We start from the raw sequence: 41,085 nt of genomic DNA, 5'->3' as shown, positions 1-41,085 counted from the left end.
GAACAACTAGTGGGGTGGTTGAGGGTATTAATAACAAATTAAAAGTTATTAAACGTTCAGCTTATGGATTCAGAAACTTTAAAAACTTTCAATCCAGATGTTTACTTAATTGGAATTTTAACTAATATTTTAGCATACTAGGTACTGAAGAACCATAATTGAAGATATTACTAGTGTTACTCAAGATTTACCTAATATCGAAGCCTACCCTACACTAGGAGAAATTCAATACAGGATTTCCTTCACACCTGGAGCTAATACTAATCATAGCTACTGCGCTGGTAGCTTCAAGAGTCGCATGAAGTTAAAATTAAACGGGCGATACCTTAATCCTAGGGGTGCAGAATTATTATCTACTCCCAACACTTATGAATTTCGATTCATGATACCAGGTCAAGAAAACACTCAATTGTAAATTCAGAATGCCTAAATTTTATATAATACTACATTAATAAAGTACTCTAGGGTACTCTACAAACTTCTTTACAATAAAAGAGGTAAACCCTGTAGAGTATGGCATGGACTGGCAAGAGATATCTGGTAACTGGGTTTTAATCCCCAATCGTCCCACCGGGATTATCCATTTCCTGGGTGGGGCGTTTATTGCTACAGCACCCCACGTAACTTACCGATTGTTACTGGAAAAATTAGCAGCTCAACGGTATGCAGTGATTGCGACACCGTTTGTGAATACCCTCGACCATATTGCGATCGCACGAGATGTACTCAACCGCTTCGAGACTACTCTAAATCGCTTACAGGTAACCAATGTTTTAAGGAAACGGTATCTACCCATCTATGGTATTGGCCACAGCATGGGGTGCAAACTGCATTTGTTGATTGGCAGCCTCTTCAGTGTAGAGCGAGCTGGTAATATCTTGATTTCCTATAACAACTATTCCGCTGACCGTGCCATTCCCTTTGTGGAACAGTTAAACCTAAATCCTATCTTCCAGGTCGAGTTTACTCCCTCACCCCAAGAAACTAACTATCTGATTACTCAACGCTATCAAATCCAGCGTAATTTACTGATTAAATTCACTGATGACGAGATTGACCAAAGTGTTAGCTTGACCCAAACCTTGCAGAAACGTTTTCCAAATATGGTTGCCCTACAGCGGATACCAGGAAATCATTTAACACCTTTAGGGCAAGATGTCACGTTAAACCCAGGAGCAGTTTTTACCCCATTGGATGCCGTAGGTCAGTGGGTCAAGCAAGAAGTCTATCGCGATTTAAATCGCTTGCAACGGGAAATTTTGCGATGGTTGAATCCTCTAGCAGTGGCCTAATGTTGAAGGTTTAAGGTTGAAGGTTTAAGGTTGAAGGTTTAAGGTTAGTAGGTTCAAGGTTAGCTGGTTCAAGGTTAGTAGGTTCAAGGTTGAAGGTTAGCAGGTTGAAGGTTAGCAGGTTGTTCGCCTTTGGCGTTCGGTGTAGGGTAGGTTGTCTGTCAAAATGCAGAATGTAGAATGCAGAATGTAGAATTCTAAATTCTAAAATGTTGTTCGCCTTTGGCGTTCGGTGTAGGGTAGGTTGAATCTTGAAAGTAGACACTTAACATTCAACTGGCCTATTGACTGACTAATCACTTGACTAATCACTAGGATCAGGTTTCGTCAGACTCTAGCACTGTGGTAGATTCCGACAACGGAACAGTTTTCTGTGAACTCGAATAATCACTATCGGGCATGGTTTCCTCCTCTAGCACTGTGGTAGATTCCGACAACGGAACAGTTTTCTGTGAACTCGAACAGTCACTATCAACCATGGTTTCCTGTAGTGCTGGCACGGTGGAAGCCTCAGATTCTAGCACTACGGATGACTTAGGGCTACTAAACGAGAATGTTGGCAAGGTTGTGGTTAAAGGTTTCAGTGCTTCTAATACCTCCTGAGCCGACTGATAGCGACTTCGGAAGCTATAGCGCACCATTTTGTTGACCACTGTAGCTAATTCAGGACTGACCTGTGCCTTATCGAACCAAATTACTTCTCCAGTTATGGGATCTGTGGGTAATTTGCTAGGAGGTATGCCAGTAAGCGATCGCACAGCAATCATACCTGTGGCATAAATATCACTGTTAAATCTTGGACTACCCACAGCTTGTTCATTAGGCATATAACCTTTAGTACCAATGCCCACTGTGAAATTAGTCAGGTTTCGTCTTGGATGCAATTGATTAGTAATTTGTTTAACAGCGCCAAAGTCAATTAGCACCAGCTTGTGATCTAATTTGCGCCGAATTAGATTATCGGGTTTAATATCTCGGTGAATCACACTGTGACTGTGGACAAACTGCAATACCTGTAGAATATCTACCACTATGGCAATGACGTTGGCTTCAGGAAGAGGTTTCTGTGGTAACTCATCGCTGAGAGGATGACCATTAATGAACTCTTCAACTAGATAAAATTCTTGATTTTGATCAAAATAGGCTAACAGCTCAGGTATTTGGTGATGTTTGCCCAACTTTTCCAGAATTTCTGCTTCGGTGTGAAATAACCGTCGAGCCAGTTGCCAGTGTTGAGGATTATTGCTAGCAGGTTTGAGCTGCTTGACCACACAGGTCGGATTTCCCGGTCGTTGGGTGTCTTCAGCAATAAAGGTTTCGCCAAATCCTCCAGCACTAAGTCGTTTGATGATTTGATAGCGTCCACTTAACTTAGTAGCAAATAGTTCCTGTTCCGTTTCCTCCAGCAAATTGCGTAAATCATCCTGTCCAGAGATAATTTCTTGGACAATCGGCGCAGAAACGTAATGTTTGAGAGTTTGGCGTAGTTGCTGTTTATTCTTCAGGTCTTGCATTGCTCCCATAGCGCTACAGAAAATACCACTGAGAGTCATGCTAACTAAAGGCACTGCTGTAGGCAAAATTAGCCGCCCATACACGAAAAATAGATAACTGATTCCTCCCCAAGTGATTACCCCGAGCACTGTCCAGCCTAGGCAAACTTGCCATCGCTTAATCCGACTGAATAAGTACCTTACTACCGTAACCCCTAAGAAGATCAACACTCCTCTGTGGATAGGATTGGGAATTGCTTGGACAATGGCACGACCTTCGAGTAGTGTTGCGATCGCATTAGCATTGATTTCCACCCCAGCCATTCTGTCGGACACAGGAGTCCGATGAAAATCTGGTAATGAGCTAGCAGTTGGTCCAATTAACACAATCTTGTCTTGGAAAGACTTACCATCTTCTAGGCGAGTGTGCCAGCGATTATCGTCTAAGACATACCAGAAGGGAATAGATGGAAATACATCCGAACCGTAGAAGAAAATATTCTCTGCTTTGGGTTTCGTCCTCAGTCCTGAGTCTTGAGCAGCTGCCAAGGTAGCCTCGTTAAAGGAAGGTACTTTAAAAATCAGCTGATTAGATGTTTCTGCCAATTCTGGATTATTCTTAGCCCAAACTTTGGGATACTGATTGGCTAGACGATAGATTCTGCCATCCGGCTCAACGGGATAATTAATCGAACCTACAGATAGCTGGGGTGTCTCAAACAAAGAATTTGGCTTAACTAGCTTGATAGTCTCACCTTCAACAGTTTCGTAAGTCTCATACATAGCGGCCAGAGTAACCTTTTCGCCATAGTTTTTTAGCACCTCTCTCAACCGTTGATCATCTGCCTCACCGTAACTACTGGGACTATCTAACACAAGACTAACCGCGACAGACCTAGCTCCGGCAGCCATCAGCCGCTCAATCGCTGTAGCATAAGCAGCTCGTTTCCAAGGCCAGCTTTTGATAAGTTCTAAATCAGTTAGTGCTTGAGACTGATCATTAGAATAGGATTGATTTAAATTCAGAGACTCCTCATCAATTGCCAAAATCACTATATTGTCTGGGGGAGTCACCGGACCCCTAAGTTGGAAAAACCAAGTTTGGGTTTGTCTTTCCATCCGTTGCACTCCCTCCCAATCACGAGCCGTTGAAATTGCTCCGAATAGGGGAAAAAAAACAGCTAGTATAAAACCTAATCTAGCTGGATTTAACCGAGTGTTATGCTGTGATGATGTATCTTTATTTGTAGAAATATCTGTATACTGAGTTGGTGTATGGGAAGGAATAATCTTCCCGAACCACCCCCTAGGATTAATAAACATTTTGAGTATTTTACTCGTTTATTATCTATAGTATCGAAGCAAATTTATTAGCTGCATAAAGATTATTAAAGCCTGTTTGAAAATTTGCTTAAGGAGTATATAGCAATTCTCATAGCTATGAGGTACAAAATTTCGGTATTTTAGGGAACAGCGGATCACCGGAACAGGGAACAGGAACCCACCCCTAACCCCTCCCAGTAGGGGAATAGGTAATAGGGAATAGGGATGCGCTGCATCAATACAGGGAATCAAAGTCCAAGAATACTGTACCTCATAACTGCGATAAACGCTATAACCTAAACAGAACTTACCCCAAACTGCGTACCCTCATCTCTACGTAGTAGTAGAGTAGAGTGCCTGATTAAGGCACCCTACAGGTAGAGTCACTGCCCAATATCATGTCCGGGAGCATCGGTATTGTAAAGGTTGGGTAATTGGTAATTGGTAATTGGTAATACCAATTTCATCTCGCCATCTTCCTACTCCCAGCTCCGAAGTCCCAGCTCCGAAGTCCCTACTCCCTACTCCCTAAAACCATTGAGAACTACTATCAATGAAATTGATATTACGTCATCCCAACCCGTTTGGTTCTTAGAGTAACATTAACCCCTTCAGTGGATTGCTCCAATACTAATAATGGCGTTGGTTTTGCCTTTTGATCCCAACGCATGCAAACAATACGTCCTTGAATTGTTGGTTGCCAGGTATCATTGTCCGCATCTGGACTAAGAAATGTTTCAATACAGTCAATAATTTGGCTAACGGTTGCCGAGGTGCGTTGAGTGGGTAATTTCATTAACTTAACTTGAATGCGGAAAAGCACTCCCACACTGCGTTTACCTCGAATTTCAGTCTCGTACTTAACATCAAATATTTCATTAATTTTACGACCTGACATACTAGCAACACCGATAACATTTCTAGAGTCTTGAGTAGGTCGTAATGCTATACTGATTAACTGTTTTATTCGAATTTTAATTTGATTGATAACTCCAAAGTGGAATACCTCTTCTTCCATTCGCATTCTGAGGTAGTCCAGATTAAATTCCCGCGAGTGAACCAAATCGGGATTGGATTCCATTTTCCGGATGGTATTAAGCGCCAGCTTTAACTTTTTTCGGAGATCAGCAGTTTTATACTGCTCCAATTTGAGCTTTTTGTCCCTATCCTTGAATTGCAGCTTACCATACACTACTAATCCAATCACCACTAAAGCTAGTCCAATAGACACAAAAATCCAATGATTCAAATTCCCCAGTTGCCCAGCAGACCCAGACGTATTGGGAATGGTAGATGGAGGTGAGGATGCAATTTTCACAGGTACAGAAACCTCAGTCCGTGATTCTCTGAAGATGAGATGATGGGACATAATCACTATCGAATAAAACTCAAAACCTCTTAACTATAAGGAACCAGAGAGAGTGTCTTACACTGTCAATTTTGCCGGAGCGGTGATCATTTCGCCATCCTCTTACAATTGGTGCAAGTTTTTCTGCCTTAATCTTAGCTCCATAATTCGAGTTGTTGACGATGTTTTTGACTTTCTTTTGGAACCCTTTGTGCTTCTCCTGAGAAGGAGAGCTACGGAAATTTCCCTTGTCCGGTGCAGGGGTGGAGCTTCTAGCCATATCCATCCATCGGTTATTAGTTTCGATTAGTTAGTCTTTGGGTACTAACCTATATCATAACCTGGTGTTCGCCACCAGTTTCTAGCTATAAGGAGGCGAACTAGCTCAACCAATCATCCAGAGGTTTTCCTCAGCAGAAGCGTCCCAAGGATATAACGGGCTTTCCCCACCCCTACGGGAAGGCATCCAAAGCATCTATAGTATTGTGCCAAGTATTGTGGCAATTTGGGTAAGCCATTGAAGCCTTTTGCATGAAAGCCTTTTGCCTTAGTTTAGTAATAGTGTTGCTATCGTGGATTACCCAAAGCCCAACTTAAGGAACAATTTCAAGATACTCTATAGCTTATGTATGTAAGCATTCAGCTAAGGCCGATTGGCGCTATAGCTGATCTGGGATAAGGCAATAGCTTAGCTATTTAGAACAAGGATGCTTTGCTCCGTAACGTTGCTTAGTAAAATCAATCGGTTTACCCCAAACAACGTGGAGATAATATGCCCCACGATACTTTAATTTACCGATAGCTTCCGGTAAAAGCACACCGTTGAGCTTTGGCTGTCGCCAACGGACACCACGATACTTACCAACAATTTTTTCGGATTTCATCTCAAAATTTACCGGATCATTTTCATAGGTAATACCACGGTAAGTGAATTTCATTATTTTATCCTCTTAATTGTTTGTTATATCTGTAATTGATCACTCCAAGTCAGAGCCTATACTTAGAGAATGCCCGAAAGTTAGACTAACGGAACAGTAAGCATTCAGCCTAGAGCTATCAGCTATCCGCTGATTGAAGGTTGTCCAAGATAACTCATGTACTCGCTCCTCTCAGGAAAATTTCTAAGTTTTGCTTGATTGAAAAACTGACGGATTTTGTGCTGATAGCTCAATGCTTACAAGTAACAAATCTGGTTGAGTGACTTTACTCCTAAAACCCTTGATTTTATGTAGAGAGCAGTTGAGGAGTAGCGAAACCAAAGCAAATTATTGCCAAGGTTGGTTTCACTATGTTAAAATAATCCCTGGCAGAGAAAAAATCACTCAACCAGGTAAAAAATTTACCGAAACAGCAATAAAATTGGCGTTGCTGAATTAAAGAATGAATGCGCGATTATCTGGTTTTATGACAGCCCCCTAAATCCCCCAAGCGAGCAATCCCTCGCTTGGGGGACTTTGAGAGTTTTGTTCCCCCCAAGCGAGCAATCCCTCGCTTGGGGGGCTAGGGTGTGTTTTCAAAGTTTTCCGCAAGATATTAGATCCCCCCCAGCCCCCCTTATTAAGGGGGGAGCCATACTCAAAGTCCCCCTTTTTTAAGGGGGATTTAGGGGGATCTCGGAGTTTGAAGACACGCCCTAGGGGGGCAAAACCATACCCAGAATCAGCAACGCCATAAAATTAACTATCATCCTGACGGTGCGCTTTCCAATGGGCGAGTAAATCGCCCTTGGGTCGCACCGCAAGATCCCCAAGCTGCTGTAGCTTGGACTATCAATCAGGCTTGCTCCCTTACCTACCTTCTTATTGCTAAGTTCATCATCAGGACATTATAAAATTTGGCTATAGGATTTTCCGTTGAAAAACCAGCGATTAGGGCATCTTGCTGATAGTGTGGCAGTACGTTCCCGTAGCGGCTCCAAAGGAGCATCGCATAACTAAGGGTAAACAACCCCCGCCATTACCTGTCTTTTTCTAGTTGGTATTATCCTTAAGCATTAGATAAACTGCCCAAATCCCCATGGCTCGCAAATAGTGACTAGCCCGGAATGTCCCTGCTGCTGTAATTGCTTCTGGTGTCCTAAATTGCAAGCCATGATCATAAACCTGCCTCACCACTGCTTCAGTTATACGTAAAGCTTCATCTTTCATGCCTTGCTGAATCAGAAATGCTGCTAATCCAAAATTAATTCCTGTCCACACTTCCATCGGATGAGTGGCATCAGGATCTTCTGGTGTGCCATCGGGTCTGACTCCATTAACTGCTCCGAGTTGACCCTCATGGAACTTTAAAAAACAGGCATCATACACAGTCTTGAGGGCTGAGAGAGTACACTCTGGGGGTACAATATCCGGTAATCCCAGTAACTGAGCATAAAATTGACCACACAACTGGTCTGCCATCACCACATCTGAGCCACTTTCACTATCTAGTTGATAGTAGTGCCCATTCCACAGCTTTTCTTGATAAATTGGCATAGCTTGTGCTAACCATTGGCGATAGCACTCAATGGTGTCTTGAATGGAATCTAGCTCAGGTACTTCTACGAATGGGGATGTTGGTGGATAATTTTTGGTCAGAATTTCTCCAATTGCGATCGCACTCTCCAAGGCCGCTAACCACAACCCCCCACAGTAAGCACTTACTCCCTGCAATCGCCAATCATCAAAGGTCTGATCTGGTGCGCCATAGTTTTCTGGTATCCCATCTCCATCTTGGTCAAACCCCTTGAGATAAGCCAGTGCCTTGACAATGGATGACCAGCACTCCCACAAAAACTCTATATCTGTAGCGCTAGAAAAGACAAAATCCCGATAGACTTGTAAAACAAAGTCACTGGCTAAATCCTTCCACTGGTTACAATCCTGGTAGCTAGTATAATTCGTCTGTTGCCAAGGATGCTCATTGGGAGCTCCTAGGTCATGGGGAGTAGCATCCGCAATTTTACGGACAGCTTGAGCTTGGTTGTAGCCAATAATACGCAGTGTTTCATCCCTGGTCGGGATAGCTCGGGCAAAGGCTTCTAGCACCGCTTTATCCAGTTTCGGCCACAGCATTGCTAGGGCAAAAGAACCATAGAGCCGCACATCCAGGCTTTCGTACCAACGGTAATCTAGACATTCTAATACACCAAACTGTCCAATTGGGTCAAGTTCAGTTGCTGCTGTCCAGAGAGTACCGCCATCCGTGAGCAAGTACAGCTCATTAAACAAGGCCATCTTGAACCAATTCGGTAAATCTTCCTGATTTAAAATCGGTTCTTGCCATGATTCAATTTGTTCTCGCCACAGATCATGGTGCTTGAGAGCAGTGCGCACCATCGGCCAGCCATTATTACCGTTGCGTCCAAAAAAGTCCGTGTATCTCCGGTAATAGTTAATACCTAATTTAAATTCGGTCACCGGGAAGTCCCAAGCCAGGATAAAGGGAATTTTGCGGGTTTTACCTGGACGAAGGGTAAAGCGAATTGCGATCGCGCAGGCAATTTGTTCTCCTGGTGCCGCTGGGGTTTCATCTTGATGGTCTACCAAGCTACCATCCGTAGCAAAGGTATCCCAAACCTCAGCACCATCACCAACTGGATTCCAGCGACCGTGGTAGAACACCTCCATACTGGGATTAGTAACTGTAGCCAGGCACAATTGCCCTTCCCCTTCTTTAATATCATCCCCCAGTCTCACCCGGTCTAGAACAAATCCGACCCGATAGTGATCCACAATCCACTGATTCAAATTCCCGGTACTATCTCCCCACCGAGGCTGGTACTCATACACCGGACTACCATCATCCCTTACCCGCACCTCGGGATTTTTAATCCCATTGGTAAACCAACCCACCATATTCTGCCAAGTGAGCATGATGCTAACGGTAATCGGGGTATCAGTAGGGTTGTGAGCCGTCCACTCAAACACCGCCACCGGGTAACTACTTTCCTGATAACATCCTGCCCAAATCGGAGAAAACTGCTCACAGGTTAGTTCAGTCTGAAAGACATTTTCATAGGTAAACCAACTGCGAGGATACAAAGCATAGTAGTGACCAGAAACCTCTGAGCTGTTTTCCTCACCTTTGCCTTGGGTTGGATACCATTCCCAAGAGCCTAGCTTACCATCCTCTGGTGGTTGAGTACATAAAGCATAAGCCATCGGCTGAGAATGCTCTGGTTGTTCAAATACACTAAATTGACAACCGGGGAGGCTTTTAAAGATGTGTTCTCCCCCATCCAAGTGCCATAAATTAAAATCTCCTCGGGGAGAGCGACCAATACAACCAGCCCCAAATCCCCCCAAGGGCATGCCGTGCCAAGGCCCATCATCCAGATTACTTGGGTAACGGACAGTATAAGGTTTATCCCAGCCTAGTCCCAGGGGACGTTGCCAGCTACACTCAGGAATTTTTGGCCGTGGTGGTTGATAGATCATTCCCTGATTTTGACACTCCCCATAGCTAGAAGCTAGGGGATTCTTGGTTCAACGAGGTTACTTGCTCTTCCAGGCCGGAACCAAGAAGAGTAGAGGCATCCTCTCCCCAAGCGTTGATTAAAGTTCCGGTGTGCCCCACCGTACTCAAGGCTCTTGTGAGAATATTTTTGGCGGCGTTGTGGTCGCGATCTAACCGACACCCGCACTTGCAGATATGGGTTCGAGTCGATAATGACTTTTTGACCACTTCACCACAGTTGGAACAGTTTTGGGTTGTATAAGCAGGATTCACCGCAACAGTTATCCTGCCCAACTTTTCGCCAAAATATTCCAGCCACTCTCGAAACTGGTACCAACCTGCATCATTAATCGACTTGGCTAGACAGTGGTTTTTAACTAAGTTTTTGACCCTTAAATCTTCATAGGCGACCAGGTCGTTAGACCGGATTACGCAACGTGCCAGTCTCTTGGCATGTTCTTCACGTTGTCTACTTATTTTAAGGTGCTGTCTACCTAGTCTATTAACGGCGTGTCTTAGGTTAGCAGAGCCTTTCTTTTTTCGAGAAACTCGACGTTGATGAAATTTCAGACGTTTTTCGACTTTTCTATAAAACCTAGGATTAGGCTCGGAGTATCCATCAGAATCTGTGTAAAACTCTTTTAGTCCAACGTCTAATCCAACGGCAAAGCCTGTCGCTTCTAATTGTTCGTGGTTATCTACCTTGACGCAGAACTGGATGTAGTAACCATCAGCTCTTTTGACAATGCGAACTCGCTTTATTAACTTTTGGTCGAATTGCCATAAATCCCAAGTCCCCTTGAGCTTGACGTTTCCGATCCCTTTCTTGTCGGTAAATTTGAGGGATTTTTTGTCGGGCGATAATTTCCAGCCAGACTGTTTATATTCAACAGAGCGAGAATGTTTCTTAAAACGGGGGTAACCCTTCTTCCCTGGTACCTTATTCTTGCAGTTGTCGTAGAACCGCTTTATTGCTCGTTCTACGTTTTCGACTGAAGCCTGACATGCATGACTATTTAGGTCTTTAACAAACTTGAATTCATCCCTTAATTGAGTGTTGTAGCGATAGAGTTCCTTTTTTCCAACCCCGCGATTCTCCATCCAGTATCTCAGCACTTTGTTTCGGACAAATCGCGATGTCCGAATAGCTTCGTCAATGGCTATTTTTTGGGATTCCTTGAGGACTGCTTTGAACTCCATTACTAGCACTCTATATCACCTCCGCATAGCGGCTTGCTTTGCTTACTATTATAGTCGATATATCAGAGCCAAGGTTCCAGGAACAGTTAGGGAATAAATTCCCTTCGGGCTAACCCCATGAATATAATTCAGGGGCTTGCGCCCTCAGATTTTCGGTCACATGCTCACCTAACTATAGCTGCTTTAGTCAGTTGGGTCAACCAACAGCCCCTAGCCACGCCACTGATCTGCTTGGGTCGGACAAAACTAAAATTAATTCTTGAAATAGGGAGCAGGGAGCAGGGACTTCGGAGCAGCGATTTGTACCTCATGGGTATAAGAGTCAATCCTTCCCCTTTGATACACATTTTGTTTATTTTGTCAATGCTTAAGTCCTATTTATGAGGTTTTACATGAGTTTTATGAGGTTTTACATGAGGTTTTACATGAGATTTATGAGGTTTATGAGGTTTTACATGAGGTTTTACATGAGGTTTTACATGAGGTTTTACATGAGGTTTTACATGAGGTTTTACATGAGGTTTTACATGAGGTTTATGAGGTATAATAGCGTTTCTCATAGCTATGAGGTACACATTATTTTTTTCCTCTTCCCACTTCCGACTTCCGACTTCCCATATCCGCTGCTCCCTGCTCCCTGCTCCCTGCTCCCTGCTCCCTGCTCCCTAAAAACTTAGGTGCGCTTGACCCGTAATTAAATTCGCCACGGGTCGCACCTCAGAAATTTTCACCTCACCAGTCGTAGAATTGCTATATGAGTTTTTACATGAGTTTTTACATGAGTTTTTACATGAGTTTTTACATGAGTTTTATGAGATTAAAAACTGTGGAGAATACTAATCTAGTATGTGTAGTGAAACTAAAGAATGTAATCAATTCTTTTTTCCTACAACCCTATTGTAAACAGTAAATCTAACAGGAGTTAGTATTAACAATGGTTACATCTCATGGTGATCATGAAGACGCTCATATCTTCGGTGTTGTTGGGGCAAACGGCTCTATTGTCTCTGGTAAAGGCTTCAAGGTTGACAAAAACCGGGGAGGGATTTACATGATCAGGTTTGATCAGCCATTTGCAGAAATTCCTGGAGTAACCTGTACAATTTATGGGCATTCTTGGATGAGTTTTATGATGTCTATTTCAGTCGTTGAGATTACACCTAATTACTTCGTATGCCAAACTTCAACACCCGATCGTCCTGAAGATAGTGGTTTCAGCTTTATTGCTGTTGGTGAGGTGTAGCTGAGTGGGTGACATGAGCCCTAAAAAGCTTAGTATATAAGGCTTTGATGCAAATGAGCTTAGGGAAGATACAGTCCCAAATTAACCCTAGATTCATTTAATAGCAAGCTCAAACCCTTATAACTCAGGTCAGTTCGGGATAAGAAAAAGATCTAATAGCTGTTCGCGTAGCGCACGCTACGCGAACAGCTATTAGCTATTAGCTTTGGGCCAAGGCTCACGCTACGGTAATGGCTCAGGGCTGACGGCTGACCGCTGATGGCTGAATGCTTACGATAAAAGGCATCACAAATCAGGCTATTGATTTTATAGTTGAGCTTTCTTCTAAATACTCCAACGTTTTAAGCAGACGAACTGCTGATTTATAGGCTTCTTCAGTTAATTCATGACGTTCCTGAGGGCTATCAACTAGGTCATTCACCACTAACTGCAAGCAAACAATCATTGGGGTCAGGTGAGTTCGCACTTCATGGGAGGTCTTGACTAACTCCTTTTTGACGACATTTTTAATATCTCCATTGCTATTGTGCTCAAACTGCATCTTGTACAAACGAGAGTAGTAACCCTCCTTGTTAAGCAGTTCTTTATGGGTGCCAATCTCAACCACTTGCCCTTTGTCCATAACTACGATTTGATGAGCTTTTTGGATCGTGGACAGTCGGTGAGCAATCACTACCGTTGTGCGATCGCGACAGAGTTCATCAATAGCTTGTTGTACTAGCCGTTCGGAAACCGTATCTAAAGCACTGGTTGCTTCATCTAAAATTAAAATATCTGGATTCCGCAGCAGTGCCCGGGCAATGGCCATGCGTTGACGTTGTCCACCGGATAAGAGTACACCGCGATCGCCTACTTTGGTATCAAACCCTTGGGGTAATTGCATGATAAATTCATAGGCATTGGCTCGTTTCGCTGCTGCAATAATATCTTCCTCGGTCACATCTGTCATTCCATAAGCAATATTGTTGCGCACCGAATTATTAAATAAAAACGTATCCTGACTGACAACCCCCATCGCTTGTCTGAGGGAACGGATATCGTAATCCTTCAAATCTGTGCCATCGATAGTGATTCGTCCTTCAACTGGGTCATAAAATCGTGGCAACAAATCTGCCAAGGTTGACTTACCGGCACCGGAAGCACCTACCAATGCCATAGTAGTGCCTTTAGGAATCGACAAATTCACCCCATTGAGTACCGAATCCTGATGACCAGGATAGGCAAAGGAGAGATTTTCAATGCGAATTTCTTGGGATAGCTTCCTGTAGATATTTTTGCCATTGCTCATGATCGGTTTGTTGTCTCTGCGCAAAAAATCCGCCACGATTGCTGTACTAGCAGACACATTAGCAAACCGACTTCTTTGCCCATTCAACTGACTGATTACTGGTAACAAACGGAATAGTAAGAATAAATAAATCCCCAAAACAGTAGATATCGCTTCCAGTTCTTCTGCTGAACTATCTTGCAACAGGAGATTTTTGCCCACAAAGACGATGGCTAAAATTGCCAATATTCCCGAGACTTCATTAATGGGGTTAATTGCCGCAAAATTAGCCTGGGATTGAAATTCAGCCTGTTCACGTTCATCAATAACTTTTTCAATCCGTTGATATTCATCTTGTTCATTACTAACTGATTTGATTAACCTAATTCCCGTTAATATTTCCAGTAATGAACCTGAATATTTTCTTGATTTTTCTGATAGAATTTTACCAAATTGCTTAGACCGCCTCACAAAAACTTGATTAATAATGAATACGCCCAATAATAAAATACTTGTTGCAATAGTGAGTTGCCAGGAAATCGAGATTAGAAGAAATACAAATACAAAAATTGTGATTACCGTCGTAAATAATTGAATGGCAATTTTAATGGCATTAGCGGCTCGACCAATTTCTTGACTAATCCGATTTATAATATCACCAATTTTGGTCTTAGCATAAAAATCTAGATCCACATCCAGTAGTAATTTTATCCCTTCTTTACGAAAGGTATTAATTAATTTTTTGGATAAATGGGTAGACACTAAGATATTGACATAGTTAGCTACATTTTTCAGGACAATGGCTAAGAGCACTACCAGTACCATGAGCAGCAAGCGATCGCCCCCTTCAAAGCCCTCAAAAAGAGCCATAGTTTTCTGAATGATAGGGGGGGCTTTGCTTAGCTCTAGTTTCTTTTGACCTAAAAACTCCAGCATTAACGGCACAATTATGGTTGTACCGACACTATTAAACATGGCACTGGAAAATCCTAGCAGGACAGTCAATACAATCAAGATAGGATGGCGTAGTGCGTAGCTAAGGAGTAATCGATTAGGAGACATGATTACTGTTTTTTTCTTGTTGAGTGTTGACTGTTGACTGTTGGTATAGGGGAAGACTTACTGGTGCTCCATTCAAGCATAAACAGTCAACAAAAAAGCTGTTAGTTAGTGAGCAAAATTATATGTTGAACAGCTTAGCAGATTATAAATCAGCAATAACATCTGCAAGAACTGCCGCCATGGCATCAACACTATGGTACTTCACACATAGCTCCCTGGCTTGAAGTCCTTTATGATTGGCAGCATCTAGATTCTGAAATATCTGTTGAATCCCCTCAGCTAGTTGTTGTGGCGAACTAGGCTCAACCAGATAACCGGTATCACCTAAAATTGTTGGGATATCCCCAACACGGGTAGACAAAACTGGCTTAGCCATTGCCATACCATCTGTCAATTTTAAAGGAAACTGAGCTCTAGCCGCCAGAGTATCTCGCTGGGGAACCACCACAATATGAGCCGCTGACACGACCTCTGGCATTTCTTCGACTGGGGTTCTGGGCAATTTAAGAATCCAACGTCCCCATTGTTTGATCAGTTGTTGATCATAATCATCATAGGGACTGCCTCCTACAATCACCAATCTTAAGTCTGGCTGATTGAGATACTCTAGCGCTACTAAAACATCTTCAACTCCTTTGTGGGGTCGTGGCGCACCAGGAAACATTAATACCCGATACTCCGATAACCCATAACGCTTCCTGCTCAGTTCTGGGTCATAGTGCTCGGGGTCAAACAGATCGGTATCTTTACCATTGGATAGATAGACACCACCGAAGCGTTCCTTGAGAAACTGAGTATCTATAGTGATAGCGTCCGCATAATTGACCAAGTTTTCTAGCCATTTGATATAGAGGGGATGGTCTGGATATCTCAATTGACCATCTTTGGTAATAATATCCCTACCGAACTGTTTAAGGGTTGGACGATACTGCCATTGGTCCCCACCATACCAACTTAGCTCCCAATCATCCATATCTAGAATGATTGGACGACGGCTAGTAAACTTTTTCAGCACAGACAGACCAAAACTGGTGGGTTTGGGTTTTACGGCATAGATAATATCGCCATCTATCTTTTTTAACAGGTCTCGGGCAGCGGTTAAGACCCCAGGATATTTACCACCAGGGACGGAAGTAATGGTAAAACCAGAAGGAGGAGTGGCATATAACTCCTTCCCAAACATAAATCCCACAATGTCTATGGCATAGTTGAGCTTTTTCAGGACTTGTCCGAGCAAAAATGCCCGGATAGCACCACCACCGGACAAGTCACTGACAACTAGGGAAACTTTTTTGTTCATCGGATTTTGATAAAACTGGTACACGATACATGGTGATCAACCTCTCGTGTGAAAGTTATTACTCCCCTTGGGTTTAGCAAGATGTCCCAATTACCACGCACTAATGCTCAAGACAGAGGGAGTCGGGAGCTTGTAGGGTGGGCAAAAACCATTTGATTCTTTTGAGTATTCATGATTAGATTACTTTGCCCACCCTACTAATGGTCTAATGGTCACTAAAGAGGAAGTCGGGAGTCGGGAGTCGGGGTAACAAAATTGAATTTACCTCATAATTATGGAATTGTCCGATAATCTCAACTCGGGAGCTATTCGGAAGTGCTTACCAGCTAAACCCAAGCGTGCTAAGGGTCAAATCTCAGGAAGACCAACCATTACCTGTCGATTTAGGTGGGGTGATTGACACTTTGCTAGATAAACACTTTAATCAGGGAAATGCAAAATGGCGCATAGAATCAGTATTCCCGTTTCAACTGCTATAATCTCAGGTGTGATCAACTATCAAGCTTTCCACACCCTAATCTAATCAAACAAAAAATCGACGAACGACACTAAGGGTGCATCTCCTAAAAGCTGTTTGACACGGTGGTGCGTTACGGGGCGGGCTATCCAAACCCTGACTACGAGGCGAAAAATGAAGGCTCCCCTAACACACCCTACGCAAAATTTTCAAATATGAGATGCACCCGACATTAACCCCTAAAGCGTTGAACGTTTCAGGGGTGTGGTAGATGGAAATTTAGAAAATAGGGAAGAAAGGGAAGAAAGGAAACAGAGGGAACATAGGGAACATAGGGTTAGTAAACAGCTAGAGAAAATGTCGCAGAGTCTACCAAAAACTATTATTATTTGTTAGACTTAAATTATGGTAACACCGACAGGGATTATTATGTAACTTAAATTAAAGCCGAAAACCAAGGTAAGATAGTTGCGGTTACATCCCGGTGTTAGACTTTTTTGACATTTTTATGGCGCTCGCGGGATATTCCCGAGAGCTTTGGGAGATACCCCCTGGATGCTATTGCATCTTGCCTTGGCGATCCTTGGTCTATCTTGGTAGACTTTGGTAGCTAAAAAGTATCGGACGTAAGAGTTGACCATTGCGGTGCGCTTGACTAGGTCAAGCGCACCGGTACATCCAGCCAATTGGTAAAGCTGTCCCTATGTGCCTACTCCATAGTTTGATTAGGCGATAATAGTTAATTTTTAATCATACCCTACACCGAACGCCTAAGGCGAACATTCTTAATTCTTAATCCTTAATCCTTTATGCGACGGGAACTCTAAGGCCAGCATCCTTGAGCCCATGGCGCTTCTGATGCCATTGCCAGGCGTTGGATAAGATGGTGTTTATATCGGAATACTGGGGATACCAACCCAGAAGTTTTCTGGCTTTGTCACTACTACCGACCAAAGCGGGCGGATCACCAGGACGGCGATCGCATTCTATAGCTTTGATGTTTTGTTTTGTGACAAATCTGGCTGCCTCAATCACTTCTTTGACTGAGAAGCCGTTGCCATTGCCTAAGTTAAAGATTTGACTATCCCCACCCTTTAACAAATAGTCCAACCCCAAAACATGAGCAGAGGCTAAATCCTTGACGTGAATATAGTCCCGAATACAAGTTCCATCAGCTGTGGGATAATTGGCACCAAAAATGGAGATCGACTCCCGTTTACCTAAAGCAGTAAGCAGCACTAAGGGGATAAGGTGGGTTTCGGGAGTGTGATCTTCCCCTAGCCTACCCTCTGGGTCAGCACCAGCAGCATTAAAATAGCGGAAGGTTACGGATTTTAAATCATAGGCGGTATGGAAATCCGATAGAATCCGCTCTACCATTAATTTACTCGCCCCATAGGGATTAATTGGGTTTTGGGGATGATCTTCTGGAATCGGTACAGTTTTTGGTACCCCGTAGGTAGCACAGGTAGAGGAAAAGACTAATTTTTTAATTGATGCTGCTACCATAGCTTCCAGGAGTGTTAGTGTCCCGGTGACATTATTGCGGTAATATTTAGCCGGGTCAGTGACCGACTCTCCCACATAGGCATAGGCAGCAAAGTGCATTACTGCACTGATATCATAGTCTCTAAAAAGATTGTCGAGTAATACCCGGTCATTGGTATCACCGACAACTAGCTTCACCTTTAGAACATCTTCGACTATGTCTCGATGACCATAGACTAAATTGTCTAGAACCACCACGTTGTAGCCAGCTGCCAAGAGTGCTAATACAGCATGGGAGCCAATATATCCGGCTCCCCCTGTAACTAGCACAGTTGCTTTGGATTGCGACACTTGAATACCTCGCTAGTCTAGATTTTTGCTTTTACCAAATTATTCCCTGGGATTGCTTGTAATTCCGCAAATTTGGGTAAAATAGTAATCCCATATGGAGATGCCAGATTTGATTTGGTGATGCTTGAACCTAATTGTGACGTAATAGTCAAGCTGATTCATTATTCCGGTTAATTATTCTGGCTTCAAGCCCCACCTCCTAGCGGTAAGGGGGTTGTGGGATTCAATGCCTGTCAGATGCGCTTTGACAACAGTTAAAACAATGTCCCATCCATCAGGATGCTCACGGGGGAGTGCTTATCTAGTCTGGGGTAAGGTAGTATTTCTGAGATAATCACAACCAAGATGGATGTCTTAAGGAAACCCTGAGGCTAATAACGGCTAATAACAAAGGCTTGGTTGTCATCCCACACTTTCCGGTCTCGAAAGTGTGGGTAGTTATCACTGTGCGTCCCTAATCAAGTAACTTGACAATCAACTAATTTCACACGACCAGTCTGAACATGATCAAATATCCGATTAATCTGGTGGCGTTCTGCGTCGCTTATATTGTAATCGCAGAGGAAGGCACTCGTCAGCTGTAGATACTCTTGACGGCTCAATTGACCCCTGGTAATCATCTGGTTTACCATTGTCTCTATGTCCAGGTTGGATTGGCGTTCAGGTGTAGACGCCACAGATTTATGCTTTAGTCGGTGGGAAATCAAAAATGGCGATTCTGGGGATAGAGCGATTTTCATGATTATTTAGCACCTCTGTATAATTCAATCGAGCCAACCTGAATGGTTAGGGTCAAAGGAAGTATTGTGAGTAAAGAATAAATTTTGATGCTAGAAAAGACAGTTGACTAGGAACCTCCTTGACCATTTACTCTCTGTACCAGGCAAGCTGGCAGTGTCTTTACCCGTTGCTCTTTATCATGACACCGCCATTACAAGCAAGATATCACAGCAAAGAAAGAAAAAAAACACTTAATTATTAATGCTACCGACTGATTTGCTAATTAGTAGACAAAATGGCGAAGAAATCATTCCCAAACGGTTGCTGATTAACAATCAGACCTGTGCTATGGCAGCTGAGTTAATCCACTGCTTTATTGAGGCTACTGGTAGTACCCAAGGGGAACTAGACCGTAAGTTGTTGGATTGGGAAGGAGATAGCCCTGACTACCGGGTTAAACGAGGTTTAGCCCATATTCTTAAAACGAGCTTCAGTACCTTTGAAGTTGTTAGCCCCATAGACCCTAAGGCACTCCGCCAACGAGTTTTTGCCCTGGCGGCTCAATCTGTTCCTAGTCGCCAGGCAACTCAGACTACTCTAGAAAGCCTGAGCACTGCTTTATCTGAGGAATTAAACCAGGAAGTGTTGCCTGAGCAAATTTCTAAAGGACTTTATGCGGATTTACAAGAAAATCGTATTCTGACTCAATTCGATCACCCAGCACCAGAGGCATTACTGCATCGCTATAATTTATCTCAAGTTCAGGGTATTTTTTATCGGGCATCTGAGATGACTCTGAATGCTCATCGGAATGTTCCAGGGGAGTATAAGCTATTAATCCGCTATTTGAAGTTGTTTCAGCTGATGACTTACATTGAAGGGGATGCGGACCATGGCTTCACGATTACTATTGATGGACCGACTAGTTTATTTAAGCCGAGTACTCGCTATGGTTTAGCGATCGCAAAACTGATTCCAGCCTTACTACACGTTACTAAATGGAGTCTCAAGGCTACCTTACAAAGCCGTGACTCTTACAGCGGTACGATCAAGACGGGGCATTTTAGCCTTAATGACCGCTGTGGCTTGGTGACTCACTATCCCCCTGGTAAACCTTACGACAGTATGTTAGAGGCTTCCTTTGCTAAGCGTTGGGAATCTCAGAAAACTGAGTGGGTATTAGAGCGAGAAGTGGATTTAATTCCTATTCCTGGTAGTGTGATGGTGCCCGACTTTCGGATTGTTCATCCTGATGGGCGAAATTTCCTATTAGAAATTATTGGTTACTGGCGTCCAGAGTATTTAAAGAAGAAATTCGCTCAGGTGCGCAAGGCCGAATGTGACAATTTGATTCTGGCGATTTCGGAACGGTTAAATTTGGATAAAGCTGGGGTTACGGTGAAGAATTTGCCAGCTCAAGTTGTTTGGTTTAAGGATAAACTTTCACCGAAAGCTGTGTTGGAGCTTTTGGAATAGTTTGGGAAAATGTATTCTTGTTAAGTGCGTAGTGGAGTGACCATGTTAAATTAGTGTAATAGAGCCAGGGAGCGGTGAGAACCATGGGTAGAGGAAGACGGGACAAGATGGCACTGAGTACAGAGCATTGGCATTGACTCGAAGCAATTAGCCGGATTGACACTCCCATCACTAAATCTTTCGCGTAGCGTGGCCTTTTGGCCAAGATTATAGTGAGGGATTCTTAAGAGTATAAAACCCTTAACGGCTGAGCCAAACAGCCTCTACACCCTCCGTTCAAATCATTGGGCTTACTTTTTCAAGGTTTTTATTGGTTTATCCTTCTAGCAGAGGCTTTTCAGCTTGCCGACCGGCACCTAAAAGGTCCATTAATATACGATAATCCTAGCATAGATTATCAAAAAGCGCAACAGATCCAGTCTCCAATTCCCCTCCCGCTAACATGCGCGGGTATAACGGGAGTCCCCTTGGAGTTGAATGATGGACAGGCACCAGCCCAAAAAATCCTTCATGCACAAATCTTTTTGATGTCCGATGAAGGAGAGCTGGCAATCGAGTTCATGGACAGATAACGAAATCCCTCAAGCTCTGAATCGGCATCGCAACACAGTGGGTCGAATCCGCCAGGGATTTCTAGAGAAAGGGGAAGCGCTAGCATTGGAAAGATTTGCGAGAAGAAAGCCCCCGGTCATTGGTGACAAGTTAAGAGAAAAAGCCTTTTGTCAAGAGGGGGGATTGCCTCAGGGTTCAAGTCGTGTGAAACTCAGAACAGACAAGTAATTGAGCCATGGTGAATCCTGATGAGCGGCCACCGAAAAACCCACCGAGACCATGCCAAAAAGACCCAACGTCCGTGAGCTTCGGTATCGCTAACAGGGTAGCCATCACTACCGCCATCAGCTACAGCAATGTAGAGCAAGCCATAATCATCATCCCCTGGTTTAGCATTGGGATTAAAGCCCAATTGTCCAACATTATGATCTGGGTAAGGCTCTTCAATGCGCAAAATCTCACGGGATGTTCCGACAAAAGTATTGCTAGAAGGGTTTGTTGCCTTCCACTCGCGAATTACATCGTGGTGGGCACTTTCGATAATCTTCTTGTTACTGTCAATAATTGGTTTGGTAACGGGGAAGTCAGGAGTACTGCCAGTTTTAACTTCGCTAGTTACAGTATAAAAAATTCCATTCTGAGCAAATTCTGGATGAAAAGCAAAATAAGCGAAGCCCTGTTGAGGAGTTTCATAAGTAAAGTCTGCACAAATTAATTTTTTCAGATTCATATAAACAGTAGCAGTGCCGTCAACAATGACATACAACTTGCCACGCATATCGTTAACAAATAATCGTCCGCTACCATCTCCTGCATGGGTAAGCAGGTTCAAGCGAGCAGCTTTGTTTCTTCCAGTTCCACTATTGGGAATTTGAACAACTTCTTCCAATCCCACAGAGAGTTCTGACTTTTTAATTTGCTCGGGAATGGGATCGGTTATCTGGGCAGAAGAAATCCTGCCAACAGCAAAGATGACCAATAATAGTGATAAAATAAAACATAGAAGGCGATTTTTTTTCATAGATACATAATATGAATGCCCCTAAGTTAAGAGCGCGGACGCTAAAAATATAATAAATCCAAAAATACGAAACCCCTTGTTATAACTAGCTTGTGAGACTAGATTGTGAGCAATTTAGGTTGGAGTCATGGTGGCATAATGTGGTTTTTTGTATGTTACAGATCAAGGCACTGGTTGCATAATTCTTGCCCACTATAGCAATAGTAATAGAAACTACTGATAGTCCTGTTATAAATTGTTACTATAGTAGTTTATCCCTATTAACCAAGTCTTAGATACTAAGACCTAGACACTCGTTGGTGCATTCTACAGATTAACTATAATGGAAGATTCAAAAACTATAACCAAACCCAAGCATATTGTTTTAACCTCCCATCCTAACTCTTCTAGATGCAATTCTCCAGCAATTAACTGGGGAGAAAGTGACCCCCTCAAACGAGGACCTATTGTCGGTACCTTAGTTAACTCAGCTCATCGCAATGTTATTGGTACTCACTCAGGCTCCTATTCAGTGTATCGAGCTTTAGCCGTAGCCAGTGGCACACTCGAGCCCAATCACCGCCCGGATCTCACCAACACTGCTCCCATCGTTCCCATTGGTCCTCATCCCAGTTGGACTGACCCTAATTTGATTGTCTCTCTCGACCCCTTTGGGGCGATGGTAGGTGAGGTTTATAGCGATTTATATCAGCAGGGATATGACATTAGACCCACGATTGCCATCACCAAAGCTCATATTAATATGCCAGAACTACAGGATGCTGTAGATAAAAAGCGTTTAGCAATTGATGGCAAAATTATTAAAAACGATGGTAGTTTAGTAGTCACTAAAGTAGCAATTGACCCGGTTTGGTATCTACCGGGAATTGCCCAGCGATTGGACATTCAGGAAAGTTACCTGCGCCGTGCTCTATTCCAGCAAACCGGTGGCATGTTCCCGGAACTGATCACCCGCCCCGATTTAACGGTATTCTTACCCCCCATTGGTGGTATCACTGTTTATTTAATTGGTGATGTAGCAGCCATTACTGAACCCAATCGACTGCTGGCTGTACGAGTTCATGATGAATGTAATGGTTCTGATGTTTTCGGTTCCGACATCTGCACCTGTCGTCCCTATCTAGTCCATGGTCTAGAAGTCTGTGTCCAAACAGCCCAAGCTGGAGGTGCAGGTGTCATTGTTTATTTCCGTAAAGAAGGTCGCGCCTTAGGTGAAGTAACTAAGTTTCTAGTGTATAATGCCCGGAAACGTCAGCAAGGAGGTGATAGCGCTAATGCCTACTTCAACCGTACAGAGTGTGTCGCTGGGGTTCAAGATATGCGCTTCCAAGAACTAATGCCTGATGTGCTCAATTGGCTGGGAATTAAACGAATTGACCGTTTTGTCTCCATGAGCGATATGAAATATAACGCTATCGTTGAATCCGGTATTGAGATTATTCAGCGCATTCCCATTCCAGAACATTTAATTCCCGCTGATGCCCAAGTAGAAATCGCTGCCAAAAAAGCTGCTGGTTATTACACTGAAAATACAACTGAACAAGATGCGATCGCATTAGCTGAAATTCAAGGGCGCGGTTTAGCCGATTAGTATTTATCGTCAATAGTCACAATAGTCAATAGTCAATAGTCAATAGTGCTTAGTTAACCCCGCATTGCCTATTCCCTAATTCCCTGTTACCTATGTCACCTCTGGAGAATGCACAACAGCAGTTAATCGCTTACTTAAGAACCCCATTGGCAATTCGGGAGAGATGCGATCGCATTTTCACCTTAGCTAGTGCTGACCAGTTGCAGTACTTTCGCTGCAATTTAACCAAGCTAGAGCAAGTAGCTAACTATGTCATCGAGGTAATGCACCAGCACTACCCCGATTTCCAGATTCCATTTCATAGTCGCTGGCGGCATTTTGAGGTAGGAAATGTCCCTCGTCTTCGGGAACTAGACCAGAAATTGGCAGGATTCACTCCACTCCAAAAAGCCCAAACCAAATTCGACTTAGTCATCATTAGCGTCCTGCTCGATGCTGGAGCTGGCAGCAATTGGCAGTATCATGAACCAGAAACCGGACTAGTGTTTCGCCGTTCCGAAGGATTAGCCGTTGCTAGTTTCCGCATGTTCTGTCAGGGAGCTTTCTCCAGCGACCCAGACCTACCTTGGCAAGTCGATGCCAAAGGACTTCAATCCTTGAGTGCCCACCACTTAGCCCAGGGATTCCAGGTCAGTCAAACCAATCCACTCATAGGCATAGAGGGTAGGCTAGCCTTACTACAGCGCTTAGGGCAATCCCTAGCTATTATACCACAGATGTTTGGCAAAGTCAATCCTCGTCCTGGCAACTTAGTAAATTACTTGGTAAATGACTTGGTAAATTACCAATTGCTAGATAAGTTGCAGGTTACCAAGGGATTGCAGGATAGCAACTTGAACCTTGAAAGTTGCCAAGATAACCAAACCTGGGTCAAGCCACTTACAGATTCACAACCGGCCCAAGAGCAACCTGCAACTTGTCAACCAGCTAACCTACAACCTGGCAACCAACAACCTGCAACCTGTGAACCTGCCAACCTTCTGAGTGCCACTAACCTATTCAGCACCGTCCTCGAAGGATTAGGGGATATTTGGCCAAGACGAGAATCCATAGCAGGGGTCAACTTAGGGGATGTGTGGCAACATTCTGCTCTCAAAGGGGATAACTATGGTTCCGAGTATGTACCATTTCACAAACTCTCCCAGTGGTTAACTTACTCCCTATTAGAGCCATTGCAGGAACTGGGTTTAGAGATTACTGAACTTGAGCAGTTGACCGGCCTAGCAGAATATCGAAATGGGGGCTTATGTTTAGATCTAGGATTACTAGAAGTCAAGGATAGCGCTATTTTACAACAGTCTCACTTACCCAGCTCCGAAGTGATTATTGAGTGGCGAGCACTCACCGTTAGTTTGCTAGATCAAATAGCAGGAACTATTCGTCAACAACTGAACCTGAGTGCTACTGAATTGCCACTAGTAAAAGTTTTACAAGGAGGAACTTGGACAGCAGGACGTAGAATTGCTGCTCAATTAAGACCAGGAGGCTCTTCCCCGATTCAGATAGAAAGTGATGGCACAGTCTTTTGACAAAATTTGACCTGCTCAATTGGGTACTCAAGTCTAGTTGGGTGATCTAGTAGTTGGTTCAGTTACCCATTACCCATTACCCATTACCCCTTACCCCTTACCCCTTACCCCTTACCCTCAATAGCCTTTTTTCGTTCTTCGAGGATACTGCGAATGGAAGCTGTATCCAGAATTCCCACAACTACACCCTTCTCACTAACCACAGGTAGCTGCTCTAGCTGCTCTTTCTCCATAATTTTGACAACGTCTAACAGGGAATGGTCTGATTGAACAGTTCTCAAAGTCTTAACAGACTTCATCAGTGCTCTTACTGGAGTCACCGGCCAATTAGAGGTAGGAACAGTTTTGAGATCATCGACTATCACAACTCCTAGCAGTTGGCCCGCTTCATCAGTTACTACAAACTTGCGCCACTGATTTTTACCGATAATGTACTCGTTGGCAAACTCCCTTAGAGACAAATCAGCGAATACAATTGGGCTGTTGGCAATGACCGCATCTTCTGCTGTCAACCCATCGAGCTGGTCTTGAACCATAGCAGATTGGGCAGACATGCCAGCATTTTGGAGCAAGAACAAACCAATTAAGGCAAACCAGATGCCATTAAAGCTACCATAAAGTAGGATTGGAAGCACTCCATAAATAATTCCTCCCCAACCAAAGAACTGACCAACACGGCTAGCAAATAACACACCTTTGTGTGGGTTGTCCGTAACTTGCCAAACCAGTGCCTTCAGGATGTTACCCCCATCTAGGGGTAAGCCAGGAATTAAGTTGAACAATGCTAAAGCCAAATTGATGGAGGCGAGGAGTCCAACAATTGATGCCAATGAACTAGCTAGATTAGCATTAGCCTGAACGGAATAGAGTAGAGCAAATAGTAGCAAACTAACAGCTGGACCAGCAATCGCAACTAAGAACGCCTCTAGTGGACTTTTTGATTCTTTCTCCAGGCTAGCTAGACCACCAAATAGGAAGAGAGTGATAGATTTAACCTCAATTCCCTGCTGAATCGCTACAAAACTGTGTCCTAGTTCATGAGCTAAGACAGAGGCAAATAACAAAAGTGCAGTCACAAATCCTAAAAACCATGGCAAAACACCGCTCAATCCTGAAAAATTTGTTAAGTCACCTCCGAAATCAAAGGTGACTAAAGCTAGGACTAGAAACCAGCTTGGATTCACATAAAAGGGAATCCCAAATAAATTCCCAACACGAATACTGCCGTTCATGCAGACTACCTCAAACTCTCCTAAGACGTTTTTTTATACCAAGTTGGCTTCTAAGGTAGTAGATAGGTTATGGTTCATAGTTAACATTTCATGAAAAATAGTTCATGAAAAATAGTTCATGATACCATTGCCAGTTATCCTTGGCAGTAAAGGGTTTATCGCTTTTGCCAATCAACAATCAACCAAGAGCAATGAACAATTAACCTACCTGAAGGCAACTCGATAGTAGTTTCGTCTTTCATGGTTCTATCGTAACGAAATGTAAAAGATTTGCCGATTGCTAAAATGCCGTAAAATCCGTCCACGCTTAGTGCGGTTTTAGGAATGCAGGTGGTTTGACCCCTCTCTGTTTCCATCGGCATAATAAAATTAAGCACCGCTCTTAGCTCAAGCGTGTTTAGAGCAACATCTTCTTTAAGCACTACCCCCCTTCCTACTAGTAAAACTGACTAAACGATGTCCGTCTTTCAAACCAAAAGCACCCACTCTTACAACCAACAAGACATCCAGCAAATCCTCAATCTAGCCCTGGCACGTCAGGAAATGGTTGAAGAATTTTCCCGTGAACAGTTGGTGGAAATTGCTTCAGAATTAGGGATTTCAATCCACACTCTCTTGGAAGCAGAACGAGAATGGCTAGCCCAACAACAAGAACAGCAAAAACGTCATGAATTCAATAGCTACCGACGTAGCCAATTCAAAAAAAGTTTTGGAAAATTTGTAATCGTTAATAGTTTTTTATTGGCGATTAATCTAATTAACGTTGGTTTTAACTTTGCTGCCCTGTCTTGGTCTTTATATATTTTCTTGTTCTGGGGTTTGTGGATAGCACTCAGAGCCTGGAATACTTATCAAGTACAGGGCGATGACTACGAAAGAGCTTTCCAAAAATGGAAACTTCAAAACCAGGTCAAACAGATAGCCCAATCAACTTATTCTAGTCTCAAAAACTGGATTCAAGACCAAGGACTAACTACTAAGGACTAACATAAATAATTTGAGCTAAATCGCTCATCAACAATGTTTCTTCCTGAATATCTCCTAAAGCATGAGCCACTGCGATCGCTTTTTCATAAAAAGCCCGAGCTTCCAACAAGTTACCAGTGTCTTGATATAACTGGGCAAACAACTTTAGAGCAACAAGCTCTTCACGGCGATTGTTTTGTTCTTGTGCCAAAGCCAGATATTCCTTCAGTGCTTTCACCGCTTGCCGATTCTTACCTGTAGCGATATGGGTTAACGCTATACCCTTAATAGCACGAATCTGATTGAACACATTGTCAACTTTCTCAGCCAGTATCTGGGCAATGCGGTAAGAATACAAAGCATCTTTTTCCCGTCTAGCGGCGAGATAGGCATCTCCCAAGTTATTCCGGATATTCGTCTCACCCAACTTATCCCGAGAGCGACGCCGTAAAACTAGGGCAGCTTCATACCACTTAATCGCCTCGGGATAATTTCCCCCTTGAGCTGCCACTAAGCCTAAATTATTCAGACTCAACCCTTCACCGTCATCATCCTTAATAGTACGGGAAATGGTCAGTGCTTCCGTAAAAGCTTCCTGAGCCGCTTTGAGGTTTCTCGTTTGCAGCAATAATATTCCAATATTATTTATACTATAAATCTGTGGCTGAAAACTTTGTTGAGAACGGGCAGCACCCAAGCCTCGGCGCAAGGCTCGCTCTGCATCTTGATAGCGTCCCAACTTGGCGTAAGTCTGACCTAGGGAATTGTAAGTCTTACCCAATCCCTCAAAGTCACCAATTTGCTGATAAATTTCTCCCGCTTGGGACAAATACGCGATCGCTTCGTTCAAGTTACCACTCTGTTTGGCCAGCTCTGACTGTTCCAGGAAAAAATCTGCCCGATTTCTTGCTCTGCGGTCACTACGATTGTCTAAAGGGATTGCCAGTTGTTGGTCGATGCTCCGAGTCTGACCCCAAGCCATAGGGCTAGCCAACATTACCAAGGGAATAAAGGCTAGCGCTATGATTCCGGAAAGACTAGTCAGCAACCTGCTATGATTCGCCATACCAAAAGACTCCGTTTGATCAACGTTTCTGCTATTGTTGAACCTATAATCAAAGTACCCCGATCAAGGGTGCAAACTAACCGCCCCTTATTCACTCAAAACCGGTACTGCAAATAGATCAGATTCTTCTCGATTCTTGGCTTCGACCCCCAGATAGACCACCCGAATATCATCTGGTAAAGCAGCTTCCAACAGTTCATAGCCTTCTTGGAGTTCAGTTCTGACTTGAGCTGGAGTAATCATTTCTCCCTCCGCTTGCAGATAAGCCGCAATTCGCGTTTCACTCCAGTGAAAGGTCTGAGCCATGATTACCATCAACCGCACCGCTGGTGGCAGCTGTTCCAATGCCATTTCCAGATAACACCACAAGGGTGGTGGTGCTAAATTCAGGTTATAGTGAATAGATTCCACTGGTGGCAAGTCTGCCTGGTTAATACAAACCGCCGTTAGGTTTATAATCTGGTTTTGGAAGGACGTTGACTCTAGTCCATAATCCTCCCGCAAATCCATGCCACCCAGTTCGTGATAGATGTGACGCCAAGTCAGAGCAAATAGATATTCCGCCTGTACAGGCGATCGCGCTGAGTGGCGCACTAATGTATAGACAATAGGACTGTAGCGACAGAAAATTGCTGTAAAGTACTTCCCTTCAGACCGATGACGCTGAAACAAAGTCAGCAATTCCTGATCACTATGATGAAACAGTGATTTAATAAGTGGATGCTTAGATTCAGGAAAATTGGGAATTTGCACAATCTTTCAATAAAACCTGTAATTAGGAGAATTAGAGAGGTGCCCTTGACCTTAGGGAATTTAATTCGCCACAGGTCGCACCTGTAGATGCATCCTGATCTCACCACAACCCCCTCGTGTTGAGAAAGGGGAAATGCCGATGATTAACTGGCATTGGAGTTGATCAATCTCCAAACCTAGTATCCTAGGTCTGGACTAGACCTCAAGATGAAGGAGATGGATGCCGATACCAAGTCTACAACCTGTGGTGCTCCGATGCTCCTTCAGTTGAAGCTAAAATTGAGAAAAAGCGTTCGCGTAGCGTGGCCCAAAGGCCATCGCCAAGGTGCGCGCCTCCAAGGCCGTGAGGGATTGCTCACGGCCTTGGGTCGCACCTCAATGTCTGATGGTAATAATATTACCTACGATTGGACAAAAAGTTCATAAGGACCTTTAAACTAATTTATCCAGTTGCTAACTCTGTTTAAGTTTATGATTCTATCAGTTGATATTATTTCCTGGCTAACTTCGCCCCTGCCTCTTGGCGCATTTTTACCCTCTTTGCCTTTAGATAGCCTGTTTTCCACTCAAGGTATCATGGTGATGCTCCTAGGGGCCTATGCCTTTGCCATGTGGATGTTTTTGACCAGCGCTCCAAAAGTTCACACCATCATGGTGTCTGATTTGGCAATAGCGCGACAGTTTTATGAAGGCTTGCTAGAGTTATCCGCAGCAGAAGTCCCCCTACATTACTACTATAATTACGAGCAAACCATGGGGAGTACCAGCATTGACCCCCTATATATGTCAACCAATCTGGGAACCACCCAAGCGACCCAGTTCAGTGGTGCTGATGGGCTATGGTACCAGTTAAAGAAGAATACCCAGCTCCACGTGATTTCCGGAGCTAGCTTGGGCAATAAAAACCAACAACGTCACGTGTGCTTTGACCATGAGTGCTTGGATCAAGTTTTGATGCTGGTGCAGATGAGACGGCTGAAATACAAAGTGCGCACCCTCAAGCCCCTGAACTTTTTGGTCAAGGATGTGGACGATCGTGTAATTGAACTGGCAGAAGTTTCTAATTAGCGGTTAAATCAATAATGGTGAGTTAATCAGGGATTAGGCGGGTAACAATTGCGCGTAGCGCACCAGCCTAAGGTTTTACGCCTAATCACATTTACCAAAAATTTTGGGTAATCGCGCCCCGTCCTTATAGGACGGCTTTCTTTTTAAGTTAAAACTTGACAGTTTTCGCACTGCGTGTTATTATAAAAGTATAAACAAGAAACCAAAAACTAGATAAATACTATCTAATCATAAGTAGACAACGTAAAAAATATGTAAGAGATACATATTGCGTAATTTGGTCTAACGACTTAAACGTCTATGAAAAAAAATTAGATAAAAAAAGTATCTATCTATATGTAAAAAAAAGGTAAGGTACGGTGGGGCACACCGAAACCTAGATCTATAATATCTAAACTCTTATGGAGAATTGTCCTCTACCTTTCCTGGTTCCGACCTGGTTTGGCAAGACAGCTCGTTGAAGTAAGAATCCCCGTCCTTATAGGACGGGGAGTGTCAACATGTTTGAAGTCATTATCGCAGTACTTATTGTTCTGTTGGGTTCAGCCATCTGTGCTATGGCAGAAACGGCTTTGTTTTCAGTGCCTATCGTTAAAGTCCGACAGTTAGCGCAGTCAAACAAGCCTACACCGTTAGCACTACTGGCGATTCGCAAAAACATGAACCGGCCCATAGCTACCATTGTTATTCTCAACAACACCTTCAACATTGTTGGCAGCATCGTAATTGGTTCCCTTGCTGCTAGGGTCTTAGGAGAGGCTTGGTTGGGGGTTTTTTCAGGTCTATTTACCTTTCTCATTATTGTATTTGGGGAAATTGTCCCGAAAACCCTTGGTCAGATCTACGCCCAAAACATCGCCCTACTCGTGGCTCTACCAGTTCGGTTCTTAACCGTTGTGTTTACCCCTCTGGTGTGGTTGATGGAAAAAATTACTGCTCCGTTTACTAAAGGTCAAAAACTTCCTACCACCAATGAGGCGGAAATCCGGTTTTTAGCGAAGGTTGGGTATCAAGAAGGGGTGATTGAAGATGATGAAGCAGAAATGATCCAACGAGTATTTCAGTTAAATGATTTGACTGCATCTGATTTAATGACGCCGCGAATCCTAACCACCTATTTACATGGTAATACCACTTTGGCTGACGCTAAACCAAGCATTATTGCTTCGCCTCACACCCGGATGCCTGTGGTTGAAGACTCTATTGATAAAGTTATTGGAATTGCTCTCAAAGATGAGTTACTCACAGCAATCATTGAAGAAAAACATAACCAACCCCTTGCTTCTCTGATTCGTCAAGTCCGCTTTGTCCCTGAAACTGTTCGGGCTGATAAGCTACTGAAAACCTTTCAGCAAACCCGTGAACATCTGATGGTTGTACTGGATGAATATGGGGGTGTTTCTGGTGTAGTCACCCTGGAGGATGTACTGGAGGTGCTAACCGGTGAAATTGTTGATGAGACCGATCGAAACATTGATCTACAAGCAATTGCTCGTAAACGGCGAGAAAAAATGTTGCAATCTTATGGTCTTGATCAGGATTAGTTTTCGGAAAAGAATAAAGAGATAATTTTTATTTGAGATGTAAACAGATGATTGATAAAAAAAGCGATGCATTGCTGCTATCCTTTTCCTGTTCCCAGATCCGCTGTTCCCAGATCCGCTGTTCCCAGATCCGCTGTTCCCAGATCCGCTGTTCCCTTTAAACCAAGCTATATAAATTAAAAAACTAGATTTTTTGACATATTTGATAAGCTTTTTCTTCTGATTCTTCAAGAATTTGAAGTTGTGAGTATAGCTTTTCAATTGTCTCTTGATCGGGACTTTCTAGCGTCAAATTAAAAACTATACTATTGAATTTATTTTGGGCTGTTTTGACAACTTCTTCAGCTTTCCTACAAGATGGATTTCTGAATAGTTGATCAAGTTGAGGAAAACACCCACTTAAGCAAAACGTTAGTATAAAGATTATTATTCTCTTAGCTTGGGCAATAGTAGCAAATTTCATCAGACAAGGGTGTACCTTAAGTTAAGTCTAATACCCACTACTTAAGGAAATCTAGAGTTTCAGGAAATTTCATCAAAACCTTGGCCGTGGGCCACCCTTCGCGAATGAACGATTCCACAACTCAAGTACCTAGGATTTCAAGTCTTTTCTAGAGCATCACTTCAGTCAACAGAGTCTTCTGTTGGTTACTAATATACAGATCCACTATACAGATCCATGCTTGTGCGCCTTTACTGAGTGATCAGTATCGACCTCAGTTTTTAGTTATCTTCCCACTGGCACAAGCTTGAGATCATCTCTGCCATTAAGCGATCGCTTATGTCAATTTGCTCTAAATCCCCTTGACCAATTCCACATCACCTTGAATTATTACGAATCTGGATTTCTGTCCGATCGGATAGCCTTTAGGACACTATTTTTGGGCTTATCCGGTGAAATTGAGGCAAAAATAAGCCAAAAGGGCAATATACTCTATATCGGACAGGTAATATCCCACAGGTATTTAGCCCATTGGTATCAGCCATTTGGCTGATTTTTTCTATGAGGGGTCACACCCCTCACCATTTGTGATAAATTTTAATTAGTAGATGCACCCTGATGATCGAGAGAGTCAAAAACGTGGCTCTCTTTTTTTTTGGGCATAGGGATTGCCTCAGACGAGGAGCGTTTTCCCCAATCACTTGCCCCAAGCCAGCTGATCAAGCTGATCAAATAGACATTTTTAATGCTTTAATATCATGATTGAGAACTATTGCGAAATATATTTACCTGACAGGACGACTATTGAACTGTAGCGCTATATATTAAAGGATTGGGCTAATCTAATAGAAAACTTAATTAGAGGGATTTCCAGTAACCGACAACCACCAGGGTGAACCATTGGGTTCAGTATCAGTACCCCGAAAGGGAGTAATAACCAACAGCATTCCCCAGAGTGCGATCGCGCATCGCCAGTGGGATAAATGCGATGCTCTCGAAGAGCCGCTACGGGAACACACTCTGGGGAATATCAACACTACGTGACATCTCCCGACGCTGCCCTAACGGGACAGGGCGGGCTTCTTACCAACTCCAGCTACTGCTTTTGGATACAAGGCCGTAGGCCACGCTACGCGAACGATAAGCTTTATTAACGACACGGTCAGAAGTTACCCCAGCGAGCAATCCCTCGCTGGGGCAGCCTTTATGGTTAGTCGGCTATGGGTAAAGGGTTAAAACTTTGAGGCGCGACCCATGGCGAATTTAATTACGGGTCAAGCGCGCCTCCATGATTAAGGCAAGAGACGAAACCTTAGATCAGGTCGCCTTTATAACAACAGTTTTAAACCTTTTCTGCATAACCTACAACCCAAAAAGGCGACCTGATCTTACGGTAACTTCAAACCCTATTCTAAGGCGCGCGTCTCCGGGATGCCCCGACCCGCCGGAACAATACAAAAAGTTATATTTTTATTTGGTAGGTGGCGGTTAGCTGTTTATTTATCTTCCCTACCATTTCTAGTATATCACATTGGTAAGCTTCGTTCCGGAGCTTACCCCGCGCTTCCCATACGACACTTAGCCAATGAAGGTAAAGTGCGGGGCTTCTCGCGGTTCAGCTAAAATTCCAGCACTATAGTCATACCTAATAACCTATACCCTTGAACAAACAGGCAAAACCATCCCCTCGCGAGCCAGTAAGTGATTACCATTGAAAGACTGGAGTTGCTTTTCTAGTTTGTCGAGATAATCATCATTATAGTCAGGATGATAACGAGACATAACTATGCGCTTAACACCTGCCACCTTTGCCGTTGCTATGCCAGTTTGCCAACGCTGATCTTGCCAAATCAAAGGTGAATAATTAGACAGATCATCTCCTGTGAGGGGAAAGGGAGCATCCAAAATTAGCAAATCTGCTTGACGGGATAGGTATCGTAGATTTTCATCAATGGCACCCCAACCATTGGAGTGAGTAGTGGCGTACACAACAGCATATCCTTGCCAGTTTACCCGATAGCCCATTGCTTGATGTGAGTCATTAAGAAGCACAGCCTCTACAGTTACATCATCTAGGGTTACTGTATGACCTGACCTCAGCCCGTGAAATTTCAGATCTGACTGCATGACCTGAAGGGGCACTGGAAAATTTGGAGCAATCATTTGCTGACCTAGACACTGTTCAATGGATGCCCCATCAGGTGCTGCTGCTCCATAGATATGAAAACAGTTACCAGGAATAAACGCAGGAGTAAAAAAGGGAAACCCTTGAATGCTGTCCCAATGGCTATGAGAAAAAAAAATGTGAGCTTCTATGGGCATTTGCTTAAGCCAATGATTTCCCAGCACCCGCAAACCACTGCCACCGTCAAAGATTAAGCGTTTTCTACCAACACGCATCTCTACACAAGATGTATTGCCACCATAGCGAATGGTATCTGTCCCAGGAGCCGAAATTTGACCCCTAACGCCCCAAAATCGGACGCTCAAGTCGCCTCCAGTGCCATTGTTTAGGCTGGGTTTAGCCTTATAGTTGCCTCGTGTGGGTGCTACTAGATTTTGCATCTTGAATCTGTGAATTACGTCAGCCTAAGTTATAAATTATTCCCATTGGTAGATTCCGACTAGAGGATACTCGGGTGAAAATGAGTAACCATCAGGGTTAACCACTACTTTCTGTTAAAGTGGGCGGATTTCATACATCAAATTGAATACATCAAGAGTAAATAGATGGGGGAAAGCAACCACAACAGCCCCAGTAATTTAGTCAGATCTCTAATTTGGAACCTTTCAGCCCCCCTAAACAAGTTAAGATACAGTTATGCTTTCTCTTAACTGTATCTTAAGTGTTGGTTAATTTTCACGGATTTAGGAACAAACAGTTTGTGACCTATGTCACAAACGCATCAAATTAATTCAATCAATTAGAATGGGAACTGGTAAATCATCGGTTATCCCTTGATCGGTCAGCTTTCATTTATCGGAAGTCAGCCCATTTCCTTATAGCTTAACCTCGACAGCTAAACCAAAAGCTCAGTGTATGCCCATCTCAAGTATAACTGCTCACCCCATCCCATCCTCACCTGATTATCTCCTCACCTAAAAAGGTAATATCTTTTAGCTTCATCCGCAATTCATCTCACATCTCAATGCTACGCCATGAGTGTGAGATGAATTGCGGACAGGATCGAAGACCGTGTATACTAAATCTAGTAGGGAAGACAAATGAAGAGCTAACCACCACCTACGTGCCTAAGAAAAAACTCAAACTCATTGTATGTTCCGGCGCGGAGGGGCATCCCGTGTCATTAATAAAGCTTGCCGAACCCGCCCCGCGTGGCCTACGGCCTTGTATCCTAACTGTTGGGTGGAGTTGGCAAGAAGCCCACACTGAACTCAAAGAGTCAGTGTGGGAGTATGTCACCTTCTGTTGGGATCACTCCCTGACCCTACTTGATTAGGGTTGGGGTATTTTTTGTTATGCTTGCCCTTAAAACAGAGAATGGCTAATCGCTTTGCTAGCTTTCTAGCATCAACCATTACCCTAAGAAAACAAACTCTAGTGGAACTCATCTCACCGATGAGTCCCTACTTGATCAGTCCCTACTGCTTATAGTTGTTGATTGACTCTTCCACCAAAGGCATTACCTGATCAAGATCTTTCCATCCTAAAATTTTAGTGACTTTTTTTTCCAGATTTTTGTATGTCCTGAAAAATTCAGCAATTTCATCCAACCGATGGGGCGCGATATCTTGGAGAGTTTTTACTTCAGCGTAGCGAGGATCCTTGTCAGGAACACACAGAATTTTTTCATCCCGATCACCTCCATCTATCATTTCCAGCATCCCGATTGGTCTAGCGGTAATCACACAACCAGGGAACGTAGGTTGATCCATTATCACCATACCATCAAGAGGATCACCATCATCTGCTAGAGTGTTAGGGACAAAGCCGTAGTCATAGGGGTAGTGTACCGATGCATAAAGTACCCGGTCAAGGGCAAAGGCTTCTAGATCCTTGTCAAACTCATACTTATTTTTACTACCTGCGGGAATTTCAATTAAAACGTTGATCAGACCTGGTTTAGGTTGAGCAGGAATCTTTGATAAATCCATGAACTATATGTTTCAAAAAAACAGCAGATGTGGGTTATCTCATCTTTAGTGCTTAAGACATCCTAATAGCTGCTTTAATACTTACCCAAACAAATCCCATAGTTCAGGATTTTTTAGGTAGGTAGAATAGCCAACCGATCAGATTATCCTGAGCAGGGTGCTAAGCTATCAGCTATCAGCTATCAGCTATCAGCTATCAGCTATCAGCCAAAGGCATGTGGCCACGCTAAGCGAACAGTTTATGCGCTACGCGCACCCTACTTGAGGTGCTTTTGAATAAAATAAGCTGACGGCTGACGGCTGACTGCTGTTCGCGTAGCGTGCGCGTAGCGCATATGCTTACGCAGGGTGCCGTTCAATGGCAGCTATATTGAACTACTAGCCCCGTGGAACATTGTGACATCTCACAGCAACTTTTCAAAGCGTCATTCGACCTATAGTGTTTAATGTGTGAGTGTGTAATGTCTGAGTGATTGAGGAGTGAAGTCCTATGGGAGAGCTTCAGCAGAGGATTGGTATAACACCATTACAGTCGGAATCTGTCACACAAATCCTAGGGAATGATACTGACTGCCTAACTGACCCTTGTTATCCTGGATTACGCCAACGAGCCTGGGCCGAAATTGATCAAGTTGCTCTTTATCAAAATTTACGGCAAATACAGCAGCTTTTGCGCCATCCTACCCAACTAATGGCAGTGGTGAAAGCCGATGCCTATGGCCATGGTGCTCTAACGGTTGCCCGCACAGCGATAGAGGCTGGTGCTGGGGGGCTATGTGTTGCTACTGTCCCAGAGGGCATTCAACTCAGGCAAGGGGGAATTAAGGCCACTATACTTTTGTTGGGAGCGACTAATACCCCAGAACAAGTCAGAGCGATCGCTCACTGGCAATTGGAACCAACTCTGTGTAATCCTCAACAAGCGTTAGTGTTTTCGGAAACCTTGAGTGGTCTAAACCAAAGCCTGCCAGTGCATCTGAAACTAGATACAGGAATGTCTCGCTTGGGAATGCCTTGGCAAGATGCCATCGAGTTTGTACGCTTAGTCCAACAATTACCTAACTTGGAAATAGCTAGTGTCTATTCCCATCTAGCCACTGCTGATAGTCCTGACCCCACAGTGATGAGACAGCAGCATCAAAGGTTTAAAAACGCGATCGCACAATTGCAGGCTGGTGGCATAACTCCACCCCGATTACACTTGGCAAATTCCGCTGCCACCTTAACCGACTCAGCATTGCACTACGATTGGGTGCGTGTAGGATTAGCCCTCTATGGTCTCTACCCAGCAGAGCATCTTCAAAAGGTTATTCACCTCAAGCCAGTGATGCAGGTAAAAGCCCGGATCACCCAAATTAAAACTATTCCCCCTGGCACTGGTATCAGCTATGGCCATCAATTTATTTCAAATCGACAGATGCGTCTAGCAGTAGTCGGTATTGGCTATGCTGACGGTGTTCCCCGAAATCTTTCCAATCGTATCAATGTCATCATCCGAGGGCAGCAAGTTCCTCAGATTGGCGCAATTACTATGGATCAGCTCATGCTCGATGTTAGTGATATTCCTAATATACAAGTTGGGGAAATTGTTACCTTAATTGGACAGGATGGGGAAGAGCAAATCTCAGCAGATTACTGGGCTATGGCTTTAGGCACCATTTCCTGGGAAATTATTTGTGGTTTTAAGCACCGACTACCCCGTGTAGTAGTAGGGTAAGCATTCAGCGGTCAGCGGTCAGCGGTCAGCGGTCAGCGGTCAGCGGTCAGCGGTCAGCGGTCAGCCGTTAGCCGTCAGCGGTCAGCGGTCAGCGGTCAGCGGTCAGCCGTTAGCTGATAGCTGATAGCACCTCAAGTAGCGTGCGCGTAGCGCTTAAGCTGATAGCTTACCAATTAACAATTTTAATGTTCTTGTAAGAAAAAATCCCTTTGCCATATGGGATTCAGAATGTGTTACCCTAAAAGGGTTTTGTAAACATCGCACATCCAGGGTTTCGGGTGTTTCTAAAGGGAAATCCACCTGGATGGAGGTTAAACCCGAATTAGGAGTTAAAAAATTATGCCTGTAGTTTCTTTAGCTGAAATGCTAGAGTCAGGGGTTCACTTTGGTCACCAGACTCGCCGATGGAACCCCAAGATGGATCCTTACATTTACACTGCTCGTAATGGGGTCCACATCATTGACTTGGTACAGACAGCTCAGCTGATGGAGGACGCTTATCACTATATCCGCACCTCATCAGAGCAGGGCAAAAGATTTCTGTTTGTGGGTACTAAGCGACAAGCGGCTGGAATTATTGCCCAAGAGGCAAGCCGTTGTGGTGCCTACTATGTCAACCAGCGCTGGCTAGGTGGTATGCTCACCAACTGGGAAACAATTAAGACCAGGGTGGAGCGACTGAAAGATTTAGAGCGTCGGGAAACCAGTGGTGCCCTTGACTTACTGCCAAAAAAAGAAGGCTCCATGCTGCGTCGGGAACTAGGCAAGCTTCAGAAGTATCTAGGTGGCATCAAAATGATGCGTAAGGTTCCCGACATAGTTATCATCATAGACCAAAAGCGTGAGTACAACGCTATTTTGGAATGTGAAAAGCTAAGTCTACCGATAGTATCACTATTAGATACAAACTGCGACCCTGATTTAGCCGATATTCCGATTCCAGCTAATGACGATGCGATCCGGTCGATTAAGCTAATCATAGGTAAACTCGCTGATGCCATTTACGAAGGCCGTCATGGTGAGCTAGACACCGCAGAGGAATATGAATACGAAGAATTTGAAGAGGGATTAGATGAGTTCCCAGACGAGGAGGAAATTCAAGAGACTGAACAAAGTGAGGAAATTGAATCCGTAGATCAAGGAGATAACCAGGATACTGAGCAAGAATAGTTAGTTGTCTTCGAGCTTGAAGCCCTACGCTGAATTTACCCTTTGATAAAAATCAACTAGTTTTCAGCGTGGGCTGGGAAGCCCATACTCACGGATCGAGTAGTGTGGGAAGATATCACGGTGTAATCAGTTTCACTAACAGTAGGAACAAAAACAACATGGCAATTTCAGCACAACTTGTCAAAGAGCTACGGGAAAAAACCGGCGCTGGCATGATGGATTGCAAAAAAGCTCTCGTAGAAAGCGACGGAGACATGACCAAAGCGATGGAATGGCTGCGGAAAAAAGGCATTACCTCAGCTGAGAAAAAATCCGGTCGTGTGGCAGCAGAAGGAATTATCGGCAGCTACATCCACACTGGTGGTCGAGTCGGTGTACTCGTAGAAATTAACTGCGAGACCGATTTTGTTGCCCGCCGCGACGAGTTCCAAGCCCTAGTCAAGAACGTCGCCATGCAAGTGGCAGCTTGCCCTAACGTTGAATACGTGAAGGTCGATGACATCCCTCAAGAGATTGTTCAAAAAGAAAAAGACATTGAAATGGGTAGGGATGACCTAGGCAAAAAGCCAGAAAATATCAAAGAGAAAATTGTTCAGGGTAGGATTGAAAAACGCCTTAAAGAACTCTCCTTGATGGATCAACCTTACATTCGTGATCAAAGCATCACAGTGGAAGAATTAGTCAAGCAATGTGTTGCCCAGTTGGGTGAAAACATCCAAGTGCGTCGCTTCACTCGCTACGTTTTGGGTGAAGGTATTGAAAAGGAAGAAAGCAACTTTGCTGAAGAAGTTGCTGCCCAGATGGGTTCTTAAACCGAAGCTTACCTTTGAGCTTCATCCTTGAGCTTGATCAACACGCTTCAGTGAATCTGGGAGTAAGCATTCAGCTATCAGCCGTCAGCCGTCAGCCGTCAGCCGTCAGTCGTCAGCCGTCAGCCGTCAGCTTATTTTATTCAAAAGCACATCAAGTAGCGATGCAGCGCGGTCTTGGGGAGGCAGTGCGGTCTTGGGGGTTCCCCCCATGAGCAACTGCCGTGGTTTCCCCCACTCGCGCTTTGCATCAAGACAGCGTGGCACAGGCTTCGACGCTGTGACCCATAAGCTGATAGCTGATAGCTGATAGCTAATAGCTGATAGCTGATAGCTAATAGCTGATAGCTGAATGCTCACATCTGGGAGATAGGGAAGATCAGCTAGTTTAGCAGGAGCCTCACACCAAATCAAAGATTATGGTGTGAGAGGAATGCGCGGTTCCACCAGGGGGTTAAATGCCCCCGTATGGAACCAATCACAACGCTTTCACAGGCAAGTCGTCAGATGGCCCTGATCGCTCCAAGGGCAGACTTGACCTAACCAGGTGTTCAAGGCATTGTAAAGTTGGGAGTTTTTTTCACAGCATTTCTAGAGTATGAGTGGTATCAACTCCATGTGAGCATTATTGGTCTAACTGTGACAACCAGCTCAAGAAATCTTCCCAACTTTTTAACTCAAAAATAATATCTGTTAACCCTTCCAAATTTGACAAAGACAAACCTTGAACTACATTGTTTATTTCCTCGGTCTTTTCTGGGAATCGTTTTTTTAGCAGACGCATCACCAAAATCTGTGCCTCAGTAATGCGACCTTCAGCATTCACTTCCTGATAAAATCTGGTCTGTTTCCATTCAGTAAGTCCAAACATCGCTTCTAATTCCCTCCAAGGACACTCAGGAAATTTATATACTAAGGCTTGTTCTATTAATTCTATCGCATTTCTTTGCTGTGCTACTGGTAGAGCCCTCGCACATCTTTCTAGTTGTCGTACTCTGTGTTGGACATTGGCTTGAGGTTCTACTACCAGCCGTACCAGTCCCAATCCGATTGAG

The 41,085-nt window shown here is 43.8% G+C and carries 38 protein-coding genes and 1 pseudogene; 17 read left to right on the top strand and 22 right to left on the bottom strand.

Annotation, left to right across the window (positions count from 1 at the left end):
- Together F6K63_RS30125 and F6K63_RS30120 are read left to right on the top strand one after the other, a co-directional pair.
- A partial coding sequence (locus tag F6K63_RS30125; RefSeq protein WP_287314013.1) for a transposase occupies positions 1 to 125 on the top strand: 125 nt, incomplete at its 5' end.
- A 393-nt stretch (positions 126 to 518) separates the two neighbouring features.
- The gene (locus F6K63_RS30120; RefSeq protein ID WP_008189302.1) at positions 519 to 1,292 is read left to right on the top strand and encodes a DUF1350 family protein; all 774 of its coding nucleotides are present in this window, start codon (positions 519 to 521) and stop codon (positions 1,290 to 1,292) included.
- A gap of 10 nt (positions 1,293 to 1,302) precedes the next feature.
- Here the strand turns inward: F6K63_RS30120 and F6K63_RS30115 are convergent, their stop codons facing one another.
- From F6K63_RS30115 to F6K63_RS30085, 7 genes are all read right to left on the bottom strand, one after another.
- The gene (locus tag F6K63_RS30115; protein WP_287314009.1) at positions 1,303 to 1,554 is read right to left on the bottom strand and encodes a hypothetical protein; all 252 of its coding nucleotides are present in this window, start codon (positions 1,552 to 1,554) and stop codon (positions 1,303 to 1,305) included.
- Between the two features lie 52 nt (positions 1,555 to 1,606).
- On the bottom strand, positions 1,607 to 4,105 hold the full coding sequence (locus F6K63_RS30110; protein WP_287314007.1) for a CHASE2 domain-containing protein: 2,499 nt from the start codon (positions 4,103 to 4,105) through the stop codon (positions 1,607 to 1,609).
- 565 nt (positions 4,106 to 4,670) lie between these two features.
- Complete coding sequence (locus F6K63_RS30105; RefSeq protein ID WP_287314005.1) at positions 4,671 to 5,474, bottom strand: hypothetical protein; 804 nt, start codon at positions 5,472 to 5,474, stop codon at positions 4,671 to 4,673.
- Between the two features lie 19 nt (positions 5,475 to 5,493).
- The gene (locus F6K63_RS30100; protein ID WP_287314011.1) at positions 5,494 to 5,733 is read right to left on the bottom strand and encodes a group II intron maturase-specific domain-containing protein; all 240 of its coding nucleotides are present in this window, start codon (positions 5,731 to 5,733) and stop codon (positions 5,494 to 5,496) included.
- Positions 5,734 to 6,145: 412 nt separating this feature from the next.
- Entirely contained in the window at positions 6,146 to 6,391 is a 246-nt protein-coding gene (locus F6K63_RS30095) for a DUF4278 domain-containing protein (RefSeq protein ID WP_008189294.1), read from the bottom strand.
- A gap of 1,032 nt (positions 6,392 to 7,423) precedes the next feature.
- A complete protein-coding gene (locus F6K63_RS30090) occupies positions 7,424 to 9,871 on the bottom strand; it encodes a GH116 family glycosyl hydrolase (protein ID WP_287314003.1) in 2,448 nt (815 codons plus the stop codon).
- A gap of 25 nt (positions 9,872 to 9,896) precedes the next feature.
- On the bottom strand, positions 9,897 to 11,099 hold the full coding sequence (locus F6K63_RS30085) for an RNA-guided endonuclease InsQ/TnpB family protein (RefSeq protein WP_287314001.1): 1,203 nt from the start codon (positions 11,097 to 11,099) through the stop codon (positions 9,897 to 9,899).
- Between the two features lie 925 nt (positions 11,100 to 12,024).
- Between F6K63_RS30085 and F6K63_RS30080 the strand changes: the two genes are divergently transcribed.
- Complete coding sequence (locus F6K63_RS30080) at positions 12,025 to 12,333, top strand: hypothetical protein (protein ID WP_287314000.1); 309 nt, start codon at positions 12,025 to 12,027, stop codon at positions 12,331 to 12,333.
- Positions 12,334 to 12,625: 292 nt separating this feature from the next.
- Here F6K63_RS30080 and F6K63_RS30075 read toward each other — a convergent pair whose 3' ends face one another.
- The 4 genes from F6K63_RS30075 to F6K63_RS30060 form a co-directional block, all read right to left on the bottom strand.
- Positions 12,626 to 14,662 (bottom strand): ABC transporter ATP-binding protein, encoded by a 2,037-nt coding sequence (locus F6K63_RS30075; RefSeq protein WP_287313998.1) that lies wholly within the window; start codon positions 14,660 to 14,662, stop codon positions 12,626 to 12,628.
- 142 nt (positions 14,663 to 14,804) lie between these two features.
- Positions 14,805 to 15,962 (bottom strand): glycosyltransferase family 4 protein, encoded by a 1,158-nt coding sequence (locus F6K63_RS30070; RefSeq protein WP_287313996.1) that lies wholly within the window; start codon positions 15,960 to 15,962, stop codon positions 14,805 to 14,807.
- A gap of 1,264 nt (positions 15,963 to 17,226) precedes the next feature.
- A complete protein-coding gene (gene galE, locus F6K63_RS30065) occupies positions 17,227 to 18,258 on the bottom strand; it encodes a UDP-glucose 4-epimerase GalE (RefSeq protein ID WP_287313994.1) in 1,032 nt (343 codons plus the stop codon).
- 458 nt (positions 18,259 to 18,716) lie between these two features.
- Positions 18,717 to 18,998 carry a hypothetical protein gene (locus F6K63_RS30060; protein ID WP_008189281.1) on the bottom strand — a complete coding sequence of 94 codons (282 nt, stop codon included), beginning with the start codon at positions 18,996 to 18,998 and terminating at the stop codon, positions 18,717 to 18,719.
- 241 nt (positions 18,999 to 19,239) lie between these two features.
- On the opposite strand from F6K63_RS30060, the gene F6K63_RS30055 reads away from it, so the two are divergent.
- The gene (locus F6K63_RS30055; RefSeq protein ID WP_008189279.1) at positions 19,240 to 20,454 is read left to right on the top strand and encodes a DUF790 family protein; all 1,215 of its coding nucleotides are present in this window, start codon (positions 19,240 to 19,242) and stop codon (positions 20,452 to 20,454) included.
- On the opposite strand, the gene F6K63_RS30050 is transcribed toward F6K63_RS30055, so the two are convergent.
- Entirely contained in the window at positions 20,408 to 20,659 is a 252-nt protein-coding gene (locus tag F6K63_RS30050; protein ID WP_287252824.1) for a hypothetical protein, read from the bottom strand. The two genes, F6K63_RS30055 and F6K63_RS30050, sit on opposite strands and share 47 nt — an antisense overlap.
- Positions 20,660 to 20,933: 274 nt before the next feature.
- Here F6K63_RS30050 and F6K63_RS30045 point away from each other — a divergent pair.
- Positions 20,934 to 21,141: pseudogene (locus F6K63_RS30045) on the top strand (helix-turn-helix domain-containing protein); the annotation flags it as partial.
- 76 nt (positions 21,142 to 21,217) lie between these two features.
- On the opposite strand, the gene F6K63_RS30040 reads toward F6K63_RS30045, so the two are convergent.
- Positions 21,218 to 22,027: a PQQ-dependent sugar dehydrogenase family protein gene (locus F6K63_RS30040; RefSeq protein WP_008189274.1), complete on the bottom strand. Its 810-nt coding sequence runs from the start codon at positions 22,025 to 22,027 to the stop codon at positions 21,218 to 21,220.
- A 322-nt stretch (positions 22,028 to 22,349) separates the two neighbouring features.
- Between F6K63_RS30040 and F6K63_RS30035 the strand changes: the two genes are divergently transcribed.
- Both F6K63_RS30035 and F6K63_RS30030 read left to right on the top strand, forming a co-directional pair.
- Complete coding sequence (locus F6K63_RS30035; protein WP_287297090.1) at positions 22,350 to 23,618, top strand: GTP cyclohydrolase II; 1,269 nt, start codon at positions 22,350 to 22,352, stop codon at positions 23,616 to 23,618.
- Between the two features lie 92 nt (positions 23,619 to 23,710).
- Positions 23,711 to 25,147, top strand: a complete 1,437-nt coding sequence (locus F6K63_RS30030) for a URC4/urg3 family protein (RefSeq protein WP_287313992.1) — start codon at positions 23,711 to 23,713, stop codon at positions 25,145 to 25,147.
- A 104-nt stretch (positions 25,148 to 25,251) separates the two neighbouring features.
- On the opposite strand, the gene F6K63_RS30025 is transcribed toward F6K63_RS30030, so the two are convergent.
- Entirely contained in the window at positions 25,252 to 26,379 is a 1,128-nt protein-coding gene (locus tag F6K63_RS30025) for a site-2 protease family protein (RefSeq protein ID WP_287313990.1), read from the bottom strand.
- A gap of 155 nt (positions 26,380 to 26,534) precedes the next feature.
- Positions 26,535 to 26,801 (bottom strand): hypothetical protein, encoded by a 267-nt coding sequence (locus F6K63_RS30020; protein WP_008189267.1) that lies wholly within the window; start codon positions 26,799 to 26,801, stop codon positions 26,535 to 26,537.
- A gap of 34 nt (positions 26,802 to 26,835) precedes the next feature.
- On the opposite strand from F6K63_RS30020, the gene F6K63_RS30015 reads away from it, so the two are divergent.
- Positions 26,836 to 27,366 (top strand): 2TM domain-containing protein, encoded by a 531-nt coding sequence (locus F6K63_RS30015; protein ID WP_008189265.1) that lies wholly within the window; start codon positions 26,836 to 26,838, stop codon positions 27,364 to 27,366.
- Here the strand turns inward: F6K63_RS30015 and F6K63_RS30010 are convergent.
- Entirely contained in the window at positions 27,356 to 28,411 is a 1,056-nt protein-coding gene (locus F6K63_RS30010; protein WP_008189262.1) for a tetratricopeptide repeat protein, read from the bottom strand. The two genes, F6K63_RS30015 and F6K63_RS30010, sit on opposite strands and share 11 nt — an antisense overlap.
- An 87-nt stretch (positions 28,412 to 28,498) precedes the next feature.
- The gene (locus tag F6K63_RS30005; protein WP_008189259.1) at positions 28,499 to 29,164 is read right to left on the bottom strand and encodes a sigma-70 RNA polymerase sigma factor region 4 domain-containing protein; all 666 of its coding nucleotides are present in this window, start codon (positions 29,162 to 29,164) and stop codon (positions 28,499 to 28,501) included.
- 207 nt (positions 29,165 to 29,371) lie between these two features.
- Here F6K63_RS30005 and F6K63_RS30000 point away from each other — a divergent pair, with 207 nt between their 5' ends.
- The 3 genes from F6K63_RS30000 to F6K63_RS29990 all read left to right on the top strand — a co-directional run bounded on the left by F6K63_RS30000 (position 29,372) and on the right by F6K63_RS29990 (position 31,776).
- The gene (locus tag F6K63_RS30000; protein WP_008189258.1) at positions 29,372 to 29,590 is read left to right on the top strand and encodes a hypothetical protein; all 219 of its coding nucleotides are present in this window, start codon (positions 29,372 to 29,374) and stop codon (positions 29,588 to 29,590) included.
- Between the two features lie 45 nt (positions 29,591 to 29,635).
- Positions 29,636 to 30,232 carry a hypothetical protein gene (locus F6K63_RS29995; RefSeq protein WP_008189255.1) on the top strand — a complete coding sequence of 199 codons (597 nt, stop codon included), beginning with the start codon at positions 29,636 to 29,638 and terminating at the stop codon, positions 30,230 to 30,232.
- A gap of 500 nt (positions 30,233 to 30,732) precedes the next feature.
- Positions 30,733 to 31,776, top strand: a complete 1,044-nt coding sequence (locus tag F6K63_RS29990) for a hemolysin family protein (protein ID WP_287253520.1) — start codon at positions 30,733 to 30,735, stop codon at positions 31,774 to 31,776.
- Between the two features lie 184 nt (positions 31,777 to 31,960).
- Here the strand turns inward: F6K63_RS29990 and F6K63_RS29985 are convergent, their stop codons facing one another.
- Positions 31,961 to 32,239 carry a hypothetical protein gene (locus tag F6K63_RS29985; RefSeq protein ID WP_008189253.1) on the bottom strand — a complete coding sequence of 93 codons (279 nt, stop codon included), beginning with the start codon at positions 32,237 to 32,239 and terminating at the stop codon, positions 31,961 to 31,963.
- A gap of 286 nt (positions 32,240 to 32,525) precedes the next feature.
- On the opposite strand from F6K63_RS29985, the gene F6K63_RS29980 reads away from it, so the two are divergent.
- Positions 32,526 to 32,771 carry a hypothetical protein gene (locus F6K63_RS29980; RefSeq protein ID WP_131826919.1) on the top strand — a complete coding sequence of 82 codons (246 nt, stop codon included), beginning with the start codon at positions 32,526 to 32,528 and terminating at the stop codon, positions 32,769 to 32,771.
- A 301-nt stretch (positions 32,772 to 33,072) separates the two neighbouring features.
- On the opposite strand, the gene F6K63_RS29975 is transcribed toward F6K63_RS29980, so the two are convergent.
- A complete protein-coding gene (locus F6K63_RS29975) occupies positions 33,073 to 33,255 on the bottom strand; it encodes a hypothetical protein (protein ID WP_287313988.1) in 183 nt (60 codons plus the stop codon).
- A 616-nt stretch (positions 33,256 to 33,871) separates the two neighbouring features.
- Positions 33,872 to 34,783, bottom strand: coding sequence for an MBL fold metallo-hydrolase (locus F6K63_RS29970; protein ID WP_008189251.1), 912 nt, complete (start codon positions 34,781 to 34,783; stop codon positions 33,872 to 33,874).
- A 737-nt stretch (positions 34,784 to 35,520) separates the two neighbouring features.
- Here F6K63_RS29970 and F6K63_RS29965 point away from each other — a divergent pair.
- Positions 35,521 to 35,679 carry a hypothetical protein gene (locus F6K63_RS29965; protein WP_287255664.1) on the top strand — a complete coding sequence of 53 codons (159 nt, stop codon included), beginning with the start codon at positions 35,521 to 35,523 and terminating at the stop codon, positions 35,677 to 35,679.
- Between the two features lie 142 nt (positions 35,680 to 35,821).
- Here the strand turns inward: F6K63_RS29965 and F6K63_RS29960 are convergent, their stop codons facing one another.
- Complete coding sequence (locus F6K63_RS29960; RefSeq protein ID WP_008189248.1) at positions 35,822 to 36,334, bottom strand: inorganic diphosphatase; 513 nt, start codon at positions 36,332 to 36,334, stop codon at positions 35,822 to 35,824.
- Positions 36,335 to 36,824: 490 nt separating this feature from the next.
- Here F6K63_RS29960 and alr point away from each other — a divergent pair, with 490 nt between their 5' ends.
- The 4 genes from alr to F6K63_RS29940 all read left to right on the top strand — a co-directional run bounded on the left by alr (position 36,825) and on the right by F6K63_RS29940 (position 40,245).
- Positions 36,825 to 38,051: an alanine racemase gene (gene alr, locus F6K63_RS29955; protein WP_287313986.1), complete on the top strand. Its 1,227-nt coding sequence runs from the start codon at positions 36,825 to 36,827 to the stop codon at positions 38,049 to 38,051.
- 339 nt (positions 38,052 to 38,390) lie between these two features.
- Entirely contained in the window at positions 38,391 to 39,221 is an 831-nt protein-coding gene (gene rpsB, locus F6K63_RS29950) for a 30S ribosomal protein S2 (protein ID WP_071103950.1), read from the top strand.
- Between the two features lie 158 nt (positions 39,222 to 39,379).
- Positions 39,380 to 40,033, top strand: coding sequence for a translation elongation factor Ts (gene tsf, locus F6K63_RS29945; RefSeq protein WP_071103951.1), 654 nt, complete (start codon positions 39,380 to 39,382; stop codon positions 40,031 to 40,033).
- Positions 40,034 to 40,047: 14 nt separating this feature from the next.
- Positions 40,048 to 40,245 (top strand): hypothetical protein, encoded by a 198-nt coding sequence (locus tag F6K63_RS29940; protein ID WP_154659941.1) that lies wholly within the window; start codon positions 40,048 to 40,050, stop codon positions 40,243 to 40,245.
- Positions 40,246 to 40,655: 410 nt separating this feature from the next.
- On the opposite strand, the gene F6K63_RS29935 is transcribed toward F6K63_RS29940, so the two are convergent.
- On the bottom strand, positions 40,656 to 41,085 hold a 430-nt coding region (locus F6K63_RS29935), incomplete at its 5' end, for a DUF4351 domain-containing protein (RefSeq protein WP_287313984.1).

It is taken from the genome of Moorena sp. SIO1G6 (genome assembly GCF_010672795.1).
GTDB lineage: Bacteria > Cyanobacteriota > Cyanobacteriia > Cyanobacteriales > Coleofasciculaceae > Moorena > Moorena producens.
The sequence above is the reverse complement of the archived record's forward strand: the minus strand, read 5'-3'. Positions and strand labels throughout refer to the sequence as shown.

What these genes read in the sequence shown, in the direction of transcription:
- F6K63_RS30120 (WP_008189302.1), top strand. Translation starts at nt 519, where the DNA reads ATGGACTGGCAAGAGATATCTGGTAACTGGGTTTTAATCCCCAATCGT.
- F6K63_RS30110 (WP_287314007.1), bottom strand. Translation starts at nt 4,105, where the DNA reads ATGTTTATTAATCCTAGGGGGTGGTTCGGGAAGATTATTCCTTCCCAT.
- F6K63_RS30105 (WP_287314005.1), bottom strand. Translation starts at nt 5,474, where the DNA reads ATGTCCCATCATCTCATCTTCAGAGAATCACGGACTGAGGTTTCTGTA.
- F6K63_RS30100 (WP_287314011.1), bottom strand. Translation starts at nt 5,733, where the DNA reads ATGGCTAGAAGCTCCACCCCTGCACCGGACAAGGGAAATTTCCGTAGC.
- F6K63_RS30095 (WP_008189294.1), bottom strand. Translation starts at nt 6,391, where the DNA reads ATGAAATTCACTTACCGTGGTATTACCTATGAAAATGATCCGGTAAAT.
- F6K63_RS30090 (WP_287314003.1), bottom strand. Translation starts at nt 9,871, where the DNA reads ATGATCTATCAACCACCACGGCCAAAAATTCCTGAGTGTAGCTGGCAA.
- F6K63_RS30080 (WP_287314000.1), top strand. Translation starts at nt 12,025, where the DNA reads ATGGTTACATCTCATGGTGATCATGAAGACGCTCATATCTTCGGTGTT.
- F6K63_RS30075 (WP_287313998.1), bottom strand. Translation starts at nt 14,662, where the DNA reads ATGTCTCCTAATCGATTACTCCTTAGCTACGCACTACGCCATCCTATC.
- F6K63_RS30070 (WP_287313996.1), bottom strand. Translation starts at nt 15,962, where the DNA reads ATGAACAAAAAAGTTTCCCTAGTTGTCAGTGACTTGTCCGGTGGTGGT.
- F6K63_RS30060 (WP_008189281.1), bottom strand. Translation starts at nt 18,998, where the DNA reads ATGAAAATCGCTCTATCCCCAGAATCGCCATTTTTGATTTCCCACCGA.
- F6K63_RS30055 (WP_008189279.1), top strand. Translation starts at nt 19,240, where the DNA reads ATGCTACCGACTGATTTGCTAATTAGTAGACAAAATGGCGAAGAAATC.
- F6K63_RS30040 (WP_008189274.1), bottom strand. Translation starts at nt 22,027, where the DNA reads ATGAAAAAAAATCGCCTTCTATGTTTTATTTTATCACTATTATTGGTC.
- F6K63_RS30035 (WP_287297090.1), top strand. Translation starts at nt 22,350, where the DNA reads ATGGAAGATTCAAAAACTATAACCAAACCCAAGCATATTGTTTTAACC.
- F6K63_RS30030 (WP_287313992.1), top strand. Translation starts at nt 23,711, where the DNA reads ATGTCACCTCTGGAGAATGCACAACAGCAGTTAATCGCTTACTTAAGA.
- F6K63_RS30025 (WP_287313990.1), bottom strand. Translation starts at nt 26,379, where the DNA reads ATGAACGGCAGTATTCGTGTTGGGAATTTATTTGGGATTCCCTTTTAT.
- F6K63_RS30015 (WP_008189265.1), top strand. Translation starts at nt 26,836, where the DNA reads ATGTCCGTCTTTCAAACCAAAAGCACCCACTCTTACAACCAACAAGAC.
- F6K63_RS30010 (WP_008189262.1), bottom strand. Translation starts at nt 28,411, where the DNA reads ATGGCGAATCATAGCAGGTTGCTGACTAGTCTTTCCGGAATCATAGCG.
- F6K63_RS30000 (WP_008189258.1), top strand. Translation starts at nt 29,372, where the DNA reads ATGAAGGAGATGGATGCCGATACCAAGTCTACAACCTGTGGTGCTCCG.
- F6K63_RS29995 (WP_008189255.1), top strand. Translation starts at nt 29,636, where the DNA reads ATGATTCTATCAGTTGATATTATTTCCTGGCTAACTTCGCCCCTGCCT.
- F6K63_RS29990 (WP_287253520.1), top strand. Translation starts at nt 30,733, where the DNA reads ATGTTTGAAGTCATTATCGCAGTACTTATTGTTCTGTTGGGTTCAGCC.
- F6K63_RS29985 (WP_008189253.1), bottom strand. Translation starts at nt 32,239, where the DNA reads ATGAAATTTGCTACTATTGCCCAAGCTAAGAGAATAATAATCTTTATA.
- F6K63_RS29970 (WP_008189251.1), bottom strand. Translation starts at nt 34,783, where the DNA reads ATGCAAAATCTAGTAGCACCCACACGAGGCAACTATAAGGCTAAACCC.
- F6K63_RS29960 (WP_008189248.1), bottom strand. Translation starts at nt 36,334, where the DNA reads ATGGATTTATCAAAGATTCCTGCTCAACCTAAACCAGGTCTGATCAAC.
- alr (WP_287313986.1), top strand. Translation starts at nt 36,825, where the DNA reads ATGGGAGAGCTTCAGCAGAGGATTGGTATAACACCATTACAGTCGGAA.
- rpsB (WP_071103950.1), top strand. Translation starts at nt 38,391, where the DNA reads ATGCCTGTAGTTTCTTTAGCTGAAATGCTAGAGTCAGGGGTTCACTTT.
- tsf (WP_071103951.1), top strand. Translation starts at nt 39,380, where the DNA reads ATGGCAATTTCAGCACAACTTGTCAAAGAGCTACGGGAAAAAACCGGC.